57 protein-coding genes and 1 pseudogene (1 of these 58 only partly in view) are annotated in these 54123 nt (G+C 71.5%); 35 read left to right on the forward strand and 23 right to left on the reverse strand.

The features are described 5' to 3' along the window. Positions 1–49: 49 nt before the first annotated feature. Positions 50–529 (forward strand): MaoC family dehydratase, encoded by a 480-nt coding sequence (locus tag ACIOD2_RS10760; protein ID WP_400536566.1) that lies wholly within the window; start codon positions 50–52, stop codon positions 527–529. Here the strand turns inward: ACIOD2_RS10760 and ACIOD2_RS10765 are convergent. Together ACIOD2_RS10765 and ACIOD2_RS10770 are read right to left on the reverse strand one after the other, a co-directional pair. Further along, positions 480–1724 carry an MFS transporter gene (locus tag ACIOD2_RS10765; protein WP_400536567.1) on the reverse strand — a complete coding sequence of 415 codons (1245 nt, stop codon included), beginning with the start codon at positions 1722–1724 and terminating at the stop codon, positions 480–482. The two genes, ACIOD2_RS10760 and ACIOD2_RS10765, sit on opposite strands and share 50 nt — an antisense overlap. A gap of 283 nt (positions 1725–2007) precedes the next feature. After that, positions 2008–2523: an ArsR/SmtB family transcription factor gene (locus ACIOD2_RS10770; RefSeq protein WP_400536568.1), complete on the reverse strand. Its 516-nt coding sequence runs from the start codon at positions 2521–2523 to the stop codon at positions 2008–2010. Positions 2524–2629: 106 nt separating this feature from the next. On the opposite strand from ACIOD2_RS10770, the gene ACIOD2_RS10775 reads away from it, so the two are divergent. Continuing rightward, a complete protein-coding gene (locus ACIOD2_RS10775) occupies positions 2630–3589 on the forward strand; it encodes an aldo/keto reductase (protein ID WP_400536569.1) in 960 nt (319 codons plus the stop codon). Between the two features lie 16 nt (positions 3590–3605). Here ACIOD2_RS10775 and ACIOD2_RS10780 read toward each other — a convergent pair whose 3' ends face one another. Then, the gene (locus ACIOD2_RS10780) at positions 3606–4970 is read right to left on the reverse strand and encodes a wax ester/triacylglycerol synthase family O-acyltransferase (RefSeq protein ID WP_400536570.1); all 1365 of its coding nucleotides are present in this window, start codon (positions 4968–4970) and stop codon (positions 3606–3608) included. A 96-nt stretch (positions 4971–5066) separates the two neighbouring features. Between ACIOD2_RS10780 and ACIOD2_RS10785 the strand changes: the two genes are divergently transcribed. The 6 genes from ACIOD2_RS10785 to ACIOD2_RS10810 are packed head-to-tail and all read left to right on the forward strand — an operon-like array spanning position 5067 to position 13112. Further along, the gene (locus ACIOD2_RS10785; protein WP_400536571.1) at positions 5067–6245 is read left to right on the forward strand and encodes an NAD(P)/FAD-dependent oxidoreductase; all 1179 of its coding nucleotides are present in this window, start codon (positions 5067–5069) and stop codon (positions 6243–6245) included. Positions 6246–6289: 44 nt separating this feature from the next. Next, positions 6290–7912 carry a thiamine pyrophosphate-binding protein gene (locus tag ACIOD2_RS10790; protein WP_323323041.1) on the forward strand — a complete coding sequence of 541 codons (1623 nt, stop codon included), beginning with the start codon at positions 6290–6292 and terminating at the stop codon, positions 7910–7912. Next, on the forward strand, positions 7909–9939 hold the full coding sequence (locus ACIOD2_RS10795; RefSeq protein ID WP_400536572.1) for a hydantoinase/oxoprolinase family protein: 2031 nt from the start codon (positions 7909–7911) through the stop codon (positions 9937–9939). The genes ACIOD2_RS10790 and ACIOD2_RS10795 overlap by 4 nt, the downstream gene beginning before the upstream one ends. Then, the gene (locus ACIOD2_RS10800) at positions 9936–11636 is read left to right on the forward strand and encodes a hydantoinase B/oxoprolinase family protein (protein ID WP_400536573.1); all 1701 of its coding nucleotides are present in this window, start codon (positions 9936–9938) and stop codon (positions 11634–11636) included. The genes ACIOD2_RS10795 and ACIOD2_RS10800 overlap by 4 nt, the downstream gene beginning before the upstream one ends. Continuing rightward, the gene (locus ACIOD2_RS10805; RefSeq protein WP_400536574.1) at positions 11636–12421 is read left to right on the forward strand and encodes an SDR family NAD(P)-dependent oxidoreductase; all 786 of its coding nucleotides are present in this window, start codon (positions 11636–11638) and stop codon (positions 12419–12421) included. The genes ACIOD2_RS10800 and ACIOD2_RS10805 overlap by 1 nt, the downstream gene beginning before the upstream one ends. Before the next feature lie 10 nt (positions 12422–12431). Beyond that, the gene (locus ACIOD2_RS10810) at positions 12432–13112 is read left to right on the forward strand and encodes a GntR family transcriptional regulator (RefSeq protein WP_400536575.1); all 681 of its coding nucleotides are present in this window, start codon (positions 12432–12434) and stop codon (positions 13110–13112) included. Positions 13113–13116: 4 nt separating this feature from the next. Here ACIOD2_RS10810 and ACIOD2_RS10815 read toward each other — a convergent pair whose 3' ends face one another. Next, a complete protein-coding gene (locus tag ACIOD2_RS10815; RefSeq protein ID WP_400536576.1) occupies positions 13117–13578 on the reverse strand; it encodes a hypothetical protein in 462 nt (153 codons plus the stop codon). A gap of 172 nt (positions 13579–13750) precedes the next feature. Beyond that, complete coding sequence (locus tag ACIOD2_RS10820) at positions 13751–15715, reverse strand: NPCBM/NEW2 domain-containing protein (RefSeq protein ID WP_400536577.1); 1965 nt, start codon at positions 15713–15715, stop codon at positions 13751–13753. Between the two features lie 154 nt (positions 15716–15869). Between ACIOD2_RS10820 and ACIOD2_RS10825 the strand changes: the two genes are divergently transcribed. Both ACIOD2_RS10825 and ACIOD2_RS10830 read left to right on the forward strand, forming a co-directional pair. Then, on the forward strand, positions 15870–17063 hold the full coding sequence (locus tag ACIOD2_RS10825) for a CaiB/BaiF CoA transferase family protein (RefSeq protein ID WP_400536578.1): 1194 nt from the start codon (positions 15870–15872) through the stop codon (positions 17061–17063). 324 nt (positions 17064–17387) lie between these two features. After that, positions 17388–18653, forward strand: coding sequence for an aspartate aminotransferase family protein (locus tag ACIOD2_RS10830; protein WP_400536579.1), 1266 nt, complete (start codon positions 17388–17390; stop codon positions 18651–18653). A gap of 58 nt (positions 18654–18711) precedes the next feature. On the opposite strand, the gene ACIOD2_RS10835 is transcribed toward ACIOD2_RS10830, so the two are convergent. The 4 genes and pseudogenes from ACIOD2_RS10835 to ACIOD2_RS10850 all read right to left on the reverse strand — a co-directional run bounded on the left by ACIOD2_RS10835 (position 18712) and on the right by ACIOD2_RS10850 (position 20803). Continuing rightward, entirely contained in the window at positions 18712–19149 is a 438-nt protein-coding gene (locus ACIOD2_RS10835) for a VOC family protein (protein WP_400536580.1), read from the reverse strand. After that, the gene (locus tag ACIOD2_RS10840; protein WP_323323023.1) at positions 19128–19325 is read right to left on the reverse strand and encodes a hypothetical protein; all 198 of its coding nucleotides are present in this window, start codon (positions 19323–19325) and stop codon (positions 19128–19130) included. Before ACIOD2_RS10840 ends, ACIOD2_RS10835 begins: the two co-directional genes overlap by 22 nt. A 143-nt stretch (positions 19326–19468) precedes the next feature. Further along, positions 19469–19993: pseudogene (locus tag ACIOD2_RS10845) on the reverse strand (GNAT family N-acetyltransferase); the annotation flags it as partial. Between the two features lie 24 nt (positions 19994–20017). Continuing rightward, positions 20018–20803: an IclR family transcriptional regulator gene (locus tag ACIOD2_RS10850; protein ID WP_400537988.1), complete on the reverse strand. Its 786-nt coding sequence runs from the start codon at positions 20801–20803 to the stop codon at positions 20018–20020. Between the two features lie 564 nt (positions 20804–21367). On the opposite strand from ACIOD2_RS10850, the gene ACIOD2_RS10855 reads away from it, so the two are divergent. The 4 genes from ACIOD2_RS10855 (at position 21368) to ACIOD2_RS10870 (ending at position 23970) form a co-directional block, all read left to right on the forward strand. After that, on the forward strand, positions 21368–21715 hold the full coding sequence (locus tag ACIOD2_RS10855; RefSeq protein ID WP_400536581.1) for a hypothetical protein: 348 nt from the start codon (positions 21368–21370) through the stop codon (positions 21713–21715). 114 nt (positions 21716–21829) lie between these two features. After that, complete coding sequence (locus ACIOD2_RS10860; protein WP_400536582.1) at positions 21830–22057, forward strand: DUF397 domain-containing protein; 228 nt, start codon at positions 21830–21832, stop codon at positions 22055–22057. A 61-nt stretch (positions 22058–22118) separates the two neighbouring features. Next, positions 22119–22991, forward strand: a complete 873-nt coding sequence (locus ACIOD2_RS10865) for a helix-turn-helix domain-containing protein (protein WP_400536583.1) — start codon at positions 22119–22121, stop codon at positions 22989–22991. Positions 22992–23085: 94 nt separating this feature from the next. After that, on the forward strand, positions 23086–23970 hold the full coding sequence (locus ACIOD2_RS10870) for an SAM-dependent methyltransferase (protein WP_400536584.1): 885 nt from the start codon (positions 23086–23088) through the stop codon (positions 23968–23970). A 21-nt stretch (positions 23971–23991) separates the two neighbouring features. Here ACIOD2_RS10870 and ACIOD2_RS10875 read toward each other — a convergent pair whose 3' ends face one another. Next, positions 23992–25452 carry a PH domain-containing protein gene (locus ACIOD2_RS10875; protein WP_400537990.1) on the reverse strand — a complete coding sequence of 487 codons (1461 nt, stop codon included), beginning with the start codon at positions 25450–25452 and terminating at the stop codon, positions 23992–23994. Between the two features lie 71 nt (positions 25453–25523). Beyond that, on the reverse strand, positions 25524–26075 hold the full coding sequence (locus ACIOD2_RS10880; protein ID WP_392758836.1) for a PH domain-containing protein: 552 nt from the start codon (positions 26073–26075) through the stop codon (positions 25524–25526). Between the two features lie 138 nt (positions 26076–26213). Here ACIOD2_RS10880 and ACIOD2_RS10885 point away from each other — a divergent pair, with 138 nt between their 5' ends. Further along, complete coding sequence (locus tag ACIOD2_RS10885) at positions 26214–27134, forward strand: proteasome assembly chaperone family protein (protein WP_400536585.1); 921 nt, start codon at positions 26214–26216, stop codon at positions 27132–27134. On the opposite strand, the gene ACIOD2_RS10890 is transcribed toward ACIOD2_RS10885, so the two are convergent. Continuing rightward, positions 27131–27718, reverse strand: coding sequence for an NAD(P)-dependent oxidoreductase (locus tag ACIOD2_RS10890; RefSeq protein WP_400536586.1), 588 nt, complete (start codon positions 27716–27718; stop codon positions 27131–27133). The genes ACIOD2_RS10885 and ACIOD2_RS10890 overlap by 4 nt on opposite strands. Positions 27719–27800: 82 nt before the next feature. Here ACIOD2_RS10890 and ACIOD2_RS10895 point away from each other — a divergent pair, with 82 nt between their 5' ends. Further along, positions 27801–28532: a class I SAM-dependent methyltransferase gene (locus ACIOD2_RS10895; protein WP_400537992.1), complete on the forward strand. Its 732-nt coding sequence runs from the start codon at positions 27801–27803 to the stop codon at positions 28530–28532. Here ACIOD2_RS10895 and ACIOD2_RS10900 read toward each other — a convergent pair whose 3' ends face one another. Next, complete coding sequence (locus ACIOD2_RS10900) at positions 28533–28958, reverse strand: MarR family winged helix-turn-helix transcriptional regulator (RefSeq protein ID WP_400536587.1); 426 nt, start codon at positions 28956–28958, stop codon at positions 28533–28535. A 64-nt stretch (positions 28959–29022) separates the two neighbouring features. On the opposite strand from ACIOD2_RS10900, the gene ACIOD2_RS10905 reads away from it, so the two are divergent. Next, the gene (locus tag ACIOD2_RS10905; RefSeq protein ID WP_400536588.1) at positions 29023–29451 is read left to right on the forward strand and encodes a PaaI family thioesterase; all 429 of its coding nucleotides are present in this window, start codon (positions 29023–29025) and stop codon (positions 29449–29451) included. Positions 29452–29555: 104 nt separating this feature from the next. Then, a complete protein-coding gene (locus ACIOD2_RS10910; protein ID WP_400537994.1) occupies positions 29556–30269 on the forward strand; it encodes a class I SAM-dependent methyltransferase in 714 nt (237 codons plus the stop codon). Here ACIOD2_RS10910 and ACIOD2_RS10915 read toward each other — a convergent pair. The 4 genes from ACIOD2_RS10915 to ACIOD2_RS10930 all read right to left on the reverse strand — a co-directional run bounded on the left by ACIOD2_RS10915 (position 30256) and on the right by ACIOD2_RS10930 (position 33653). Then, on the reverse strand, positions 30256–30591 hold the full coding sequence (locus ACIOD2_RS10915; protein WP_400536589.1) for a YciI family protein: 336 nt from the start codon (positions 30589–30591) through the stop codon (positions 30256–30258). The genes ACIOD2_RS10910 and ACIOD2_RS10915 overlap by 14 nt on opposite strands. 18 nt (positions 30592–30609) lie before the next feature. Beyond that, a complete protein-coding gene (locus ACIOD2_RS10920) occupies positions 30610–31596 on the reverse strand; it encodes an MCE family protein (protein ID WP_400536590.1) in 987 nt (328 codons plus the stop codon). 69 nt (positions 31597–31665) lie between these two features. Beyond that, positions 31666–32856, reverse strand: a complete 1191-nt coding sequence (locus ACIOD2_RS10925) for an FAD-dependent monooxygenase (RefSeq protein ID WP_400536591.1) — start codon at positions 32854–32856, stop codon at positions 31666–31668. Positions 32857–32924: 68 nt separating this feature from the next. Continuing rightward, complete coding sequence (locus ACIOD2_RS10930) at positions 32925–33653, reverse strand: AraC family transcriptional regulator (protein ID WP_400536592.1); 729 nt, start codon at positions 33651–33653, stop codon at positions 32925–32927. Between the two features lie 149 nt (positions 33654–33802). Here ACIOD2_RS10930 and ACIOD2_RS10935 point away from each other — a divergent pair, with 149 nt between their 5' ends. The 3 genes from ACIOD2_RS10935 to ACIOD2_RS10945 all read left to right on the forward strand — a co-directional run bounded on the left by ACIOD2_RS10935 (position 33803) and on the right by ACIOD2_RS10945 (position 36211). After that, positions 33803–34624 carry an alpha/beta fold hydrolase gene (locus ACIOD2_RS10935; protein WP_400536593.1) on the forward strand — a complete coding sequence of 274 codons (822 nt, stop codon included), beginning with the start codon at positions 33803–33805 and terminating at the stop codon, positions 34622–34624. 2 nt (positions 34625–34626) lie between these two features. Further along, a complete protein-coding gene (locus tag ACIOD2_RS10940; protein ID WP_400536594.1) occupies positions 34627–35478 on the forward strand; it encodes an alpha/beta hydrolase in 852 nt (283 codons plus the stop codon). A 67-nt stretch (positions 35479–35545) separates the two neighbouring features. Then, on the forward strand, positions 35546–36211 hold the full coding sequence (locus tag ACIOD2_RS10945) for a TetR/AcrR family transcriptional regulator (RefSeq protein WP_400536595.1): 666 nt from the start codon (positions 35546–35548) through the stop codon (positions 36209–36211). Here the strand turns inward: ACIOD2_RS10945 and ACIOD2_RS10950 are convergent. From ACIOD2_RS10950 to ACIOD2_RS10970, 5 genes are all read right to left on the reverse strand, one after another. Then, complete coding sequence (locus tag ACIOD2_RS10950; protein ID WP_323322995.1) at positions 36191–36466, reverse strand: YggT family protein; 276 nt, start codon at positions 36464–36466, stop codon at positions 36191–36193. The two genes, ACIOD2_RS10945 and ACIOD2_RS10950, sit on opposite strands and share 21 nt — an antisense overlap. A gap of 88 nt (positions 36467–36554) precedes the next feature. Beyond that, positions 36555–37826, reverse strand: coding sequence for a beta-ketoacyl-[acyl-carrier-protein] synthase family protein (locus tag ACIOD2_RS10955; protein ID WP_400536596.1), 1272 nt, complete (start codon positions 37824–37826; stop codon positions 36555–36557). Beyond that, positions 37823–38242 (reverse strand): cupin domain-containing protein, encoded by a 420-nt coding sequence (locus tag ACIOD2_RS10960; RefSeq protein ID WP_400536597.1) that lies wholly within the window; start codon positions 38240–38242, stop codon positions 37823–37825. Before ACIOD2_RS10960 ends, ACIOD2_RS10955 begins: the two co-directional genes overlap by 4 nt. Further along, complete coding sequence (locus ACIOD2_RS10965) at positions 38239–38574, reverse strand: TcmI family type II polyketide cyclase (protein WP_400536598.1); 336 nt, start codon at positions 38572–38574, stop codon at positions 38239–38241. The genes ACIOD2_RS10960 and ACIOD2_RS10965 overlap by 4 nt, the downstream gene beginning before the upstream one ends. A 491-nt stretch (positions 38575–39065) precedes the next feature. Beyond that, positions 39066–39737, reverse strand: coding sequence for an SDR family NAD(P)-dependent oxidoreductase (locus ACIOD2_RS10970; protein WP_400536599.1), 672 nt, complete (start codon positions 39735–39737; stop codon positions 39066–39068). Between the two features lie 110 nt (positions 39738–39847). On the opposite strand from ACIOD2_RS10970, the gene ACIOD2_RS10975 reads away from it, so the two are divergent. The 4 genes from ACIOD2_RS10975 to ACIOD2_RS10990 are packed head-to-tail and all read left to right on the forward strand — an operon-like array spanning position 39848 to position 43678. Beyond that, a complete protein-coding gene (locus tag ACIOD2_RS10975; RefSeq protein WP_400536600.1) occupies positions 39848–40993 on the forward strand; it encodes a nucleotide disphospho-sugar-binding domain-containing protein in 1146 nt (381 codons plus the stop codon). Between the two features lie 34 nt (positions 40994–41027). Then, complete coding sequence (locus tag ACIOD2_RS10980) at positions 41028–42227, forward strand: cytochrome P450 (protein WP_400536601.1); 1200 nt, start codon at positions 41028–41030, stop codon at positions 42225–42227. A gap of 35 nt (positions 42228–42262) precedes the next feature. Then, positions 42263–43306 carry a methyltransferase gene (locus ACIOD2_RS10985; protein WP_400536602.1) on the forward strand — a complete coding sequence of 348 codons (1044 nt, stop codon included), beginning with the start codon at positions 42263–42265 and terminating at the stop codon, positions 43304–43306. A 3-nt stretch (positions 43307–43309) separates the two neighbouring features. Beyond that, on the forward strand, positions 43310–43678 hold the full coding sequence (locus tag ACIOD2_RS10990; protein WP_400536603.1) for a SchA/CurD-like domain-containing protein: 369 nt from the start codon (positions 43310–43312) through the stop codon (positions 43676–43678). A gap of 63 nt (positions 43679–43741) precedes the next feature. Here the strand turns inward: ACIOD2_RS10990 and ACIOD2_RS10995 are convergent, their stop codons facing one another. Next, positions 43742–44749 (reverse strand): methyltransferase, encoded by a 1008-nt coding sequence (locus ACIOD2_RS10995; RefSeq protein WP_400536604.1) that lies wholly within the window; start codon positions 44747–44749, stop codon positions 43742–43744. A 235-nt stretch (positions 44750–44984) separates the two neighbouring features. Here ACIOD2_RS10995 and ACIOD2_RS11000 point away from each other — a divergent pair, with 235 nt between their 5' ends. The 10 genes from ACIOD2_RS11000 to ACIOD2_RS11045 all read left to right on the forward strand — a co-directional run. Further along, a complete protein-coding gene (locus ACIOD2_RS11000) occupies positions 44985–45689 on the forward strand; it encodes an SDR family NAD(P)-dependent oxidoreductase (RefSeq protein ID WP_400536605.1) in 705 nt (234 codons plus the stop codon). A gap of 4 nt (positions 45690–45693) precedes the next feature. Continuing rightward, positions 45694–46935 carry an FAD-dependent oxidoreductase gene (locus ACIOD2_RS11005; RefSeq protein ID WP_400536606.1) on the forward strand — a complete coding sequence of 414 codons (1242 nt, stop codon included), beginning with the start codon at positions 45694–45696 and terminating at the stop codon, positions 46933–46935. Positions 46936–46945: 10 nt separating this feature from the next. Then, positions 46946–47803, forward strand: a complete 858-nt coding sequence (locus tag ACIOD2_RS11010; protein ID WP_400536607.1) for an LLM class flavin-dependent oxidoreductase — start codon at positions 46946–46948, stop codon at positions 47801–47803. Between the two features lie 35 nt (positions 47804–47838). Further along, a complete protein-coding gene (locus ACIOD2_RS11015) occupies positions 47839–49461 on the forward strand; it encodes an FAD-dependent monooxygenase (protein ID WP_400536608.1) in 1623 nt (540 codons plus the stop codon). A 65-nt stretch (positions 49462–49526) separates the two neighbouring features. Then, the gene (locus ACIOD2_RS11020; protein WP_400536609.1) at positions 49527–50984 is read left to right on the forward strand and encodes a peptide MFS transporter; all 1458 of its coding nucleotides are present in this window, start codon (positions 49527–49529) and stop codon (positions 50982–50984) included. 15 nt (positions 50985–50999) lie between these two features. Continuing rightward, on the forward strand, positions 51000–51380 hold the full coding sequence (locus ACIOD2_RS11025; protein ID WP_400536610.1) for a TcmI family type II polyketide cyclase: 381 nt from the start codon (positions 51000–51002) through the stop codon (positions 51378–51380). Between the two features lie 3 nt (positions 51381–51383). Then, entirely contained in the window at positions 51384–52268 is an 885-nt protein-coding gene (locus ACIOD2_RS11030; protein ID WP_400536611.1) for an NAD(P)-dependent oxidoreductase, read from the forward strand. After that, complete coding sequence (locus ACIOD2_RS11035; protein ID WP_400536612.1) at positions 52265–52717, forward strand: DUF1772 domain-containing protein; 453 nt, start codon at positions 52265–52267, stop codon at positions 52715–52717. The genes ACIOD2_RS11030 and ACIOD2_RS11035 overlap by 4 nt, the downstream gene beginning before the upstream one ends. Before the next feature lie 95 nt (positions 52718–52812). After that, positions 52813–54063 (forward strand): ketosynthase chain-length factor, encoded by a 1251-nt coding sequence (locus tag ACIOD2_RS11040; RefSeq protein WP_400536613.1) that lies wholly within the window; start codon positions 52813–52815, stop codon positions 54061–54063. Positions 54064–54081: 18 nt separating this feature from the next. Beyond that, positions 54082–54123: the 5' portion of an acyl carrier protein gene (locus tag ACIOD2_RS11045; RefSeq protein WP_400536614.1), read on the forward strand. Its footprint extends 219 nt past the window's final position; the window shows 42 of its 261 coding nt (coding positions 1–42); its start codon is at positions 54082–54084; its stop codon lies off the right edge, out of view.

Consider the following 54123-nt stretch of genomic DNA (forward strand, 5'->3'; position numbering starts at 1 on the left):
CGGGGACCGTTCGCTCCGGATCGAAGTGTTCTTGTGGCACTCTGCGGCCATGACGACCGAGTTCGCCACGCCGATCGGCGACCGCTACTTCGCGGACTACGTTCCCGGCGCGACCTACGACTGCGGGAGCGTCGAGGTGACCGAGGCCGAGATCCTCGAGTTCGCCCGGCGGTACGACCCGCAGAGCTTCCACGTCGACCCGGCCGCCGCGGCCGACGGCCCGTTCGGCGGGCTGATCGCGAGCGGCTGGCACACGGCGAGCCTGATGATGCAGCTCTACGCGGCGCACTACCTGTCCACTGTGGCCAGCCTGGGCAGCCCCGGGGTGGACGAGCTGCGCTGGCCGAGTCCCGTCCGGCCGGGTGCGGTGCTGCAGCTGCGCGCGACCGTGACCGAGGCCCGGGTTTCGCGCTCGAAACCGGACCGGGGCGTGCTGCGCACCCGGGTCGAATTCGTCGACGACGGTGGCGCCGTGGTGTTCAGTGCGAGTCTGGTGAACCTCCTCCTGGTGCGACCGGCGTCCGTCTGACCAGGCCGCGGATCTGTGGGCTGCACAACACGAGCGCGGTCGTGACGACGATCAGCACCGCGCCGCCGATCAGGGTCGGCTCGCGGCCGGCGTGCTCGGCCAGCGGGCCCGCGCTGATCTGGCCGAGCGGCAGGGCGAGGAACGAGCCGAGCATGTCGTAGGAGTAGACGCGGGCCAGCTTGTGCGGCGGGATGTTCTCCTGCAGCGACACGTCCCACGCGACGGAGAACTGCTCGATCGCGATGCCGCCGAGGAACATCGCGAGCAGCAGCGGCGCCAGGTACGGCGTCACGCCGAGCGCGATCATCGGGAGCGCGTCGACCATGACCAGCGCAACGCCGAGGAACAGCATCCGCCGAGGCCGCCAATGAGCCGCGATGACGCCACCGAGCAGCGCACCGGCGGTCTGGACCGCCAGGGCGAGACCCCAGCCGGTACGGCCGAACGTGTCGTCGGCGACCAGTGGGCCGATCACCACGATCGCGCCCGAGTTGACCGCGTTGACGAGCATGAACTGCAGCACCACCAGCCACACCCAGGACCGGGCGCGGAACTCGCGCCAGCCCTCGGCGAGTTCGGCGAGCGGGCGGCTGCCGGGGATGCGGTCTCCGCCCGGGAGGCGGATGCGGTGGTAGGACAGTGCGGCGGCGACGAACAGCAGCGCGTTGCCGGCGAGCGCCCAGCCGGAGCCGACGACCGCGACCAGGATCCCGGCGAGACTGGCGCCGGCGATCCGGCCGACGTTCGACAGGAGCCGGACCAGCGCGTTCGCCTGGGTGAGGAGCGTAGAGGGCACGGTCAACGGTGTGAGGGACGCGGCGGCGGGCAGCGAGATGGCCGAGACGGCGCCGTTGACCAGGCTGAGGCCGACCAGCAGCGGCACCGAGGCGAATCCACAGAGGACACTCGCGGCGATGGTGGCCTGAGTCAGCGCGGCGGCGGTCTCGGTGCCCTGCAGGATCACCGACCGCGGCAGCCGGTCGGCGAGCATGCCGCCGAACAACACCAGCAGGATGTTGGCGATCGAACGTGCTCCGACGACGATCCCGAGGTCGACGGCCGATCCGGTCAGGTCGACCACGGCGAAGGCCAGCGCGAAGGGCGCGACGGCGTTGGCGAAGTCGGCGAAGGTCCGGCCGGTGACGAGGGCGCGGAACCGGTGCTCCCGCAGCGGAGCGAGCAACGGCAGGCTCATCGTGACTCCTCCGCCGGCGGACTCGTCGTGGCTTCTCTGCTGCGGGCGGGGTCGGGGCTGGTAAGCACGGCACGGCGTCCGCGTTCCGCGGGTGGCAGGCTCATCGCGCCGCCTCCGCTGGTGGCCGGTTCGGGGCTGAAGTCAAGTTCGCCATCCACAGGCAGGGAGTTGTCCACAGATTCCCGCGTCACCCGATTTCGCAGGCAGGCAGCGATAAGCTGGGTTCGGGGTCGCCCCCCGGGACGGGTGGGGGCTGCCGTTCGGGGCGGGGTGCGGACGGTCGTCACGGGGTTTCTCCCGGTTTCAGCTCGAAGAGCGCCATGCTGACGCTGACCCGGACCGTTCCCGGTGTTCGTGGGGCCTGGGCCGCGGTGTGGAGTTCGTGGCTCAGTTCCTTTGCGCGGGCCAGGAGGTCGGACCACACCTCCGGGGCCACCCACAGTTCCGCGTCCGACAGGGATGCCGGGCGGCCCGAGGCGCGTGACTCCGCTCGGCGGAGCAGTTCGCTCGCTATCGCCCTCGTCAGCATCTGTTCCTCGACGGGGTCGCGGGACGTGAGGCGGCGGCCGGAGTCCGGGTCGTGGCGGTAGCGCTTGGCTTTGCCGCCGCGGATGCGGACCTCCTCCGCGACTTCCAGCAGGCCCGCGTCGTGCAGGCGGCGGAAGTGGTAGCTGATGTTCGCCTGGGTTTCGCCCAGCTCGCGGGCGGCCTCCGCCGCGCTCATCGCCGTGCCCGTCAGCAGCGAGAGGATCCGCATGCGCAACGGGTGGGCCAGCACCCGGAGGTCGTCTAGGGACATGGTCCGAGTCTCGGGGATGCCGCCGCGACTGTCAAAGAGTTATTTGGGGGTTTCGCTCGCCGGGAAGATCGGTGCAGTGGTCGGACGTCTGTGCTGTGCTGGACGTATGCGTACGACGATCTTGGGCCGCAGCGGCCTCGAAGTCTCGAGGATCGCCTTCGGGACCTGGCAGCTCGGCGGAGACTGGGGCGCCTTCGATGAGGACACCGCGATCGCGGCGATCCACCACGCCCGCGCGCTCGGCGTGAACTTCTTCGACACCGCGCAGGCGTACGGCCGCGGGCGGTCCGAGGTGCTGCTCGGGCGGGCACTGAACGGGATCCAGGACGTCGTCGTCGCCACCAAGGGCGGGATCAACCCGCGGGCGGAACGGCCGCGCGACTCCCGGCGCGCGTGGCTCACCCAGGGCCTCGACGAGAGCTTGCGCAACCTCGGCCGCGAGCACATCGACGTCTACCAGGTGCACTGGCCCGATCCGGACACCCCGGCGGCCGAGGTCGCCGGGCTGATGCAGGAGTTCGTCGACGCCGGCAAGGTCCGGCACGTCGGCGTGTCCAACTACAACGCCGCGCAGCTGGCCGCCTTCGACGGGACGCGTCCCGTCGAGACGCTGCAGCCGCCGTACCACCTCTTTCGCCGCGGCATCGAGACCGACCCGCTGCCCTACGCCCGCGCGCACGACATCGGCGTGTTCGTCTACAGCCCGCTCGGCAGCGGCCTGCTCACCGGCGCGTTCACCCCGGACAGCACGTTCGAAAGCACCGACTGGCGATCGCGTTCATCCGCGTTCCAGGGGGACAACCTGCGCCGCAACCTGAAGATCGTCGACGAACTCCAGGCCTTCGCCGCGCACCGGGACATCAGCGTCAGCCAGCTCGCCATCGCCTGGACGCTCGCGCGGCCCGGGGTGCACGCCGCCATCGTCGGCGCGCGTAGGCCGCAGCACATCGAGGCGAGTCTGGCCGCGGCCGACATCACGCTGACGTCGGACGACTTGGCCGAGATCGACCGCATCACCGCCGACGCCGTGCAGATCGCCGGCGCCGCGCCGGAGGGCGTCGCCTAGTCCACTTCGGACAGACCTACTTGACGGCGGCTTCCAGCTCCACCAGCGCGGTGTCGAGGTGCGTCAGGATGCGCTGCAGGTGCGGGACGCTGCGGCGGCAGCCGGTGATGCCGAAGTCGAGGTTGTCGCCGTTGCTGGTGAGCGTGATGTTCACGGCCTGGCCGTCGAGCAGCACCGACGCCGGGTAGATGCCGTCGAGCTGCGCGCCGTTCCAGTACATCTGCTTGCGGGGGCCGGGCACGTTCGAGATCACCAGGTTGAACGGCGGCCGCGTGTTGTTCACGACGCCCGGTATCGGCGAAACGCCCAATTGCGCCACGTTGATCCCGGACAGCAGCAGCGTCTGCAACGGCGTCAGCTCCGAGAACAGCCGCTTGCCGTTGCGCATCGACTGGTGGATCGCGCCCAGCCGCTTGCCCGCGTCCGGCAGGTCGGTGGCCAGGTTGCACAGCAGCGCGCCGATGTTGTTGCCCGTTGCCTCACCCGGATCGGTCTTGCGGCGCAACGAAACCGGCACCATCGCGATCATCGGCGCGTCCGGCAGCGCGCGCTGCTCGATGAGGTAGTCCCGCAGCGCGCCCGAGCACATCGCGAGCACGACGTCGTTGCGCGACACCCCGGCCGCGCTGGCCACCTGCCGCACGCGGTCGAGCGACCACGACTGCGCCGCGAACCGGCGCGCGCCGCCGATCGGCACGTTGAACATCGTCCGCGGCGCCTGGCCGGGCAGGGTCACCGTGTGCTCGCTGAACGCTTCCCGCGCCACCTTCACCGCGGCCGGCGCCAGGCTCGCGATCTGGTTGACCGTCTTGCCGGCGGTGTCCAGCAGCGACCGCGGGCTCCTGGTGCGACCTTCGCCCGGTTTGCGCCGGGTGCCCCACCAGGGCGGGCAGTCCATGTCCGACGGGTCGTCCGACAGCGTGCCCTGCAGGTGGCGCAGCGCCGAGACGCCGTCCATCAGCGCGTGGTGGACCTTTGTGTAGACGGCGAACCGGCCGTCGGCCAGGCCTTCGACGAGGTGGATCTCCCACAGCGGCCGGTGCCGGTCGAGCAGGGTGCCGTGCCAGCGGCCGGCGAGCTCCAGCAGTTCGCGGATGCGACCCGGCTGCGGCAGCGCGGAGTGCCGGAAGTGGTAGTCGAGCTCGAGCTCGGCGTCGGTCGACCAGGCGACGTGCCCGAGCGTGTTCACCGGACGTGCCGGGCGGCGGCGGAAGATCGGCCGCATGTTGTCCGAATCGAGCAGGTTCCGGCGAAGACCGCTGAGGTAGTCCGGGCCGGCGCCGTCCGGTTTCTTGAACAGCTGCAGGCCGCCGACGTGCATCGGGTGCTCGCGCGACTCCACCAGGAGGAACATCGAGTCGGTCACCGGCATCATCGGCATCGGGTACCACCTTCCGCGCGCGGAGCGTCGCTGCCCCGGTGGGCCGACTCTACGCGTTCGGTTGCCACCGGTGGATCACGTTCTACATTGGCGAGTATGACCGTCCGCAGCGCCGGGGAAACGTCCCTGCCACAGATGGCCGAAGTCGTGGTGATCGGCGGCGGGGTGATCGGGGTGAGCTGCGCGTTCCGGTTGGCCGAGGCCGGAGTCGACGTCCTGCTGCTGGAGCGCGACGGCCTGGGTGAGGGCTCGACGGCGAAGGCCGCGGGCGGCATCCGGTCGTCGTTCACCAGGCCTGTGAACGTCGAGCTGGGGCTGCGCGGGCTCGCGGAGTACAGCGCTTTCCGGGAGCGGTTCGGCACCGAGATCGACTTCCGCCGCGACGGCTACCTCTACCTGATCACCGACCCCGCGGACGTGCCCGCAATCGGACATTGCGCGGAGCTGCAGCGCGCGCACGGCGTCCGGAGCTACCTGCTCGATCCCGTGGAGGTGCGGGACGTCCTCCCGCTGCTCGAACCGGACGGCGTCGTCGCGGCGCTCTGGTCGCCGGACGACGCGAAGGCGACGCCGGACGCGGTCGTCCAGGGGTATGCCGGAGCTGCACGCTCCCGCGGCGCGCAGCTCCGGACCGGCGTTGAGGTCACCGGGATCGAACGGGACGGTTATGTCCTGACCGGCGTGCGCACGACGGCGGGCTTCGTCCGGACGGGCGCGGTGGTGTGCGCTGCGGGGGCATGGTCGGGGCGTGTCGGCGAGCTGGCCGGGCTGGACCTGCCGGTGCGCCCGTTCCGGCGGCAGGTCGTGTTCACCGGGCCGGTGCCCGAGCTGCCGGAGTCGGTGCCGCTGACCATCGAGATGCCGTCGGCGTTCTACTTCCACCGCGAAGGTGCAGGCCTGGCGATGTCCTTTTGCGAGGACGACGGCTTCCCGGGCTTCGGCACGCACTACGAGGCGGGCGAGTGGCTGCCGCGGCTGGCCGAGCTGGCCGGGCGGCGGATCCCGGCCGTGCTGGACGCCGGCATCCGCACGGCGTGGGCCGGGCTGTACGAGATGACGCCGGACCGCAACCAGATCATCGGGGAAAGCGTCCTCCTGTCGCGGTTCTTCTACGCGACCGGCTTCTCCGGCCACGGCTTCCAGATGGGCCCGGCCACCGGGGAGCTGATCCGGGACCTCTACCTGGGGCGGCCGACGTCGGTGGACATCGCCGAGCTGGACGTCCGCCGGTTCGCGACGGCCGGTAGCGCACCGGCGGAGCACAACATCGTCTAGGGGTTGATTGCCAGATCGTTCAACGATCTGGCAGTATCCGGGCCGTGGCTGTGAGTGGTGCGCGGGAGCTGGCGGACGCGCTGAAGGCGCTGGGAACGGAGATCGCCTTCGGCCTGCCGGGGGTGCACAACCTGCCCTTGTGGGAGGCGTTCGCCGAGGTCGGCATCAAGCTCGTCGGGGTCCGCCACGAACAGACCGCCGGATACGCCGCCGACGGGTACGCCCGCGCCACCGGGAAGCTCGGCGTCGCGCTGGTCACCACCGGGCCCGGCGCCGCCAACACGCTCGGCGCGGTCGGCGAGGCCATGGCGTCCGCCGCTCCGGTGCTGGTCATCGCCACCGACATCCCCTCGACGCTGCGGCGCCCCGGTGTCGTGCGCGGGGTGCTGCACGAGACGTCGGACCAGCAGGCGATGTTCGCGCCGATCACCAAGGGCGGCTTCACCGTCCGCGCGGCCGACCAGATCGGGACGACCGTGCACCGCGCGGCGCGGCTCGCGCTGCAGCCGCAGAGCGGCCCGGTGTACCTCGGCGTGCCGACCGACTACCTGCGCGAGTCCGTGCCGCACCGGCGCCCGCCCGCGCCGCACCGCAAGCCCGAGAGCGACGTCCCCGACCTCGCCCGCGCCGAGGCGCTGCTGTCCGACGCGCAGCGCCCGCTGATCTGGGCCGGTGGTGGCGCGCTGCGTTCGGGTGCGGGCGAAGCGATCGGGGCGCTCGCGGAGAAGCTGGCCGCGCCGGTGATCACCACGTTCGCCGCCCGCGGCCTGCTGCCGCTCGACCACCCCTGCCTGGCGCCGAACCCGGTGCACACGCCGGAGGTCGGCGAGCTGTGGGACGAGGCCGACGTCGTGCTCGCCATCGGCACCGACTTCGACGGCCTGATGACGCAGAACTGGCTGATGCCCCAGCCACCCCAGCTCATCGCGATCAACGTCGACGCCGACGACGCCGCCAAGAACTACCCGCCGGACCTGACGCTGGTCGGGGACGCGCGCGCGATCGTCGAGCGGCTGCTGCCGAAGCAGCGGGACGGCCTCGACGACATCACGCTGCGGCTGGCCGGCATCGGCCGCCGGGTCCGCCAGCGGATCCGCGAGGAGGAACCGCAGGCGTTCGACCTGCTGTCCACTTTGGACGAAGTGCTGCCGACGGACGCGGTGCTGGTGTCGGACATGTGTGTCGCCGGCTACTGGGTCGGTGGCTTCCACCGGGTTCGGGCGCCGCGCAAGCTCGCCTACCCGATGGGCTGGGGCACTCTCGGTTACGGCTTCCCGGCCTCGCTCGGCGCCGCCGCGGCCGGCACCGGCCGGGCCATCTGCATCACCGGTGACGGCGGCTTCCTCTACGCCTGCGGTGATCTCGCGACGCTCGCGCAGGAACAGCTGCCGGTCACGGTGGTCGTGGTCGACGACGGCGGTTACGGCATGCTGCGCTACGACCAGGAGCGGGAAGGCCTGCCGCGCCGCGGGGTCGACTGGGACAGCCCCGACTTCGTCGGTCTGGCCCGCTCCTTCGGGGTGCACGCCGACCGCGTGTCCGGGTTCGGGCGCGCGTTCCGGCGGCTGCTCGGGGAGTTCGTCGAGTCGGACGAGCCGAACGTGCTGGTCGTGAAGGCCAAGCTGAAGCCGCCGCTGAACACTTCGCCGCGGTGGTACCGCAAGTGAAGGTCGGTGTCGACATCGGTGGCACGTTCACCGACCTCTGCGCGGTGGACGGCACCGGGATCGTCGCCGTCGGCAAGGTGCTGACCACGCACGACGAGCCGGCCCGCGCCGTCGAGGAGGGTCTGGCCGCGCTCTTCACCGGCGCCGGGATCGCCGCGAGCGACGTCGAGCAGGTCGTGCACGGGACGACCCTGGTGACCAACGCGCTGATCGAGCGCAAGGGCTCGCGCACCGCGCTGCTCGCGACCGCCGGTTTCCGCGACGTCCTCGAAATGCGCCGCGAGCACCGGTACGAGCTGTACGACCTGGCCATCGAGCTGCCCGAGCCGCTGGTCCCGCGGCACCTGCGGTTCGACGTCCCGGAACGGATCCTCGCCGACGGGTCCGTCCACATCGGACTCGACGAGGAGTACGTGCGCAGGCTCGGGCGCGAGCTGGCGGCCCGCGGGATCGGCGCGGTCGCGATCTGCTTCCTGCACGCCTTCACCAACCCGGCGCACGAACGGCGCGCGGCCGAGGTGCTCGCCGAGGTCGCGCCCGGGCTGCGGGTCGCGCTGTCGTCGGAGGTCGTGCCCGAGATCCGCGAGTTCGAGCGCGCGTCGACCACGGTCGCGAACGTCTACGTCCAGGACCTCACCGAGCGCTACCTACGCGATCTCGAACACCGGTTGCGACGCCTCGGGGTCACCGGCGCGCCGCACATCATGCTGTCCAACGGCGGTCTGGCCACTGTGGACACCGCGGCCCGGTACCCCATCCGCATCCTCGAGTCCGGCCCAGCCGGCGGCGCGATCGCCGCGGCGTCGCTGGGGCCCGCGGACCTGCTGGCCTTCGACATGGGCGGCACGACGGCGAAACTCTGCCTGATCGCCGACGGCGCGCCGCTCGTGACGCACCAGTTCGAAGTGGACCGGAAGTACCGGCTGCTGCCCGGGTCCGGGCTGCCGGTGCAGGTGCCGGTCATCGACATGATCGAGATCGGTGTCGGCGGCGGGTCGATCGCCCGGATCGACGCGCTGGGGCTGCTGACCGTCGGCCCCGACTCGGCCGGGTCCGAACCCGGCCCCGCGTGTTACGGCCGCGGTGGCACCGAGCCCACGGTCACCGACGCCGACCTGGTGCTCGGCTACCTCGACCCGGATTACTTCCTGGGCGGCGGGATGGCGCTCGACGCGTCGGCTGCGCGTGAAGCGTTAGGCCGCATTGCCGAAAAGCTGGGCGTCAGCGTCGAAGAGGCCGCGTGGGGCATCCACACGAGCGTCAACGAGGACATGGCGAACGCCGCGCGCGTGCACGCCGTCGAGCGCGGGCAGGATCCCGCGAAACTGCCGATGTACACCTTCGGCGGCGCGGGCCCGGTGCACGGCGCCGGTGTCGCCCGCGCACTCGGGGCGCCGTCGATCGTCGCGCCGCCGGCCGCCGGGGTGCTCAGCGCGGCCGGGTTCCTCACCGCGCCGCTGGCGTTCGACTTCGTCCGGTCGGCCCGCGCGGCCGTGCTCGACCTGTCGTGGGAGCAGGTCGACGCGCTGTTCGCGGAGATGGAGGCCGAAGGCGCGGCGCTGCTCGCGAAGTCCGGTGTGGACAACGTGACACACCGGCGGATCGCCGAGATGCGCTACTCCGGGCAGGGGTACGAAATCCGCGTGCCGGTGCACGGCGGCAGCTGGCCGGGCACCCTGATCGACGAGTTCACGGCGACCTACCGCGCGCTCTACCGGCGCTCCGGGCCCGAAGTCGGCGTCGAAGTGCTGAACTGGCGGGTCGTCTCCAGCGGGCCGGCCCCGGACGTCACCCTCCGCCTGGCCTCGGCCGAGTCCGCGGGAGATGCGCGCAAGGGCAGCCGCCAGGCCTACTTCCCGGCGGCAGGTGGATTTGTCGACACCGCCGTGTTCGATCGGTACCGGCTCGAGCCCGGTGACCGCGTCGACGGTCCGGCCATCGTGGAGGAACGTGAGTCCACTGTGGTCGTCCCACCCGGTGCCCACTGCGTCGTCCGAGGTGATGCGGGACTGGAGGTGACGGTGTGACGGTCGATCCCATCCTGGTGGGACTGTTCGCCAACCGGCTGCACTCGATCCTCGCCGAACAGCAGAACGCGCTGGTCAACACGGCCTTCTCCGCGGTGGTCCGCGAATCGCTCGACCTGGCGTGCGCGGTGTTCGACTCCCGCGGCGAGATGATCGGGCAGTCCGTCGGCGGCACCCCCGGTCACATCAACGCGATGGCGACCGGCATGCACCACTTCGTCGCCGCGTACCCACCCGACCAGCTCGAACCCGGCGATGTGCTGCTCACCAACGACCCGTGGCAGACCGCCGGGCAGATCAACGACATCACCGTGGCGACGCCGGTGTTCCTGCGCGGCCGGCTGGTCGCGTGGTTCGCGTCGTGCTGCCACGCGCCGGACATCGGCGGCCGGCTCGTGTCCGCCGAGGCGCACGAGGTCTTCGAAGAAGGCCTGCGCCTGCCGATCCTCAATTTCCTCCGCGCGGGTGAGGTCAACGCCGATCTGGAACGGCTGATCCGCGCCAACGTGCGCACGCCGGAGGAGACCATCGGCGACCTGTACGCGCAGGTCACCGGCAACGAGGTCGGGGCGGCGAGCCTGCTGCGGCTGCTGGAGGAGTTCGGGCTCGGCTCGCTCGACGACGTCGCCGCCGAGATCATGAACCGCTCCGAAAAGGCCCTGCGGGACGCGCTGCGGGAGCTGCCCGACGGGACGTACACCAACGAGATCACCACCGACGGTTTCGACGACGAAGAGATCGTCCTGCGCGTCAAGGCCACTGTGGACGGTGACGAGATCCACCTCGACTTCGCAGGCTCGTCGCCGCAGAGCCGCCGCGGGATCAACGTCGTGCTCAACTACACCCGGGCGTACGCGTCGTTCGCCGTCAAGGCGGCGATCTCGCCGGCGGTGCCGCACAACGCCGGGTCGTTCCGGCCGGTGCACGTGTCCGCGCCCGAGGGGTCGGTGCTGAACTGCCTGCCGCCGGCGCCGGTCGCGTCGCGGCACCTGATCGGGCACTTCCTGCCGTCACTGCTGATCGGCGCGCTGCCCGGCACCGCGATCGCGCCGAGCGCGGACGCGCTGTGGATGACGATCTGGCGTGGCCCGGGGTTCATGCTCAACGTCTTCCAGACCGGTGGCATGGGCGCGCGGGCGGACAAGGACGGCTTGAACACCACGGGTTTCCCGAGTGGACTCCGTTCGACGCCGACCGAGGTCATCGAGACGATGGCGCCGCTCGTGCAGCGTTCTCGTGAGCTGCGCGTGGATTCCGGCGGGGCGGGACGGCGACGCGGCGGCCTCGGACAGGTGACCACGATGGTGGCGCGTGACGTGGATTCCTGGAGTGTCAACGGGAACGTCGACCGCGTACGGGCGGCAGCGTCCGGTGTGGACGGTGGCGGCCCGGGCTCACCCGGACGGTTCGGCCTGCGCGGCGGAGCCGACCTGCCGTCGAAGAGCCGCGTTACGCTCGCCGCGGAGTCCGTTGTGGACGTCACGCTCCCCGGCGGTGGCGGTTACGGGCCGCCGCGGGAACGGCCGGTGGCGGCGGTCCTCGCCGACGTCGTCGAGGGGTACGTCTCGGTGGCGGCGGCGCGCGAGGTGTACGGCGTCGAAGTGCGGTACCTCGGGGAAACGGACACACTCGTCCGGATGCCGGAGGACTACGCGGTGGACGAAGACCAGACAGCACGACTGAGAGCGGGTAAGTGATGGGTCGGTTGGCCGGCAAGGTGGCGGTCGTCTTCGGCGGCGCGCGGGGGATCGGCCTCGCCACGGTGAAGGAGTTCCTCGCCGAGGGCGCGACGGTGTTCGCCTCCGACATCCGCGAGCCCGCCGAGAAGATCGACGGCTGCCGGCACGAGATCGTCGACGCCACCGACGAGAAGCAGGTCGACGCCTTCGTCGACGGGGTCCTCGCCGAGGCCGGGCGGATCGACGTGCTGTTCAACAACGTCGGCATCCACCTCGGCAAGCCGCTGGCCGACACGACGCTGGCCGAGTTCGACAACATCTTCGCGCTCAACGTGCGGGCCGCGTTCCTCGGCACCCGCGCCGTGCTGCCGCACATGATCGAGCGCAAGGCGGGCAGCATCGTCACGACGTCGTCCAACGGCGGCGTGATGGGCCGCCCCGCCGACCCGGTGTACAACGCCACCAAGCACGCGCTGGTCGGGCTGACGAAGTCGATCGCCGTCGCCCACGCGCACCAGGGCATCCGTGCCAACACGGTGAACCCGGGCGCGATCGACACCGACATGCTGCGCAGCACGCTCGCTTCGGCCGAGGAGTTCGAGACCAAGCAGCACCAGCTCGTCGCGAGCACCCCGGCGGCCCGCGTCGGCGAGGCGTGGGAGGTCGCGAAGGCCGTGGTGTTCCTGGCCAGCGACGAATCCAGGTTCGTCAACGGTGTCGTGCTGCCGATCGACGGCGCGAAGGCCGCGGGGGCGATGCCGGGCAACCGGTACAGCCTCGACTTCGAACTCGGCGTCAGGTAGCGGTGCCGGGATGTCCACTGTGGACGCCTCGGGGCTGGAGCGCGAGCGGCACCTGCTCGAGCGCAGCGGCACGGCCGAGCGGGTCGCGGCGATCCTGCGCCAGTACATCACCGACGGCGTTTTCGCCCCCGGTGAACGGCTTTCCGAGCCGGTGATCAGCTCGGCGCTGGGCGTTTCGCGCAACACGCTGCGCGAGTCGTTCCAGCTGCTGGCCCACGAACGGCTGGCCGTGCACGAGCTGAACCGCGGCGTGTTCGTGCGCGAACTGACCACCGAGGACATCGAAGACCTCTACGTCGTGCGCCGGGCCACCGAATGCGGGGCCTTGCGCCGCGCGGCCGAGTTGTCCACTGTGGATCTTTCGGCGGCCGAGGCGGCGCTGCGTGACGGCCGCGAGGCGGCGAAGACGTCCGACTGGACGGCCGTCGGCACCGCGAGCATCCACTTCCACCAGGCGCTGGCCGACCTCGCCGGCAGCGAGCGGATCTCCGCCACGATGCGCCAGGTGCTCGCCGAGACCCGGTTGTTCTTCGTGCTCAACGAGAACACCCGGGAGTTCTACGAGCCGTTCCTGGAGTGCCACGAGCAGATCCTGGAAGACCTGAGGCGTGGCCGGTTCGACGTCGCGGAGGCGGCGCTGGACCGCTACCTCCGCGACGCCGAAGCCCTGCTCATCGACCTCAGCGAGTGACGGCTTATCCGGCGAACACGAAACTGTCGTCGCCGGTGATCACCTTGGCGGTTCCGGACACCACCGAAAGGCGGCCCACGCCCTGGTTGCGGACCAGCTCCGGGGAGTTCGTGGCGGCGTCGACGACGGTGAACGACTGGCCGTCGACGAGCTTTCCCTGGGGGTTGGCGACGTAGAAGTTCTTCGTGCCGGGCCAGCGCTCGCCCTTGTTGTTCTGCGCGTAGAGGTAGAAGGTGCTGCTGCCGATGCGCGGTACCGGCACGCCGATCGTGCGGCTCTCGTACTTGGGCACCTTGTACCAGCCCCAGGACTCCGATCCCTTGTCGTGGACCCAGCACACCGCGAAGTAGAGTGCTTTCCGGTCCTTGTTGTGGACGGTCAGGCCGCACTCCACGCATTGCTGGAGCCATTTGTACAGCCGGTACCCGCCTCCGACGACGTGCGCGGCGGTGAATGGGTCGATCATCGTTTTCCTCTGCGGTAACTCATGGTGCTACCTGGCGCGGAAAGCGGCCCCGGGGTGTCCCGTGCCCCGTCCGGGAGTCGTCCGCCGACTTGGGGCTGTTACACACAAAAGGAAAACGCCGCCCCCGGCCGGAGGGGGCCGGGGGCGGCGGGTGGTGCGTGAATTCCCTGCCTCAGCAGGTGATCGTGGCGTTCGCCCAGTCGGCGTGGTCGTTGGTGTTGCCGTCGCCGCCGTCGTTCACCGACAGCTCCAGCACCTGGACGCCCGACAGCTGGGCAGACAGAGGCTGGGCCTGGTCACCGGGGTGCATGACGCCGGTGGCGGCCAGCTCCTTGCCGTCGCCGAGCAGGCGGAACCCCGCGCTGCCACCGGAGTTCTCGTCGTCCATCCCGACCAGCGCGCTGACCGACGTGCAGCCCGCACCCACGTAGATCCGGACGCTCGACGGGGCGTGGGCGCCGATCCCGTCGTCGTACCCGGTGCCGGCGATGGTGATCTTGTGGCCGTCACCCGCGTCGGCCTCGCCGTTGCTCGTGCCGCGTTCGACCGGGCCCCAGCCGTTGTCCGAGGACATCCACGGCGCCTTCGACAGCGCGGTCGTGCCCGACGGCGGCCGCGAGACCAGCGGCGACGTGCCTTCCGACGTCAGGTCGCGCTTGCCCCACAGTGTCAGGTAGCTCGCCTTCGCGGTGAGGGTGACGTGGTCGCCCGACGGGGAAACCGGCTTGAAGGTGACCTCCTTCTGCCAGCTCTTGCCCGGCAGGACGACCGGCGTCGTGAACGAGCCGGGGCCGTCCAGCTTCCAGCCCGCGGGCGCCGTGACGGTGGTCCGGACGTCCGCGATCGGCGTGCTGCCGTCGTTGGTCACCTTGAGCGTCGTCGTCAGCGGACGGTCGGCGGGCACGTAGTCCGGGCTCGGCAGGGCCAGCGTCGTCATCGGCGCGGCCGCCGGGTGCGTGGCCGGCCAGACGCGGAACACGGCCGAGCCGTGGGAGGGGACGGCTGCGCGGAGTGTCCCGGCCGTCTCGGTTTCGGTGCCGCTCCAGAGGTCGCGGACGCGGTAGTCGTGGCCCTTGAGACCGAGGTCCTTCGCCGTCGTGCTCATCGCCGCGGTCGCGGAACCGCGGTTGAACAGCACGACCGCGGCCGAGCCGTCGGACATCGGCTTGGCCCAGACCTCGGTGTCACCGTCGTCGCGGATCTTGTGGCCCTGGGTGCCCGCCCAGTCCTGGTCGAGCGCGATGACGTCCTTGTTCTCCAGGATCTTCTTGCTCGCCGCCGACATCGCGGGCAGGTCGTTCCCGGCCAGCAGCGGTGCGTTCAGCAGCGCCCAGAGCGAGAAGTGCGAGCGGTACTCGGCGTCGGTCATGCCGCCGTTGCCGACCTCGAGCATGTCCGGGTCGTTCCAGCCGCCGGGACCGGAGTACTTCTCCAGGCCGACCTGCTGGTCGAGGATGCCGGTCATGCTGCCCCAGTTGTCACTGATGTCGCCGGTGGTGCGCCAGAGCTGCGCGCCGGCGTCGCGGCCCCAGGTCCACGGGTCGTTCTCGCCCCATTCGCAGAGCGCGTAGATCATCGGGCGGCCGGTCTTCTTGATCGCGTCGCCCATCTTCGTGTAGCGCTCGATCGCCGGGCGGCCCTGGTTGTTGCAGTTGTCGTACTTGAGGTAGTCGACGTCCCAGTCGGCGAACGACTGCGCGTCCGCCTCCTCGTGGTCGAGCGCGCCGGGCATGGTCTTCTGGCAGGTCTGCGTGCCCGCGCTGGTGTAGATGCCGAGCTTGAGGCCGAGCCCGTGGACGTAGTCGGCGAGCGCCTTGATGCCGTGCGGGAACTTCTCGTGGCTGGCCTCGAGCTTGCCGTCGGCCGTGCGGTTCTGTTCGGCCCAGCAGTCGTCGATGTTGACGTACTGGTAACCCGCGTCCTTCATGCCGGAGGAAACCAGCGCGTCGGCGGCGCCGCGGATCAGGTCCTCGTTGATGTCACAGCCGAACTTGTTCCAGCTGTTCCAGCCCATGGGCGGGCGGTCGCCGACCCGCTGGGCGGCGAAGTACTGGGGTTCCGCGGCCGCGGCCTGAGTGATCGTGACCATCGACGTGCAGACGGCCAGTACGGCCGCCATCCCGACAAGACGACGCATCGTTCCCTCCCGGAGTGCGCAACTCTGCACAAACTCACTCAACAATCAACACGATGGGTGTGATCGCCGTCTACGTCCGTTAGTAGGAAATCCGTTCACCGGGGTGCGCGAGGTAGAAAGGGGGCCGGACGCCGAGCCCGACGAGGAGCCGTTGATGCCCCCTGCCCCTGACGGATTCCGGCCGCTGGACGGGATCAAGGTCGTCGACCTCTCCCGCATCCTCGCCGGGCCGTACTGCACGCAGTACCTCGGCGAGATGGGCGCCGACGTGGTGAAGGTCGAGCCGCCGGGCCACGGTGACGACACCCGCGGCTGGGGACCGCCGTTCGTCGGCGACGAGGCCGTCTACTACCTCGCGGCGAACCGGAACAAGCGCGGGATCGTGCTCGACCTGAAGAGCGAGCGGGGCCGTGGCGCGCTGCGCCGGCTGGTCGCGGGCGCCGACGTGCTCGTCGAGAACTTCCGGCCGGGCACGCTGGAGAAGTGGGGGATCGACTTCGCCGCGTTGTCGGCGCTGAACCCGCGGCTGATCCACGTGTCGATCACCGGGTTCGGGCAGACCGGGCCGTACCGCGACCGCGCGGGCTACGACCTGGTCGCGCAGGCCCTCGGCGGCGTCATGTCGCTGACCGGCGAGCCCGGCGGCGCGCCGGCGAAGGTCGGGCTGCCGGTGGCCGACCTGAACGCCGGGACGTGGGCGATCATCGCGGTGCTGATGGCGCTGCAGGCCCGGCACACCACCGGCCGCGGCCAGTACCTCGACGTGTCCCTTTTGGACAGTCAGCTGGCCTGGCACATCTACGCGGCGGGTGCGGTGTTCTACGACGCGCCGCGGCCGCGCCGGATGGGCTCGGCGCACCCGAGCATCGTCCCGTACCAGGCGTACCACGTTTCGGACGGCTGGCTGATCATCGCCGTGGGCAGTGAGAAGCTGTGGCACGCGTTCTGCGGCGTGCTCGGGTTGGACGTCGCCGCGGATCCGCGGTTCTCGTCGAACGCCGCGCGGGCAGCGCACCGGGATGACTTGAACGCGCTGCTGGAGCCGGTGCTCCTGACCCGCGCGGCCGCGGACTGGCTGAAGGCGTTCGACGACGCGGGCATCCCGGCGGCGCCGATCAACGAGATCGACGACGTGTACGCGGACCCGTGGACCGCGGCGCGGGACCAGGTGGTGCGGTTGCCGCACCCGACGGTGGGGACTTACGTGGGCAACGGGTTTCCGGTGAAGGCTTCGGACACACCGGCGCGGCCGACGTCCGCGCCGCCGACGCTGGGGCAGCACACTTCGGAGGTGCTGGCGGAGCTGGGTTATTCGGAAGCCGAGATCGCGGAGTTCATCTCGGGCTGATGTCCGATTGCGAGGTGCAGTTCCTGCCGGTGTCCGATTGCGAGACTCACGTTCCGCTGGTGTCCGTTTGTGGGGTGCAGCTCGGGCGAGTGTCCGGTTGTGGGGTGCGGCTCGGGCGGGTGTCCGGTTGTGGGGTGCGGCTCGGGCGGGTGTCCGATTGTGGAGTGCAGCTTCCGCGGGTGTCCGATTGTGGCGTTCACGCCTGGCTGACGTCCGATTGCCGTGCCGATCCGGCCAGGTCGGGCTGCCGGACTGTGCACGATGGAGTGTTCGCGCTCGATGCTTCGCCCTGGTAAGGATGGGGGCGGGACCTGAGGAGGACCGATGTCAGCACAGCCGAAGCACGCCCTCTGGCACCCGTTTGCCGACATGGGGGCCGTCGACGGGGATCGGATGGTCATCACCCGTGGGGCGGGCTCCTACGTCTGGGACGACGGCGGGCGGCGGTACTTCGATGCCACCGCGTCGCTCTGGTACGCCAACTTCGGGCACGGGCGGCCGGAGATCACCGAAGCCGTCAGCAAGCAGTTGCAGGCGCTCGACTCGTACAACCTGTTCGGCTACAACGCGAACGAGCCGGCGATCGAGCTCGCCGACCGCGTCGCCGAGCTGGCGCCCACCCCCGGGTCGAAGGTGTTCTTCGGGTCCGGTGGCGGGGACGTCATCGACACCGCCGTGAAGCTCGCGCGCGCCTACTTCGCGCAGACCGGACGGCCGGAGAAGGCGCACGTCATCGGCCGGACGCAGGGGTACCACGGCACGCACGGGTTCGGCACCGCCGTCGGCGGGATCCCCGCCAACGCCGCGGGGGTCGGGCCGCAGCCGCCGGAGTTCTCGCACGTTCCGTTCGACAGCGCGGACGCGCTCGAGGCCGAGATCCAGCGCGTGGGCGCGGACCGGGTGGCGGCGTTCTTCTGCGAACCCGTCATCGGCGCGGGCGGGGTGCTGCTGCCGCCGGACGGGTACATCGAGGCGGTCGCGGAGATCTGCCGGCGCCACGACGTGCTGTTCGTCGCGGACTGCGTCATCGCCGCCTGGGGCCGGCTCGGCACCTGGTTCGGCATCGACCGCTGGTCGGTGCAGCCGGACATGATCACGACGGCGAAGGGCATCACCGGCGGGACCATCCCGCTCGGCGCGCTCGTCGTGGCCCCGCGGGTGGCCGAGCCGTTCTTCACCGGGGCGCCGGGCGCGCCGATCTTCCGCCACGGCGCGACGTACGCCGGGCACCCGGTGGCCTGCGCGGCGGGCCTCGCCACGCTGGACATCTACGAGCGTGACGGCCTGATCCCACGCGGACGCGAACTCGAGAAGCCGCTCGCCGACGCCGTCGCCGGTGTCAGCGACCACCCGCTGGTCAAGGAGGTCCGCGCCGGCCTGGGCTTCCTCGCCGCGGTGGAGCTGACGGGCGACGTCATGGACGCCGACCCGGGCGCCCCGGTGAAGCTGCAGCGCGCGTGCCGGGACGAAGGGGTGATCGTGCGCAACCTCGGGCGCGGGATCGCCGTGTCACCGCCGCTGGTCGCGGCCGAACCGGAGCTGGACCTGCTGGCCACGGCGTTGCCGAAGGCCCTGGACCGCCTGCGCTGAAAAGTGAACGGCTCATTCCTGTCCTCCGACGGCAGGAATGAGCCGTTCACCCCGCGTGTCACGACACGCAGAACTCGTTGCCCTCCGGGTCCGCGACCGTCACCCAGCTGTGCGGCCCCTGCTGCCCGCGGTGCAGGAACTTCGCGCCCCGCGTGGTCAGCTTCTCCACCGTCGCGTCGACGTTGGCCGCGCCGACCCAGACGTCGAGGTGGAGCCGGTTCTTCACGGTCTTGGGCTCCGGGACCAGCTGGAAGAGCACCCGCTTCGGTGGACCCTCCGGTGGAGAGTCCGGGTGCCGGATGGCCGCACCCGTCTTCCACACCAGCGCCCCGTTGTACGTTCTCGTCTCCGCGTCGCTCGCGTAGCCCTTCGCGATCATCTCGCGGATGAAGTCCTCATCGGTCGGTTCCACGGCCCAGCCGAGCGTCTCGGCCCACCAGTCGGCGAGCACGTGCGGGTCGGCCGAGTCCACGGTCACCTGGAAGTCATACGCCATACCGGCACGTTAACGACCGAGTCCGACATTTTCCGGAGCGCGAGGTCTTCGGGCACCACCGTGAACCGCCACTTGTCGACGCCGCCGCCCATGATCTCGGCGTACCGGCGGGCGCCGTCCGCGTTCGCGAAACGCACTTGCTGGCCGTTCGTCAGGTGGGTGATCTTGACCGCCACGCTGCCTCCTCAGACTCCCCGAAAAAGATTGGGCCGGCCCGCGGAGCTTCCCCCTCCGGGACCGGCCCGCACAGTAGAACACATGTTCGACTGGTCGCGCCAGTGGATCCCCCAGGTAGGGGAGAAAAGGGCATTTGCGCAGGTCAGATGGGGCGGATCATCGCGACGCGCGGCCAGGCGTCCAGGCCGCGAGCGGCCTCGGAGCGACGGATGTCACGCAGCCCGTCGCCGATTTCGGCGTCCTCGAGAACGCGGAACCGCAGGCGCTCGTAGTAGGGCGCGTTCCACGGCACCTCGGTGAACGTCGTGAGCGTGAGTGCCGGCAGGCCGCGCTCCGCGGCCCACGCGGCGAGGGTGTCGATGAGTGCGCTGCCGAGGCCGCGCCGCGCGTGGCCGGGCCGGACCGAAACCTGCTCGATGTGCGCGTGCCCGTCGACGACCTCGGCGACGAGGTACGCCACCGGATGCCCGTCTTCGCCGACGCTCACCCAGGCGCGGCCGCCGGCCTGGTAGACCGACAGCTCCGCCACCGAGCCCGGGTCGTCGTCGGCGATCGCGTCCATGCCGACGTCGCGGAAGAGGCTCCCCGCCTCGACCTCGATGTCGATCAGGGCGGGCAGGTCCTCGGGGCGCGCGAGCCGGATCACCGGCCCATTCCTACCCGCGCGCCGGCTCCGGCGCGCGGGATTTTCCTACAGCGAGTACGACGAGATCGTCCGCTCGATGCGGGTCGCGTACCCGCGCAGGGCGGTGATCGCCGTTTCCCGGGCGGCTTCGGAGATCCGCGCGGCGGGGCCGGCCATGGTCAGCACGGTCGGCCGCTTGCCCATCGCCGGCACCGGCACCGAACACGCCCAGACGCCTTCGTCGATTTCGCCGGAGCTGACCGAAAACCGGTTCTCCTGCGCGAGCTTGAGCTCGTCGTTCACCGCGGTGCCGTACTGGTCGAGGATCGGCGGCAGGCGCCGGTCGCGCTCGATCTCGGGCAGCAGCGCGAGCAGCATCTTGCCGGACGCGCCGAGGCCCAGCGGCACCGAATGCCCCGGCTCGAAGGTGAAGCGCATGGCGCGGTCGCACTCGACGCGGTCCGCGCACACCGCGGCGTCGCCGAACTGCTGGAACAGCATCACGGTCTCGCCGAGCTCGCGCGCGGCTTCCTCCATGGCCGGCTTGGCCAGCCGGACGAGGTCGTTCGCCAGCTGTGCGGCCCGCGCCAGCGGCATCACCTGGCTGGTCAGGTGGTAGTGCCCGGCGGTGCCCTCTTCGAGCAGCTGCAGCTCCTTGAGCAGTGCGACGTAGCGGTAGGTCGTCGCGACCGGGGTGCCGATCGTGGCGGCGAGCTCGGCGACGCTGGCCTCCCACCGGCGCTCGGAAAACGCCAGGAGCAGCTGCAGGACCTTGCGGGAGCTGCTGGCACCGGGGGTACGGCGCGGGGAAGTGGTGGCGGGACCGTCGACGGCACTGACGGCAGGCGTCATCATGACCTCTCGGTGAGACAAAAACGACCTTCGCTATCACACGGGGTGAATAAATTAGCACGGTCCGTGAAACGAAGGCCAGCATTCCGGTGATCGGTTCTCCTGGCGGGGCTCACCGCCGATATGAGACAGGTTGCTCGCTGTCGTCGAACTCGTTGTAGCCGGTCCTGGTGTGGACAGCGGGGCGGGGGTCCGTGCGGGTGTGTCGCCGACGTGAATGCGCGACCGGGTCGGGAAAGGCGAATGCGTGATTTCCATTCTTTCCCGGTTGTCGGCGGCGAATATTCGAAGAATTGCGTAATGGTTGCCGCAATACCGGTAAATCCTCATCTTGACCAGGCGTTTCACTCTATCGTGTCGCACGTCGAATATTCGGCGTACTGCCGGTTGCCGCATTGGGGCCGGGCGGGTGTGCGCAATTCATCTTGTGTCACACTGGTGGAACAGAAGGGAGACAAAGAAAATATGACCCCGGACCCCGATCGTTGCCTGGTGCCCGCAGAACACGCCGTTGATCACACTTGCGCGGAGCCTTTACCGGCAGGCTCACGCGGGACCAAGGTGGTGATCGAATTCGCCGGCGGCAAGCCGTGCCTGCGGCGAATCCAGGTGGTGGACGTCGACTTTCCCGTGGAGGGCCGCCGTCGCCGGCGGCGGCATCGCGGCAGGCCGGGGCGGCGCCTGCCGTCGTCGTGGCCCGAAGTCGCGGGTGTCGTCGTCGGCGACTGGCCGACGACCTTCCGGACCGGCCTGCTCGCGGTGGCGGCGGGGCTGGTCGTGTCCTCGTCGCAGCCGGGGCTGGGCGCCGCGAGCGCGGCGGTGACCGGGATTCTCTGCCTCCAGGCGGCCCGCCGGCCGAAGGCGGACCCGCCGGCGCCGGCCACCTCGCTCGCCCGCGTCCCGACGGACTGATCGACTTCGATGGAGTGAACATGACCTGGATCGGCTCGTGGAGGACTTGCGTGCCGAATATTCGACGCCCATTCTGGCATCGAATATTCGATACGCGAACTCCGAGGGGGAGCGATGCGGTTCTACGGCGCCTCACCATCCACCACCGTCTTCGACGCGAATGGCTGGCACCGGTCGAGTTTCAGCGGTTCCAACGGCGGTACCTGCGTGGAGGTCAACCTCGTCACCCCCGATGCCGTCGGGGTCCGCGACAGCAAGATCGCCGTGTCTCCGGTGCTGGAATTCCCGCCGCTCAGCTGGCAGGCTTTCACCGATGCGGTGAACAGGCACACGACCGCCTGACGGACGTCGATCGCGGCGGGGTCCGCGCGGTCGCCGGATTTCCGGGCCGGTGGGGGCGGTGATGGCACCTGACGATCCGGCGCCTCCCACGGACGACACGCTGCGAAGCGTTCTCGGCAGGCTGCTGAAGGAACAGCGTGACGAGGCCAAGCTGAACCAGCACCACATGGTCGAGGTGCTGGGCCGGTCGCAGTCGACGGTGAGCAAGATCGAACAAGGCGAGACGTCCATCTCGCGCGAGGGTCTGCTCGCCTGGACCGCCGCTTGCGGCACCGGCCCGGAGACCGTGGCGGAAATGGTGCGGCTCTGCGAGACCGCGAACGCGCCCGCGCGGTTGCGCGGCTCGGACCGGGTCGCCACCCCGGCGTGGTTCGCCCCGGTCATCGCGCACGAACAGCGTGCCCGCACGATCCTGTCGTGGACCGGCGAGCGGATCAACGGGCTGCTCCAGTCCGAGGCGTACATGCTCCTGGTTTTCGACGGTGCCCGGCGAGGAACCGTGATGGCCGAACGCCTGCTGCAGCGGAAGAAGCGGCAGCGCATGTTCGACGAACCCGGCAGGAGCTTCCTGTTCGTCGTCAGCGAATCGGCGCTGGACCGGCTGTGCGCGCAGCCCGCCGACATCGCGGAGGACCAGCTCGCGCACATGCTCAAGCTGGCCGGCCGGGAGAACATCACGATCCGTTTCCTGCGGTATCGCGCCACCCCCGATCCGGGACCCGATTTCGTGATCATGCAGTTTGCCGGTGAAGAGCGCGACCAGGCCTACAGCGAAGACATCTCCAACGCGCACTGGGTCAACAAGGACCAGCTGCCGACGTGGCACCGGGCGTGGGAAGCGCTGCTGGATCTCGCGGACAGCGCCGAGGACACCCTCGCCGAACTGCGCGACCGGTGTCACCGCACGGCTTCGGGTGACACCGGGACGGGTTAGCAAATCCTCCGGGTGCTCTATATGTCGATGCGTCATTCATGAACTACTCTCGGTAAAGGAACTGGTAATGCTCCACGCGGGGAAGGGGACTTCAGTGGCCGACGAGGACGGGGAACTCGAGGCATATCCACCTCCCGGCATCGATATGCAGCGTCCCAGCGTCGCCCGCGTCTACGACTATTACCTCGGCGGTGACGCGTCCTGGGCCGTCGACCGCAAGTTCGGCGACGCGGTCCTGAGCGAGTTTCCGATGCTCGGCAAGATCGCCAAGGCCAACCGCGTGTTCCTCCACCGCGTCGTGCGTCACCTCATTCGCCTGGGTATCACCCAGTTCATCGACATCGGCGCCGGACTGCCGACCATGCAGCACGCCCACCAGGTCGCCGACGACCTCGCGCCGGGGCGCACCAGGGTCGTCTACGCCGACTACGACCCGATCGCCGTGTCGCATTCCCAAGGGCTGCTGGAAGAACACGGGGACCACCGCCGCCACGCGGCGATCCACGCCGACATGCGTGCCCCCGACCGGCTCTGGAAACAGGTGGACGACATCGGCATCCTCGACCTCGGCAAACCCGTGGCGGTCCTGCTCATCGCGGTCCTGCACGTACAGCAGCCCGCTTCGCGGCAAAGCGGGGACACGGGTGACGTCGGGCCGGCCGCCGTGGCGCGCTACCGGGAAATCGTGCCGCCCGGTTCCTTCCTCGCCATCTCCCACATCACCGACGAGGGAGTTCCGCCGGACTACGACGAACCATTGGTGAAACTGAAGGAGATGTACGACCAGAAGAGCAGTCCCGTCATCTGGCGCGGCCACGACGAAATTCGCGGGCTCTTCGGTGATTTCGACCTGATTTCCCCCGGTCTCACGTGGACCACCGATTGGCATCCCGAGGATCGCTCGCCGACCGAGCCCGCCATCGAGTTCGCGGCCGCCAACGAATCGCTCATCATGGCCGGGGTCGGCCGGAAGGCGTAGCCGCGCTCCCGGTGTCCGGGGTCAGCGTTCCAGGAACGGCGTCAGCAGGCCCGGCGCGGCCCGGTCCGCCAGGTCCAGGCCGTCCACCTCGCCGATGTCCAGCACCTTGTAGTGGCCCTTGCCCGCGGCCACCGGGACGATCAGCGTCACCAGGCCCGCCCGGCGCTGGAAGAACGAGCGCTCGACCACGATTCCCGTCATGCCGTCGCTCTGGACGACCGCCGTGCCGCGGTCGAGGGAGCCCGAGCGCGTCACCAGGTAGCGGCCCGTCAGCGCGTGGCCGAGGCCGCGGTAGCGGTCCCAGCCCACCAGCACCGCGAACGGCAGCAGCACCAGCGCCACCTGCCACGGCCAGTCCGGCAGCGCGCCCAGCCACGCCAGGCCGTAGAGCGCGGCGGCCAGGACGAGCACGCCGATGACCGCCCGGGACAGCCGGCGGTAGAGCGCGCGGCGCGGGTGGCGCGTCAGCGGCGTCGCCGCAGGGTCTTCGCCGAGCACCGACGCGACGACCTCGTGGACCCGGGCGACCGGGGCCGGCGGCAGCAGGAGGCCGCCACCCTTGTCCGCGCCCTTGCCCTCACGCAGGCCACCCGCGATGGCGACGCAGCGCGCGCCGCCGGCCAGGCGCAGCGGCAGGGGCTCGCGGACCTCGACGCCGCGCAGGCGGTCCTCTTCGATCGACACCGAGCGTGTCGTGATCAGGCCGCGCCGGATGTGCAGGGTGCCGGCGGGCTCGCGGGTGAGCCGGAAGTTCCAGAACGAGAGGATGTACCCGCCGACCGACAGGATCGACACGAGCACCAGCAGCCCGACGGCGGCGAGCACCAGGCTGACCCACGTCGGTGTGTCGGCGAAGTGCCCGACGACCGTGCGGACCAGCGAGAACTGCACCGGGTCGAAGTGCAGCTCGTGCGCGAAGTGGTAGACGGTGCCGACCGCGGCACCCACCACCGCCAGCCCGGAGAGGGTGAACGGCGCGTACCGCAGCCAGCGCTTGTCGACGGCGGCGACGAGCTGCTCGGCCGGCGGCGCGGGCTCGTCCGTGGCTGTTTCCGAAGCCGCCGGCACGGCCTTGCGGTGCAGCAGCAGCGTCCGCAGCCGCTGGGCTTCGGCGACCGTGACGGCGTCGAGCACCAGCTCGTCCTTGTTCGGCCCCTTGCCGTGGTTGTGCCGCCCGGTGCCGATCCGCGCCGCCGCCAGCGAAAACAGGCGGTGCTTCGGTTCGGAGGTGACGTCGACCGTGCGGATCCGGTCGCGCGGGATGGCCCGCTGCTTGCGCAGCAGCAGCCCGGTGTGCCACTCGACCTGCGACTCGGTGATCCGGTAGCGCGAGGTCAGCACGTGCGAGACGCCGGTGAACACGGCGATCGCGGTGAAGACCAGGCCGATCCACTGCCACGGCTCGCCGTGGCCGAACAGCAGCGCGCCGAGCAGCACCGGCAGCGACTTCACCAGGTCCAGCACCGGCCGGATGAGCAGCATGCGCCGGTCCAGGTGGTGCCACGGCGCGTCCTGCGTGCCCTCGGCGGGCAGGACCACGACGGCTTCGGTGCTCACGTCGCGTCCCCCCGGATCGCTTGAGTCGTCTTGGTCAGCTCGTCGGCCAGCTCCAGCGCCCGGGTGTGCGTGAGGCCCGAGATGCGCAGCGGGCCCGCCGCGGACGCCGTCGTCACCGTGATCTTCGCCAACCCGAAGAGCTGCTCGAACGGGTCACGCTCGATGTCGACGGTCTGGATCCGCGAGATCGGCGCGATCCGCCACTGCTGCTTCAGCCAGCCCGCCTGCGTGTAGACGGCTTCCCCGGTGACCTCCCAGCGGTGCACGCGGTAGCGCCACTGCGGCATGACGATCAGGTGCAGCGGGCCGAGCACGCAGGAGACCACGAGCGTCACGCTGAGGAACGCGGGCGCGTCGTCGCTGGTCAGGACGATGAGCGTCTGCACGCCGATCAGCACGATCCAGAGGATCGCGGCGGTCGTCGTCCAGTAGCCGATGGCCCGGGGGCTGACCCGGTGTGCCGGCGGCCGCAGCCGCAGGGCCGTACTCTCGGTGTGTTCGCTCACCGCTTCAGCGTGCCCGATCGGTGGCTTGCGTGCCCAGGACAAGTGTCACGATGCCGATCCGGTCCGGCCTCGATCGCATGCCGTTACGATCGCCCGCACAGCCGGTGGAATGGAATCCCCGTCGGGGTGTGTTGTGCTTGAAGGATTCGCATACGTGTCGGAGAGCAGCAGGAGGATCCGGTGGGATTCGATCCCGACGACCTGTACGAGGTGGACTCGGACGTCCCCGACCTGACGGGGGCGGTGTTGCTGCACCACTTCGAAGGGTTCATGGACGCCGGCTCGGCGGGGCGCCTGCTGGCCGAGCACCTGCTGGGTGGTGACCACCGGGTGGTCGCGCGGTTCGACGTCGACCGCCTCATCGACTACCGGTCGCGGCGCCCGACGATGACCTACGCGGTGGACCACTGGGAGGACTACGACGCGCCGGAACTGGTCGTCCACCTGCTGCACGACGCCGACGAGACGCCGTTCCTGATGCTGTCCGGCCCGGAGCCGGACCACGACTGGGAGCGGTTCTGCGCCGCGGTCCGCAACCTCGTCGAGCGCTGGGGCGTCCGGCTCACCGCCGGGTTCCACGGCATCCCGATGGGCGCGCCGCACACCCGCCCGCTCGGCGTCACCGCGCACGCCACCCGCCAGGACCTGGTCGGCGAGCACCAGCCGCTGCCCAACCGGATGCAGGTGCCGGGCAGCGCCGCGGCGCTGCTGGAGTACCGGCTCGGCGAGTGGGGACACGACGCGGTCGGGTTCGCCGCGCACGTGCCCCACTACCTCGCCCAGTCGACCTACCCGGCCGCGTCGCTCAACCTGCTCGACGCGCTGGGCCGCGCGACCGGGCTGAACCTGGTCGTCGGGGAGCTGCGCGAAGCGGCGGACCTGGCCTCCGCCGAGATCGAACGGCAGATCGCCGCGTCCGACGAGAACGCCGCCGACGTCGTCCGCGCGCTGGAGCGGCAGTACGACGCGTTCGTCGAGGCGTCCGAGAAGGGCAGCCTGCTCGCGGAGTCCGTCGAGCACATGCCGACCGCCGAAGAGCTCGGGACGCAGTTCGAACGGTTCCTCGCCGAGCAGAACGGCGGCGACACCCCGGAGCGTTAGGCCACGGCCAGGAGCACCCGCGAGTGCTTCGGGGTTGTCGCCTCGTCGACCAGCGCGAGCGCGAAGTCCGCGTAGGTGAACGACTCCGCCGGGACGAGCGTGGTGACGGCGGTGCGGTAGGAGCCCGTGCCGTCGCCTTCGCCCAGCACGACCGGCGGCGGTGCGACGACCAGCCAGTCCAGGTCGCTCTCGCGCAGTACCGCCAGCTCGGCCGTGTGCCCCAGCGAGAACGCCCGGTGCTCGGCCGGGAAGTCCGGCGCGTCGTGCACCGCGACGCCGGGCGACGTCTCCAGCGTGGTGCCGATCCCGGCGACGACCAGCCGGCCGACCCCGGCGCGGCCCATCCCGCGCACGAGCGCGCGAGCGGCGGCCGGGAAGAACTCGGCCGATGCTGTTCCGGCGGCGTACGCGACGCTGACGACCGCGTCGTGCCCGGCCACCGCCGCCGCGACGCTGTCCGCGTCGGTGACGTCGGCCCCTTCGTGGCGTGCCGCCGCGGTGACCTGGTGGCCCCTCGCTGTCGCTTCGGCGACGACCCGCCGTCCGGCCCGGCCGCCGGCGCCGAACACGATGATCCTGCTCATGGAATCCCCTTCCGTCACCGGGGAAACTAGGCTCGGGGGTGCCGGTTACCGCAACGAAATCGGCGTCGGCCTGGGGGTTGTGATGACGGCTTACGACAAGATCGGCGTCGGGTACGCGCTGGGCAGGCGGACCGACCCGCGCTGGCTCGCGCCGCTGCTCGATGCGCTGGGAGACGCGTCATCGGTGCTCGACGTCGGCTCGGGCACCGGGTCCTACGAGCCGCCCGGGCGGCGGGTCGCGGCCGTGGAGCCGTCGGCGGAGATGATCCGGCAGCGCCCGCCCGGCGCCGCGCCGGTGGTGCGCGCGGTCGCGGAGGCGCTGCCGTTCGCGGCGGGCACGTTCGACGCCGCGCTCGCGGTGCTGACCGTGCACCACTGGCCGGACTGGCGGCGCGGCCTCGCCGAGCTGCGCCGGGTGGCGCGGCGGCAGGTCGTGCTGGCCTACGACACCGCGCGCCACAACGACTTCTGGCTGGTGCGCGAGTACGTGCCGGAAGTGGCGGAGCTGGAGCGGTCCCGCCCGTCGGCCGCGGACATCGCGACTGAGCTGGGCGCGGCGAGCGTCGTCCCGCTGCCGGTGCCGTGGGACTTCACGGACGGCGTCTTCCCGGCCCACTGGCGGCGCCCGGAGGCCTACCTCGACCCGGCGGTGCGGCAGGCGTGTTCGGCGCTGGCCCAGACGGCGCCCGGCGCCGTGGCGCGCGGGATGGCGCGGCTGCGCGCGGACCTGGCGTCCGGCCGCTGGCACGAGGAGCACCGTGACCTGCTGGACCTGCCGGAATGGGATGCCGGGTTCCGGCTCGTCGTGGCCTGATCACCACTCGCGCCGCGCCAGCTTGCCGACGGCTTCCGCGGTCCGGCGGAAGCCGTCGTCGCCCAGGACGGCGTGCAGCTGCGCGTTGAACTCCTCGACCACCGGCGCGACCCGGGCCAGCGCGTCCTCGCCCGCCGCGGTCAGCTCCAGCACGACCGCGCGGTGCTCACTCGGGTGCGTGCTCCGGCCGACGAGCCCCGCGTCGGCGAGCCGGGTGACCATCGCCGTCACCGCCGATTCGCGCTGGCCGAGCCGCGCGGCGAGCTCGCGCTGGGTCAGGCGGCCCTCCTGCTGTACGGCGAAGAGCGCGCCGAGCTGGGCCGTCGTGATGCCGGCCGCGGCGAGGCAGCGGCGGTCGGCGGCCACCCGCAGCTGGTGGGCGGCCCGCTGGAGCAGGAAGAACAGGCGCTGGTCGGGTTCGGGCACGCGCCGATCTTGACAGGGTGGCGGTGCGGGCGCCATCCTCACTTCACCAGTGAAGTGAGGATGTGTGATCGATCTCGACTTCGCCCGCCGCGGCCTTGAGAGCCAGCCGTTCAGCCGCCTGCTCGGCGCCCGGCTCGCCGAGTTCGGCGACGGCGCGGCCACGCTCGAGCTCGACATCCGCGACGAGCTCAAGCAGCAGAACCGCTACCTCCACGGCGGCGTCCTGGCCTACGCCGCCGACAACGCGCTCACCTTCGCCGCGGGCACCGTGCTCGGGCCCGAGCTGCTCACCGCCGGCTTCACCATCGACTACCTCCGCCCGGCGACGGGCGTCACGCTCCGGGCGCGCGCCGTCGTCGTGCAGGCCGGGCGGTCGCGGGCCACCTGCCGCTGCGAAGTGTACACAGTGGACGGTGACGGCGCGGCGACGCTGTGCGCCGCCGCGCAGGGCAGCGCCCGGGTGGTGCGGGCTTCGGGTACCGTCCCGGGATGAACCAGACGGGAACCCGGTCGTCCGCAACGAAAACCCTGAGGCGCACGCTGGGCAGGCTGTTGTTCCGGGTGGCCTCGAAAGTGCAAGACCCGTACACCGATCAGCTGAACCGGATGAGCGCGGAACTGCGCGAAGAGATCGTCCGTCAGGGTGACCGGCTCCTCGATCGGGTGGTGGAGTTCGAAATCCGCAGCCGCCGCGACATCGTCTACGCCGGCGACCAGGACGCCGCGCTGGAGAGCAACGTCTTCGCCCGCGAGAACCTGGTCGGCGCCCGGCACTTCGGCCGTCCGAAGGAGACACTCGAGTACGCGCTTTCCCTGGCGCCGCACGGCGGAATGGCGCTGGAGTTCGGTGTCGCGTCCGGCAACACGCTGCGCACCATCACCCGCGAGCGCAACGGCGAGCAGGTCTACGGCTTCGACTCGTTCGACGGCCTGCCCGAGGCGTGGCTCAACGGCATGCCCGCCGGCGCGTTCGCCCGCGACGACCTGCCGGACGTCCCGGGCGCCGAGCTGGTCGTCGGCCTGTTCGCCGACAGCCTCCCCGGGTTCCTGGAGCAGCACCCCGGGCACGTCGACTTCCTGCACGTGGACGGTGATCTCTACAGCTCCGCCAAGACCGTCCTCGACCTCTGCGGGCCGCGGCTGCGCGCCGGCAGCATCGTGCACTTCGACGAGTTCTTCAACTTCCCCGGCTGGAAGCGGCACGAGTACCGCGCCTGGACGGAGTACGTCGAGCGCACCGGCGTCGAGTTCGAGTACCTGGCCTACACCTACAACGACAACCAGGTGACGGTGAAGCTCACGAAGGTGTGATCTCGCGCAGCTCGAGCGTGCCGGCCTCGGCCCACGGGTGCCGCGAGGCGACCTCGACGGCCGTCTCGCGGTCGGGGCACTCGAGGATCACGTAACCGCCGATCTGCTCCTTGGTCTCGGCGAACGGGCCGTCGGTGAGCAGGACGCCGCCGTCGCGCACCCGCAGCGTCTTCGCCTCGGACGGCGGCCGCAGGCCGGTGCCGGTCTGCGGGATCCCGCGCCGCGCCAGCTCGGCGCCCCAGGCGTGGCAGCGCCGGGCCATCTCCGGGCCGGCGGCCTCGTCCGCGGTGTCGTCGCCGCGGAGCAGGAGCAGGTAGCGCATGCGGTCAGCATGCCACGCTCAGCCGAAGCAGCCTTCCTGGTTGAGCGGCCCGAACGACGGCAGCACGAGCCCGCACAGGTAACCGTCGACCCACCGGCCGTTGCCGGAGAGGTTGACGGCGAGGCGGATCAGCGGCGCGAACCCGCGGATGCCGGCGGCGAGCGCGTCCTGGTTGCGCTGCAGCATCGACGTCAGCTGGTCGAGCTGGGTGAGCAGCGGCCCGAGCTGCGCCTCGTTGTCGGTGATCAGCCCGGACAGCTGGGTGGCCAGCTGCCGTGAGCCGTCGAGCAGGGACGTGATCGCGTCTTCGTGGCGGCTCACCTCTTCGAGCAGCTGGTTGCCGTCGTTCAGGATCCGCTGCACGGCGGCGTCGCGGTCGACGAGCGTCTGCGACACCGTCCGGGTGTTGGCCAGCAGCGTCGAGAGCTGGTTGTCACGGGAGGCGAGGGTGTCCGAAAGCCGCGACAGCCCGGTGAGCGCCGCCCGGACGCTCTCCGGTGTGTTCGCCAGCGTCGCGGACAGCGTGTCGAAGCTCTTCGCCAGCTGCCCGGTGTCGATGCGGTCCACTGTGGACGAAAGCTCGCCGAACGCGGTGAGGACGTCGTAGGGGACGGTCGTGCGCGAGCGGGGGATCGGCGTTTCCGGGTCGAGGGTGCCTTCACCCTGCGGGTCGAGGGCAAGGAACTTCTGGCCCAGCACGGTTTTCAGCCGGATCGCCGCGCCCGTCGTGTCGCCCAGCCACGCGCCCTTCGCCTTGAAGGACACCAGGACGTGGTCGCCGCGCAACCGGATGTCCGACACGCGGCCGACCTTCACCCCGGCGATCCGGACGTCGTTGCCCTCGAACAGTCCCGCGGCTTCGCCGAATTCGGCGGAGTACGTGGTCCCGTCGCCGATCACCGGCAGGGACCGGGCGTTCATCGCGGTCACCACGCCCAGCCCCAGCACCGCCAGGCCGACGAGTGCCGTCCTGACCGGGGCGTCGTGGGCCCGGCGTATTGACATGGCGTCAAGAGTGACGCACGTCACGCCGGGCCGCCAGCCGGATCCCCCGAAGAGACGAAGATCGCCGCGTCACGCCGAGGTGAGCGCCGGGTACTCACGGTACTCGAGCGCGTTGGCCGCCCGGTCGGTCATCCGCAGGAAGATACCGCCGAACAACGGCATGCTCAGCATCTTGTACGCGCGGTTGCGGCTGCGGATCTTCGCGGCCGTGCGCGGCGCGAGGAAGTTGCCGGAGCCCTTGCCGTTCTTCTGCCCGACCGTGGCCGGCTTGCGCAGCCGCTGCTCGTAGTGGGCGAACGCCGTCACGTGGTCACCGCCGGCCGCGGTCAGCTCCCCGGCCAGCACCTGGGCGCCCATCATCGCCAGTCCGGTGCCGGACCCGCCCGGCCCGGCGCACCACGCGGCGTCGCCGAGCAGCACGACCCGGCCCTTCGACCAGCGATCGAGGTGGATCTGGCTGATCGAGTCGACGTAGAGGTCGTCGGCCGCGGGCAGTGCTTCGAGCAGCTTCGGCGTCTCCCAGCCGGTGTTCGCGAACAGCTGCGCGACCAGCGCCCGCTGCTCGTCGGTGGTGCGGCGGCGGAACTCGACGCCGTCGGCGGCGAAGACCAGGCCGACGTGCAGCCGGTCCGCGTGCCGGTGGCTGCCGACCATCAGGCCGCGGCCGGGCTCGTTGTAGAGCACGCTCGTGTGGTCCAGCCCGAGGTGGTTGGGCGCGGTGAACCCGGCGATGCCGAAGCCGAGGTCACGGCGGAAGTCCGCCTCCGGCCCGAACGCCGCGGCCCGCACGCCCGAGTGCACGCCGTCCGCGCCGACGACCAGGTCGAACCGCCGCGGCGCGCCGCGGCGGAAGGTGACGTCGACGCCGTCGGCGGTCTCGGTCAGGCTCGTGACGCGGTCGCCGAAGACGTACTCCGTGTAGTCCTTGGTGTGGTCGTGGAGGATCCGCGCGAGGTCGCCGCGCAGGATCTCGACCTCGCCGCTCCAGGCGGCGCCGGCCACGGTCAGCTGCGGCTTCGCGTCGAGGCCGAGCACGGTCTGCTCGCCCATCGCCGTCTCGTACCGGCGGACGTCGCCGAGGATGCCCATGGCGGTCAGCAGCTTCACCTGCTCACCCCGGAAGTCGACGGCCTGGCCGCCGGGCCGCAGCTCCGGCGCGGTTTCGACGACCGTGACGCGGTAGCCGCTGCGGTGCAGCCAGTAGGCCGCGGACGGGCCGGCGATGCTGGCCCCGGACACGAGCACGGTCTTGGCGGTCATCGGAGGTTCCTCTCGGTCGGTGGTGATGACCGAAGACTGCCGGGGGCCGCTGACGGGTCCCGCACCGTTCACTGACGGTGGCGCCACTCGCTGGGCAGCACGCCGTAAGCGGCGCGGAACCGGCGCGTGAAGTGGGTCGGGTCCTTGAACCCCCAGCGGCGGGCGACCGCGGCGATCGGGAGCTGGCCGTGCCGCGGGTCGGCGAGGTCGGCGCGGGCGCCCGTCAGCCGGGCCGTGATGATCCACTGCTCGAGGCGGACGTCCGCGTCCGCGCAGGCGCGGTAGAGCTGGCGTGGTGACACCGAGAGCGCGGCGGCGATCGACGCGGCGGACAGGTCCGGGTCGCCGAGGTGGTGCCGCACGTGGGCCCGGACCTGGGCGATCAGCGTCGGCTCCTCGCCCGCCGCGCTCACCAGCAGCGCCCGGACCAGGTCGACGCACACGCGGCCCAGCGCGTCCGCCGAGGGTGTCGCGCTGAGGGTGTCGGCGTCGCGGGCCAGGTCCTGGACGTGGTGCGCGACCAGCCGGTGGAGCGGGCTCGCCGCCAGCCGGGGTGCGGCCCGGCGGACGGTCGCGGCGGGCAGGGCCAGCTCGTCGGGCGGGATGTGCAGCGTCCGCGAGCCGCCGGGCCCCAGCCAGACGAACGTGACCGGCCGCGGGGTGGCGATCAGGCTCAGCTCGCCGGGGTCCGCCCCGCGCGGGACGGGGGTGCCGGCCGGTTCGACGCGGGACAGCGTCAGCGGTCCGAACGACCACCACGCGAGCTGAGGGTGCCTCGTGTCCGGAACCACGGCCATGACGTCCAGTCAACCCGATCGCGGGGCCCGCCGACAGCGCCGGACCTCGCAATCGCGTGGCGCGGACGGCCGAGGGCCGGGCACCGAGAGCCGATCCGGCGCGCGCCGGGCGCTTCTAGGCTCGGTTCTCCGGCAGAAAAGAGGTCGTGATGCCTTACGCCAGCACTTCCGATGGTGCCGAGATCTTCTACAAGGACTGGGGTTCCGGGTCACCGGTGGTGTTCAGCCACGGCTGGCCGCTGAACGCCGACGCGTGGGACCCGCAGCTGAATCTGGTGGCGTCGCACGGTTTCCGCGCGATCGCGCACGACCGGCGCGGCCACGGGCGGTCCAGCCAGACGTGGACCGGCAACGACATGGACACCTACGCCGACGACCTCGCCGCGGTCATCGAGTCGCTGGACCTGACCGGCGTCGTGCTCGTCGGGCACTCCACCGGCGGCGGCGAGGTGACGCGCTACCTGGCCCGGCACGGCAGCGACCGGGTCCGCAAGGCCGTGCTGCTCGGTGCGGTGCCACCGCTGATGCTGCAGACCCCCGCCAACCCCGGCGGCCTGCCGAAGGATGCGTTCGACGACATCCGGGCCGGCGTCGCGGCCGACCGGTCGCAGTTCTACCAGGACCTGTCCGCGCCGTTCTACGGCGCCAACCGGCCGGGGTCGACGGTCTCGCAGGGCCTGCGAGACCAGTTCTGGCGCCTCGGCATGCAGGTCGGCTACAAGGCGGCCTACGACTGCATCGCGCAGTTCTCCGAACAGGACTTCACCGACGACCTCGGCAAGATCGAGATCCCGGTGCTGGTGGTGCACGGCGACGACGACCAGATCGTCCCGATCGGCGCGGCGGGCCGCCGCAGCGCCGAGATCCTGCCGAACGCCACCCTCGTCGTCCACGAGGGCGCGCCGCACGGCCTGTGCGGCGATCACGAAATCCGGTTCAACGCCGAACTGCTCGAATTCATCCGGGAGTGAGCATGACCGTCCCCGCACCGACCGCCCAGGAACTGGCCGAAGTCGAACGGGCCAACAGCTCCGGCAAGCAGCCGGTGGTCTTCGTCCACGGCCTCTGGCTGCTCGACACCAGCTGGGACCGCTGGGCCGAGTTCTTCGAGGCCGCGGGCTACGCCGCGGTCACGCCGGGCTGGCCCGACGACCCGGCCACCGTCGAGGAGGCCCGGGCCAACCCGGACGTCTTCGCCAACAAGGGCATCGGCGACGTCGCGGCGTACCAGCAGGCGATCGTCGAGAAGCTGGACCGCAAGCCGGCGATCATCGGGCACTCCTTCGGCGGGCTGCTCGTCCAGATGCTCGCCGGGCGCGGGCTGTCGGTCGCGACCGTCGCGATCGACCCGGCGCCTTCGCGCGGGGTGCTGCCGCTGCCGGCCAGCGCGCTCAAGGCGTCGTCGGCGGTGCTGACCAACCCGGCCAACCGGCACCGGGCGGTGGCGCTGACGTTCGAGCAGTTCAAGTACGGCTTCGCCAACGCCGTCAGCGACGAAGAGGCGCACGAGCTGTACCAGAAGTTCCACGTCGCCGGCTCGGGCGTGCCGATCTTCCAGGCCGCGTTCGCCAACATCAACCCGCGCACCGAGGTCAAGGCCGACAACCTGCACCCCGACCGCGGGCCGATGCTCGTCATCTCCGGCGAGTACGACCACCAGGTGCCGCACGCGATCGCGCACGCCACCTACGAGCGGCAGCGGAAGAACCCGGGGGTCACGGAGTTCGCCGAGCTCCCCGGCCGCGGTCACTCCCTGACGATCGACAGCGGCTGGCAGGAAGTGGCTGCCACCGCCCTGGACTTCGTCGGCCGGTTCGTCAAATAACCGCTGGTCAAGCGGATATGTCGCCGGTTGGCCGGTGATGTCCGGTTCCAGTGGCTAGCATGGCGCGGTGGACCGTTCCGCCGCAGGCCGGATCCAGCAGGACGGCGACGACGCCGTCGAGGCACGCATTCTGGACGCCGCCGCGCACGTCATCGCCGAAGAAGGCTTCGGCCGGATGAAGCTCGGCGGCGTCTGCGCCCGGTCCGGTTACGCGAAGTCCGTGATCTACCAGCACTTCGGCGACAAGGACGGCCTCGGGCAGCGGCTCGTGGAGCACGCCGTCGAGGAGTTCACCGACGCCTACAGCGAAGCGGTGGCGGCCCGGACCGGGTCCGCCACCGCGACGCCGATGGACATGCTGCGGGCGCTGCTGGACATCATCTTCGAGCTGATCGAGACGATGCCGACGCTCAACCACGCGTTCTTGGCGCTCTGGGGAGACGCGTCCGCGGAGAGCTCGGCCATGCGCGCCGCCCTGACCGAGGCGGACCGGCGGTTCCGCTTCGCCATCGCCCAGACCGTCGCCAGCGGGGTCGCGGACGGCTCCATGACCGGCGTCCGCGACGTCGACGGGTACGCGTCCGCGATGCTCGCGCAGCTGCGGGGCATCTCCATGCAGGCCCTGATCGACCCGGACGGCATCGACCTGCGCGCGGTGCGCGCCGAGCTGGAGCGCGGGGTCGACCGGCTGTCCGCCGGCTTCCGCGGCACGCTACAGGCTGAAGGCGATTGACCGCAGCACCAGCACCGCGACGAACACCAGCGTGAAGGCGAGATCCAGGGAGATCCCGCCGAGCCGCACCGGCCGCACGACGCGCCGCACCGGCCCGATGACCGGTTCGGTCGCCGCGTAGGCCAGCCCGCGGGCCCGCCGGGTCCACGGCGGGCTGTCGGCCAGCATGCCGACCCAGTCCAGCACCATCCGCGCGATCAGCACCAGCATGTACAGCGTCAGCGCGAACCCCAGCAACGTTCCCAGCGCACCCATCGGTCCTCCTCCTGCTACCTGGAGAACGCCCGGGCGTGCCGGAGAGTGCCGGGTGTGTCCGTTTCACAGCCTTTCGACAGGAACGCCCTCAGCGCACCCCCGCCCTGGCCGGCCGGTCGAGCAGCATCGCGCTCTGGAAGCCGCCGAAGCCGCTGCCGACCGAGAGCACCACGTCCATCGGGTGCTCGCGGGCCGTGAGCGGCACGTAGTCGAGGTCGCAGAGCGGGTCCGCGTGGTGCAGGTTCGCGGTCGGCGGGACGACCTGGCGCTCGAGGGCGAGCGCGCAGGCGGCGATCTCCAGCGAGCCGATCGCGCCGAGGGAATGCCCGATCATCGACTTGATCGAGCTGACCGGCACCTCGTACGCGCGGTGGCCGAGGCTCCGCTTGAACGCGGCGGTTTCGTGCCGGTCGTTCTGCTTCGTGCCGGAGCCGTGGGCGTTGACGTAGTCGACGTCCGCCGGATCGAGCCGCGCGGCGTCCATGGCGACCTTGATCGCCTCGGCCATCTCGCGGCCGTCCGGTTTCAGGCCGGTCATGTGGAAGGCGTTGCTGCGGCTGGCGAACCCGGCGACGCGCGCGTACTCGCGGGCGCCGCGGCGGCGGGCGGCCCCGGTCTCCTCGATCACCAGCACCGCCGAACCCTCGCCGAGCACGAACCCGTCCCGGGTGGCGTCGAACGGCCTCGACGCGTGTTCGGCGTCGTCGTTGTTCGGCGAGGTCGCCCGGATCGCGTCGAAGCAGGCCGAGGTGATCGGGGACAGCGGCGCGTCCGTCGCGCCCGCGATCACGATGTCCGCCGAACCCTCCTCGATCAGCGAGACGGCGTGGCCGACGGCGTCGAGCCCGGAGGTGCAGCCGGTCGAGATCAGCGCCGCCGGGCCCTCGGCCGCCACCTCCCAGGCGACCTCGACGGCCAGCGTGCTCGGCACCATGTAGCCGTAGAGGTGGGGCACGCCGTAGGTGTGGTCGACCAGCCAGCGCCGTCCGCCGTCGGAGAGCACGGCGTACTCCTCTTCCAGGCCCATGGTGCAGCCGACGGCGCTGCCGAGGCTCACCGCGATCCGGCCCGGGTCGACCCCGCCCAGGTCGAGGCCGCTGTCGGCGATCGCCTCCCGCGTGGCGACCACGGCGAACTGGGCGGCGCGGTCCATCCGCCGGATCTGCGGCGGGGACAGGCCGGCGGCCTTCGGGTCGAAGTCGACCTCGGCCGCGATCCGCGACCGGAACCCGTCGGCGTCGAACAGGCTGATCCGGCGGGTCGCGGTCCGGCCCGCGGTCAGCAGGTCCCAGTAGGCCTCCCGGCCCACCGCGCCCGGTGCCACGACACCGATCCCGGTGATGGTGGCCGTCCGGGTCACCGGGCACCCCCGACCGCCGGGTTCGGCGCCTCCGGGTTCAGCGGCTGTTCGGTGTCGACGTGCCCGAGCTCCGGGCGGGGCGCCAGCGGCGACAGGTGGAACACGGCGCGCGCTTCCGCGTCACCGACGTTGACCAGCCGGTGCCGCAGCCCGATCGGGACGATCAGCGAGTCACCGGGCCCGAGCCGGACCGGCGTGCCGTCCAGCGTCATCTCCAGCTCGCCCGCCACCACGTGCACGAACTCCTCGGAGTACGGGTGGTAGTGCTCGGTCACGGCTTCGCCGGCCGCCAGCGTCAGGAACCCGCCGAACCCGGAGGTCGCGCCGACGGTCTTCGGGCTCAGCGTGACGCGGATGTCGCCACCCCGGCGGCGGTTCGGCACGGCGTCGGCGACGTTGACCTTCACCGCGCTCATCGCTCGCGGCCGTTCTCGGGCGTCCAGACGTAGAACGGTGACGCCATCGCGTCCTTCGGTTCCTTCCAGTTCGGGTCGTACGGCGAGACGAGCTCCGCGAGCTTGGTGTTGATGTCCTGGTACAGCGCGCTGCCGCGGGCGCGGTAGAGGCTCGGCGAGATGTCGTCGCCCGCTTCGACCAGGTGGAAGTACAGGTCGTGGAAGCTGAACAGCGTCCTGCGGGTGACCCCGACCATCCGGGGCAGGTCGGTGGCGTCGGATTCGGCGAAGACCGACGCGATCTCCTGCGGGTCCTCCGTCTTGAGCTTCGCGACGATCAGGGTGCGGTGCACGGATTTCGCCTCCTTCGGACATCGTGGGCTGGCTGGTTCATGCTCGGCAGGGGTGCTGGTGCACGGCTTGATCCCGGCTGAACCCGGTCGCCGGGTAACGCGTTCGCCGTGGTGCTGGAGGGTCCGGCCGGGCCGCGGTGGATGGGTTGCGGCGCGGCGGAATCCCGCTCACGTCGCCGCAGCGGGATTGGGTCGCGGCGCGGTTGGATCGCCGCGGTGCGGTGATTTTGGTTCGGGGCTGCGGCGTGGCTGAGCTCGCGTTGCCGGGATGTGCCCCGCGGGGTGGGAGGGTTCCGGCCGGCATGCGGCACGGCTCGATCTCGGCTCACCAGGCGATGTGTTCGCCGCGGTGCGGGGAGTTCCGGCCGACCGCGGTGGATGGTTGCGGCATGGCTTGATCCGGGCTGAGCCCGCGCTCCATTGGGATGTGTTCGCGATGCGGGAAATCCGTCGGGCCGCGGTGGATGGGTTGCGGCGCAGCTGAATCCCGCTCACCACGCGATGCGCTCGCCGCGGCGGAGGAAGGTTCCCGTGGGACCGTCATCGGGAAGCGTTGCCGCGTCGGCGATGTCCACCGCCGCCTCCGCCGCGGTGCGCTCGGCGTTGGGGACCATCCTCGTGCGCGTCGGGCCCGGGTTGACCGCGTTCACCAGCACCCCGGTGTCCGCCGTCTGTGTGGCCAGCAACGTGGTCAGGCCGTTCACCGCGGTCTTCGACAGCGAGTAGCCCGGCGCGCCCGGCCACAGGCCGACGGTGAACGAACCCGTCGCGCTCGACACGAACACCACCCGGCCCCAGCCGCGGCGGACCATCGGGGGGACGAACGCCTGCGCGACGCGCCAGCCGCCCAGGACGTTGACCTCCAGGGTGCGCTCGACCAGGTCCAGCGGGACCGTCAGCGGATCTCGGCCGCCGTCCAAGAGGACGCCCGCATTGCACACCAAGGTGTCCACTTCAGACAGAGCGGAAGCCGCCTGGCGCACGCTTTCCGGGTCGGTCACGTCGAGCTGGTGCCAGACGACGCCCGGGCCGAGGTCGGGCGTGGTCGTGGTGTCCCGCGCGGTGGCGATCACCCGGAGGCCGCGGCGGGCGAGTTCGGTGGCGACGGCGCGCCCGAGTCCGCGGTTGGCCCCGGTGACCAGGGCGGTGTGGTGTGCGTTCACGGCGCCGATGCTCACCCCGCCACCTCGACCTGCGCTGGGGAACCGGTCACTCCAGCGATCCTTCAGCACCCGGTGCGACGGTCGCGGACCAAGACCTGAGGAGGCAGCACATGCGGGTGGTGTTCACGACCTGGGCGTGGCCGACGCACCTCTACGCGCTCGCGCCGCTCGCCTGGGCCTGCCGCGCGGCCGGGCACGACGTCGTCTTCGCGAGCCAGCCCGGACTGGTCGGCGAGATCGTCCGCGCGGGACTGCCCGCCGTGGCGGTCGGCACGGACGTCGACACCGCCGGGATGGTGCGCGAGTACCTCCGGCCCGGCAAGACCGAGGGCCCACCGCGGGCGGTCGCGATGCTGCTGGCGCACGCCGAGTCCATGGCGGACGACCTGACCGCGCTGGTCCGCGACTGGCGCGCGGACGTCGTCGTCCACGACCAGACGGCGCTCGCCGGTCCGCTCGCGGCCGCGGCGGCCGGGGTGCCCGCGGTGCGGCACCTGTACGGGGCCGACCTGATGAGCCGGGTGGCACCGAAGCTCGCCGGCGTGTTCGCGCCGCTGGCGGAACGGGTCGGCGCGCCGGGGTTCGACCTGTGCGGCGACGTCACCGTGGACCCGGTGCCGGCCAGCGTGCAGGGGCCGGTGACGTACCGTCGGCTGCCCGTGCGTTACGTGCCCTACAGCGGCGCCACCGTGCTGCCGGTCGACCTCGCCGAGACGCGCGAGCGGCCGCGGGTGTGCGTCAGCTGGGGGCACACCATCGCGAAGGTCGACGCCGGGCGCTTCCCCGTCGGCCGGATCGCCGCGGCCGCGGCGGAACTGGACGTCGAGGTCGTGGTCGCGATCTCGGCGAGCCAGCGAGCGCTGCTCGGCCCGCTGCCGGACGACACGACGGTGCTCGTCGACCAGCCGCTCGAGCCCGTCCTGGCGCGGTGCGACCTGCTCGTCGGGCACGGGGGCGCCGCGAGCGTCTTGACGGCGTTGCGGGCCGGGCTGCCGTCGGTGCTGGTGCCCCAGCTGCCGGACCACGCCGGGCACTCGGCGCGGGTCGCCGCGCGCGGCGCGGGAACGGTGCTGGGCGTCGAGGAACTCCCCGGCATCGAGGAGCACATCGAACGCCTGGTGGCCGGCGACGCCGTCGAACGACGGGCGGCGCGCGAAGTCGCCGCCGAGATGCGGGAGCAGCCCGCGCCGTCGGACGTCGTCGCGTCGCTGGCGGCCTTGATCGGCGGTCGAGCAGGCGCTGAGCGAGTCCTGTGAGGGTTCCGGGCACGGTGAGAAGCAAGGGGTTTTGATGACAGGCAAAGAAGAACTGCTCCGCTTCCCGTTCGTCGCGCAACACCCGCTCCGGCCGCCGGAGGAGTACGCGCTCCTGCGTGCCGAACGGCCGGTCGCCCGGGTCGCGCTGGCCAACGGGCACACCGTCTGGCTGGTGACCCAGCACGCCGACGTGCGCCGGGTGCTGGCCGACCCGCGGTTCAGCCGGGAGGCCATCACCCGGCCCGGCGCCCCGCGGCTGCTGCCCGTGGCCGCCGGGTCCAAGTCGATCTTCGTGATGGACCCGCCGGAGCACACGCGGCTGCGGAAGCTGGTCAGCCGGGTGTTCACCACCCGCCAGCTGGAGAACCTGCGGCCCCGGGTGGCGCAGCTGGCCGAGGAGATGGTCGGCCGGATGCGCGACGAAGGACCGGGGGCCGACCTCGTCGCGCACCTCGCGCAGCCGCTGCCCATCACGGTCATCTGCGAGATGCTCGGTGTCCCGCAGGAGGACCACGACCTGTTCCGCGGCTGGACCGACGTGATGCTGAGCGTCAGCGCGTCTTCGATGGACGAAGTGCGCGACGCCGCCGGGAAGCTTCGCCAGTACCTGAACGACCTGATCGAGGCGAAGCAGAAGAACCCGGCCGACGACCTGCTCACGGTGCTCGTCACCGCGCGGGACGAGGGTGACTCGCTGAGCACCGAAGAACTGCTGGCGTTCGGCGAAACCATGCTGATGGCCGGCTACCACGCGACGACGTCGGAGATCGCGCACGGCGTGCTCACGCTGACCGAGCAGCCCGGCGCCGTCGGGAAGCTCGCCGACGACCGGGCCGGGCTGCCGGCCGCCGTCGACGAGCTGCTGCGCTACTCGCAGGCCGGCGGCGGGGTCGGGCCGATCCGGATCGCGCTGGAGGACATGGAGATCGGCGGGGTCGCCATCGCGGCGGGTGACGCCGTGCTGCCGTGCATCAACTCGGCGAACCGGGACGAGACCGTGTTCACCGCCGCCGACGAGCTCGACCTGGGCCGCGAGGTCAACCCGCACCTCGCCTTCGGCCACGGGATCCACCACTGCCTCGGCGCGCACCTCGGCCGGGTCGAGCTCACCGTCGCGCTCGACCGGATGCTCGAGCTGCTCGGCGAGTTCCGCGTCGCCGTACCGCAGGCCGAACTCGAATGGAAAGCGAACCGCGCGTTCACCCGGCCGGAGATCCTGCCGCTCGCGTGGTGACCACGCACGTTGCCAAGGGGAAGGACCGTTTCACGATGACGACCACCACCGAAAAGAGCACCGTTCCGGGGGCGCTCAGCGCCCGGCCGCTGATCGAGCTGGGCACGTCCTTCTGGGCGGCGAAGACCCTGCTGACGGCCGTCGAGATCGGGCTGTTCACCGAACTCGGCGCCGGCGAGGCGACCGAGGCGCGGCTGCGGGAGCGACTGGACCTGCACCCCCGCTCGTCGAAGGACTTCCTCGACGCGCTCGTCGCCCTCGGCGTGCTGGAGCGTGACGGCGACCGCTACCGCAACACGGCCGAGACGGCCTACTTCCTCGACGAGAACGAGGAAACCTACCTCGGCGGCTGGATGCGGCAGGCCAGCAAGCACCTGTTCCGGGCCTGGGGCGGGCTGACCGAGAGCCTCCGCTCCGGGAAGCCGTACATCGGCTGGGACACCCAGGACTACTTCGAGCGCCTGTACGAGGACATGGACGAGCGGCGCAGCTTCATCGCGGCGATGGACGCGTGGACCACGCACATCGGCGCCGAGCTGGCCGCCGGTCTGGACTGGAGCAAGTACCGGACGTTCGTCGACGTCGGGGGCGCGCGCGGCAACATGTCCGCGTCGCTGGTGAAGGCCCAGCCGCACCTGAGCGGCACCGTGTTCGACCGGCCGGAGCTGGCCGAGCTGTTCGAGGAGCACATGGGGCGCAAGGGCACCGGCGACCGCGTCGGGTTCGTCGTCGGCGACTTCTTCACCGAGCCGCTGCCCTCGGCGGACGTCCTGGTGTTCGGGCACATCCTGCACGACTGGGACGACGAGCAGCGCGCCGAGCTGGTGCGCCGCGCCCACGAGGCGGTCAACCCGGGCGGGGTCGTGGTGATCTACGACCGGATGATCGACGACGAGCGCCGGGTCAACGCCGTCGGCCTGCTTGGCTGCCTGAACCTGCTCGTGGTGACGCCGGGCGGGTCGGAGTACACCGTCGCCGACTGCCGCCGGTACGCGGCCGACGCCGGGTTCGCGTCGACGTCGACGATCCCGCTGTTCGACGGCCTGGAGACCGCCGTCGTCGCCCGGAAGGCGCGGTGAGCCATGCCGTACGCGGCCATCACCTACGACATCAAGGGCGGGCACGAGGACGACGTCGCCGAGGTCTTCAGCGGCTTCCAGCGGCCGAAGTCGAACCTCGTGCCGGGCGGTGACGGTGCGCAGGCCGGCCGGATCCTCGCCACGGCCGTCTTCATCCGGGACGCCACGCTCGTGCGGTTCATCGAGTACGAAGGCGACCTGGACGCCGTCGCGCGGTTCATGGCCGGGCAACCGGGCGTGCGCGAGGTCGAGCGCAAACTGGCGCCGTACCTGAACAACCCGCGGGACACGAGCACCGAAGAGGGCTTCCTGCGGACGTTCCGGGCCAGCCTGCTGCGGTCGGTCACGCAGTTCGCCGTTCCGCGCAGCTGAGTCGTACCAACGGAAACGGGCTGGGATCCGCGGATCCCAGCCCGTTCTTCGTCTGCAAGAGACTCACGGCTTGCGGCAGACCACCAGCGTGTCGTAGTCGCCCAGCGGCCGTTCGGTGAACGACGTGAAGCCGGCTTCGGCGGCGTGCTCGCGGACCTCGCTCGCCGGGTACTCCGAACCGCCGTCGCTGACCAGCAGCATGTCCAGGCTGATCACCAGGTTCTCGACGTGGTTCGGTTCCTCGTCGAGCATCCGGTCGTAGACGACCAGCGCGCCGCCGGGGTTGACCGCCTCGCACGCCTTGTGCACCAGGAACTTCCGCTGGTCACGGTCGAAGTCGTGCAGGACGTGCCCGACGACGACCAGGTCGGCCGGCGGGATCGGGTCGTGGAAGAAGTTGCCGCCGTGGAAGGTGACCCGGTCGCTCAGGCCGAGGTTCGCCATGTGCTCGGTGAAGAACGGCGCCATCTGCGGCAGGTCGAAGACGTTGCCGGCCAGGCCGGGGTTCGCCGCGACGATCTGGGCCGCCATGTTGCCGCGGCAGCCGCCGACGTCGGTCAGCGTCCTGCTCCCGGACCAGTCGAACGCCTCGACGAGCTGCGGGCCGAGCACCTGGGTCAGCGCGTCCATCATCCGGATGAACTGGCCGAGCACCTGCGGGTTCTGGATCACCTGCTCGAAGTCGCCCACCGCCTGCGGCTTGCCGGTGCGCAGCGCCTCGGTCAGCAGGCCCCAGGCCGGGTACAGGTTGTTGTTGGCACGGTGCAGGAACCCGCCGACGTAACCGGGGGTGTCGCGGACCAGGTACTGGTCGGCGCCGGCCGCGTTGCGGTACTGCTCGCCCTCCTTCTCCAGCAGCCCGAGGGCGGCCAGCAGGTGCAGGAAGTCGCTCAGGCCGCGGCCGTGCAGGTTCAGCCGCCGCCGGAGCTCGTCCTCGGTCGCCGGTCCCGGGTGCAGGACGGTGAACAGGTCGAGCTCCACCGCCGTGAGCAGCGCCTTGGCGTCGCAGAAGGCGTTGCAGAGCCTGATGATCCCTGCGGGGGTGTGCACATCCGGTGCGGTACTCGTCATGCGCTGGACGTCCTTTCTCGGGTTCGGGCGGCCACGAGCCTCGCCCGGTTCGGGGTGATCACGCTTTCACCGCGGGGTGGGGCGGGGCTCAAGCCCGGCTGGCGCGAGGGGTTCTCGATCCCGGCCCCAGCACGGGCTCAGCGGGTGCGGACAGCATCGGCGTCGTCCGAACACGGCCGGCGAGCGAGAAGGGTGGCGTCCGGTGGAACAAGGGCTTCGCGGTAAACGGGTACTGGTGACCGGTGGTACCAAGGGGATCGGGCTCGCCACGGCGCTCGCGTTCGCGGACGCCGGGGCCCGGGTCCTCGCCTGCCACCACAGCGCGGACGAGGCGGCGGAGAGTCTCACCCGGGAGCTGAAGGACCGCGGCGAGCAGCACCTCGTGGTGCGCGCCGACGTGACCAGCCGGCCGGACGTCGAACGCCTGGCGGGGGTCGTGCGCGACACCTGGGGCGGCCTGGACGTCCTGGTGAACAACGTCGGCGTCGACGGCGGGGTGCCGTTCGCCGAGATCGGCGACGCCGAGTGGGAACGGCTGCTCGCGCACAACGTCACCTCGGCCTACCTCGTGACGCAAGGGGTCCTCGGTGCACTGACCGACGGCGCTTCCGTGGTCAACGTCGGTTCGTCGGTCGCGCTGCGCGGGCGGGTCAACGGCGTGCACTACACCGCGTCGAAGGCGGCGATCATCGGGTTCACCCGCGGGCTGTGCAAGGAGCTCGGCCCGCGCGGGATCCGCGTCAACACCGTCGCACCCGGCCTGACCGAGACGGAACCGGGCGCCGGGTTGCCGCCGCACGCGGTCGAACGCATCGTCGGGATGACCGCGCTGGGCCGGATCTGCCAGCCGGAGGACGTCGCCGGGGCCGTGCTGTTCCTGGCCGGGGACACGTCGCGCTACATCAGCGGTGTCACGCTGAACGTCGACGGCGGGGTCTGAGCCGATGACCACTTCACGGCGAGGGTTGCGCGTGGTCGTCATCGGCGGCGGGGTCGGCGGGCTGTGCCTCGCGCAGGGGCTCCGGAAGGCCGGGCTCGGCGTCTCGGTGTACGAACGCGACGAGTCGGTGCGCGGCCGCAACCAGGGTTACCGCCTGCACATCAGCCCGGAGGGTGAACGCGCGCTGCGCGAGTGCCTGCCCGAGCGGGCGCAGGCGCTGCTGACCGCGACCGCGAACAGCCGTTACGGCTACGGCATGGCCATCTACGACGAGCACCTGACCGCCCAGCCCGGCCCGGAGATCACCGACCCGCGGGCGGGCGCGGCCGACAAGGTCGACGCCGTCGACCGGGTCACCCTGCGCCGGGTGCTGCTCGCCGGCCTCGACGACGCCGTCCACTTCGGAAAGCGCTTCACCCGGCACGAGCAGCGTCCCGACGGGACGGTCGTCGCCCACTTCACCGACGGGACCACCGCCACCGGTGACGTCCTGATCGCCGCGGACGGCGGCAACTCGGTGCTGCGCCGGGCGGTCGGCGTCCAGGCCGAACCGCGTGACCTCGGCGTCCGGACGATCTTCGGCCGGATCCCGCTCGTCCCCGAGCTGCGGCGCGAGCTGCCGGAGGTGCTGCAGGACCGGTTCACCTGGGTGATCGGCTCGGACGGGCCCAAGCTCGGGCTGATGCCGATGGCCTTCCGGACCCGTCCGGCCGAGGCGGCCGGGAAACTGTGGCCCGGCCTCGACCTCCCGGACAGCGACGACTACTTCATGTCGGTCTTCTCCATGCACCGCACCGAAACCGGGCTGCCCGACGAGGAGTTCCTCGCCATGGAGGGCGAGCGGCTGTGGCGGTTCGTGCAGGACCGCACGACCGGCTGGCACCCGGCGCTGCGCACCGTGCTGCGGTACGCCGACGTCGCCGAGACGTTCCCGGTGGCCGTGCGGGCGACCGCGCCGATCGAGCTGTGGGAGCCGGGTGCCGTCATCCCGATCGGGGACGCGGTGCACGCGATGCCGCCCTCGGGCGGGGTCGGCGCGAACACGGCGGTGCGTGACGCGGCCACGCTGACCCGCGCGCTGCTGGCCGCGGACCGCGGCGAGTGCTCGATCGCCGAGGCGTCGAAGCGGTACCAGGCCGAGATGTTCGAGTACGCCACGGAAGCGACCGCGACGTCGCTGCAGGTGGCGAAGTGGTCGCTCAAGCGGATCGACTTCGACGAGTCGGTGCTGGCCGGGAAACCTTAGGAGGACTGAGATGGACATCGGAGTGGGACTGCCGAACACCGTGCCCGGCACGGGCGGCCGGCAGCTGACGGACTTCGCGATCCGCGCGGAGGAGCTCGGGTTCAGCACGCTCGCCGTGCTCGACCGGCTCGTCTACGACAGCTACGACGCCGTGGTGACGCTCGCCGCGGCCGCCGCGGTGACCACGCGCATCACCCTGGCGCCGACCATCCTGCTGGCGCCCTACTGGCCGAGCTCCGCGCTGCTGGCCAAGCAGCTGGCGAGCGTCGACCGGATCGCCGAGGGGCGGCTGGTGGTCGGGTTCGCGGCGGGCGGGCGTGAGGACGACTTCGTCGCCACCGGCGTCGACTTCCACACCCGCGGCCGCTGGCTGGACACCCTGCTCGGCGAGCTGCGGCAGGTGTGGGCGGGCGAAGGGCCCGTCCCGGGCATCGGCCCGAAGCCCGCCAACGGCGAGGTCCGGCTGTGGGGCGGCGGCAATTCGGCGGCGTCGATCCCGCGCGCCGCGGCCCACGGCATCGGCTGGGTCTCCGGCGGCGGCCCGGTGCACCGGTACCCGCAGCAGGCCGACACCGTCCGCGCGGCCTGGGCGGCCGCGGGCCGCACGGACACCCCGAAGCTGGGCGCGCTCACGTACGTCGCGCTCGGCGAGGAGCGCAAGGCCGCGGCCGGGACGTACCTGCGTGACTACTACTCCTACATGGGCGCGAAGGCCGAGGCGCTCGCGTCCGGCGTCATCGCCGACGAGACCACCCTGCGCGCGACCGTCGACAGCTACGCCGAGGCGGGCTGTGACGAGCTGTTGCTGTTCCCCTGCACCGACGACGCCGAGCAGCTGGATCTGCTGGCCAAGGTGTGCTTCGCCTGAGCACGGTTCGAGGAAGATCGAGGAAGGAAGACCGCATGGCTGAAATCAGGGTGCCGGTGCTCGTGGTGGGCGCCGGCCCGGTCGGTGTCTCGACCGCGCTCTTCCTCGGCCGGCACGGCGTCCGGTCGCTGCTCGTGGAACAGCGGGCGAGCACGTCGACGCTGCCCCGCGCCCCCGGGCTGCAGGCGCGCACGATGGAGCTGTTCCGCGCGGCGGGGGTGCACAACGAGATCCGCGCGCTCGAGGTGGGGGACTCGCACCCGTACTTCGAGGGCGGGATCCTGCAGACCCGGACGTTCGCCGAGATCGACGACGCCGTCGTGCTCGAAGCGCCGTCGCTCGACGGCCCGACCGTGAGCCCCGAGCGGGTGATGGGCTGCGGCCAGGACCGGTACGAGCGCGTGCTGGCCGGGCTGGCCCGCGACTCGGGCGCCGAGCTGCGGTTCGGCACCCGGCTCACGTCGTTCACCAGCGACGACGACGGCGTCACCGCGACGATCCGGGACCTCGCCTCGGGCGAGGAGACGACCGTCCGCGCGGACTACCTCGTCGGCGCCGACGGCGCGGGCAGCCGCACCCGGCAGGCACTGGGCCTGGAGCGGACGGGCATCGGCACCGTCTTCAACGCGCTGAGCATCTACTTCCGTGCGCCCGAACTCACGACCGTGCTCAAGGACCGCAAGTTCATCCTGTGTTACGCCACCGCGGCGCCCGGGACGCTGATGGGCCTGTCCCGGCTGCACGGCGCCGACCCGTGGCTGGCCGCGCCGCTGTACTACCCGGAGAAGGGCGAGACGCCCGACGACTACCCGGACGAGCGCTGCGTCGAGATCATCCGGACGGCCGCCGGGAAGTCCGACATGGCCGTCGAGATCGTCGCGAAGGTGCCGTGGCAGGGTGCGCAGCTGGTGGCCGAGACGTTCCGGCAGGGGCGCGTCTTCCTCGCCGGCGACGCGGCGCACGTGCACCCACCCGCCGGTGGTTTCGGGGCCAACACGGGGATCCACGACGCCCACAACCTCGCCTGGAAGCTCGCCGCGGTGCTGGCCGGCCGGGCCGGCGACGCGCTGCTGGACACCTACGACGCGGAACGGCGGGGCGTCGGCGGCGCGATGGCGCGGCAGGCGATGGTCCGCAACCGCATCCGCCACGGGTACGCCGACGAGGAGACGGTGGCGTCCATGGTGGACGACATCATCATCACCCTGGGCTACCGGTACCAGTCGGACGCCATCACCGGCGGCCGCGAGGACGCGCCGGTGCTGACGCCGAACCTGGAGCTCACCGGCGAGCCGGGCACCCGCGCCCCGCACCTGTGGCTGCGGCGCGACGGTGATCGGCTGTCCACAATAGACCTGTTCTGGGACGACTTCGTGCTGCTGACCGGCTCGCGGAACAGCGGCTGGTGCGAAGCGGCCGAGCGGGTCGCGAAGCAGCTTTCCATTCCGGTGCGGGCTTTTGTGGTCGGTGACGGGGGTGACCTGGTGCCGGAGGACCGGGCGTGGGCGGAGACCTATGGCGTGTCCGAGGACGGCGCGGTGCTGGTCCGGCCGGATGCCTTCGTGGCTTGGCGGTCGGCTGGGCGGGCCGGTGACCAGGACGGCTCGCTGGCGGCGGCGCTGACTCGGGCTAGCGGGCTCGGGGGCGGAACCCGATGAGCGCGGGGGAAGTACGCCCGGCGTCGATCGGTGAAGCCGTTCAGGACACCGTGTCCCTGCGTCGGATGCCCCGCTGGTTCGGCACCCTGTTCGTCACCGACACGCTGGAACGCTTCGGGTTCTACGGCATGCAGGCGACTCTGGTTCTCTACGCCTCCGCGCCGACCGCGCGGGGTGGGCTCGGCCTGGCCACCGGGGACGCCGCGGCGTTGTTCGGTGCCTGGATCAGCGTGATGTTCCTGCTGTCGCTGCCCGGTGGCTGGCTCGGTGACCGGGTGCTCGGCCAGCGGCGGGCGCTGCTGGCCGGCTGCCTGGTCAGCGCGCTCGGGTACCTGTGCCTGGCCGTCCCGGCCGGCTGGGGTACTGCGCTCGGGCTGGTCGCGCTCGCCGTCGGCGGTGGGCTGTTCAAGCCCAACCACCAGGCGATGATCAACCTGATGTTCGGCGGCCGCCGCGGCCGTGAGTCGGGGATTTCGCTGATGTACGTCGGCGTCCAGGTCTCCGCGCTGGCCGCTCCGCTGCTGACCGGGTACCTCGGTGAACGGGTCAGCTGGAACCTCGGGTTCGCCGTCTGCTCGGTCTCGGTGCTGCTCACGGCCGTGCTGCTGACCGCGGCGGCCGGGCAGTTCCGCGGGGTGGGCGGCCAAGCCGGCCGTCCGCTGACGGCGGTTGAGCGCGCCGCCGCGATCCGCCGGATCGGGACCGTACTGGCGGTGCTCGCCGCGCTGGTGCTCGTGCTGGGGCTGCTCGGTGTGCTCAGCGCGACGGTGGCGATCGTGGCCGCCGGCGTGCTCAGCGTGGTTCTTCCGGTGGTGGGTTACGTGGTGCTGTACCGGAACCCGGCGCTGGACACCGGCGACCGCCGCCGCCTCAAGGGGTACCTGGCGGTGCTGCTCGGGGCCACGCTGTTCTGGATGATCATCGCGCACGCGGCGTCGCTGCTGAACCTGTTCGCCCGGGACCACACCGATCTCACCGTGGCCGGGTTCGTGGTGCCGGCGAGCTGGCTGCAGGCCGCGACGCCGGTGTTCATCCTCGTGCTCGCGCCGCTGGTCGCGGCCGTGATGCCGCGCTGGAACGGGCGTTACCAGCTGGCCGCGAAGTTCGCCGTCGGGCTGCTCCTGGTCGGCGGCGGGTTCCTCGTGATGGCGCTGGCCGCGGCGAACACCGCGGACGGCACCCGGATCTCCCCGCTGTGGCTGGTCGCGGTCTACCTGATGCACGCCTGCGGCGAGGTCGTCGTCGTGGCGGTCACCGTCTCGGCCGCGGCCGAGGTGCTGCCCAGGCAGTTCATGGGCCGGGTCCTGGGCATGCTCTGGCTGTTCGCCGCCCTCGGCGGCGGCCTGGGCAGCGGGCTGGTGCGGTTGAGCGAAGTCGTCCCGGAACCGGCCTACTACGCCGGGCTCGGCGGCGCCGCGATGCTGGCCGGCGTGGGTTTCCTGGTGTGCCGCCGCGGCCTGACCCGGGCGCTGGCCGCCGACAGCGAACCCGCGTCGAGCCGTGAGCCGTTGTCCACCACCTGAGAAAAGGAGTCCGCCATGCCGTTCGCCGCGATCACCTACCGCGTCAAACCCGGGCACGACGACGAGATAGCCGAGATCTTCGCGCGGTTCCAGCGCGTCGACACACCGGATCTGTCCGGTGTGGACGGTGAACAGGCCGGCCGCCTGCTCGGCACGGCCGTGTTCGTCAAGGACGACGTCATGGTCCGCGTCATCCACTACGAGGGCGACTTCGCCGCGGTCGGCCGGCACATGGCCCGGCAGCGCGGGGTCCACGTGATCGAGGAGAAGCTCGCCCCCTACCTGGCGCAGGAGCGGGACACCGCCAGCCCGGAGGGGTTCGCCCGGTACTTCCGGGACGCGACCATGCGCTGCGTCTCGCAGCTGTCCGTCGACACCCACCCGGCGAGGAGCTGACCCGTGCCCGCACCTTCGATCGCGCTGATCGGGCTCGGGGCGATGGGCTCCGGGATGGCCCGCGCCCTGCTCGCCGGGGGTTTCGCCGTCACCGTCCACAACCGCACCGCCGCGAAGGCGGATCCGGTGCGGGACGCGGGCGGGACCGTCGCGTCCTCGGCCGCCGAGGCCGCGCGCGCGGCCACCACGGTGGTGCTCAGCCTGGCCGACGAGGCCGCGGTCGAGCAGATCGTGTTCGGCGAGCTCGCCGGGAAGTGGCGGCCCGGGACGGTGGTGGTGGACACCTCGACCGTCTCGCCCGCCTTCTCCCGGGAAACCACCCGACGATTGGCCGAACAGGGCGTCCGCCGGGTGGAGGCCTGCGTGATGGGTAACCCGGAGATGGCCGCCGCCGGCCGCCTGCGCGTGCTCACCGCGGGCGAGGAGTCCGATGTGGACGCCGTGCGCGACGTGCTCGCGGCCCTCGGCCAGGACGTCCGCCACCTCGGCCCCACGGGCAACGCGAGTGTGCTCAAGCTCGCGTTCAACCTGCTGCTGGGGGTGCAGACCGCCGGGCTCGCCGAGGCGATCGCCTTCGTCGAGGCGATGGGCATGGAGCGTGACCTGCTGCTCGACGCGTTCGACAGCAGCGGCTGGCGCTCGCCCGTGCTCGCGTTCCGCGCGGACTTCATGCGCCGGCGCGAATACCGGCCCGCCGCGTTCCGGACCACCTTGATGCACAAGGACCTCCGCTTCGCCGCCCGCGAGGCGGGCGAACGCGGGGTGGAGCTGCCGCTGGTCGACTGCGCGTCGGACCGGTTCGCCGCGGGGATCGACGCCGGCCGCGGGGACGACGACGCGGCTTCGGTCGTCGAGCTGTCCCAGAGGAGCCGGACGGGCGTGCCGTGACCGTGCACGCGCTGCTCGGCGCGGCGGCCCTGGTCGGCAGCGGGGTCGTCGCCGGGGTGCTGTTCGCGGTGGCGCTGAGCGTGGTGCCCGCGCTGCGGGCGATGCCCGCGGACCGGTACGTCTACACGCACCAGCTGCTCGGCCGCCGGTGGGACCCGACGATGCCGGTGATCGTGCTGTCCTCGACCGTGGCCGACGTCGTCCTCGCCGTGCTCGGCGGGGACGACGCCGCCCTGTTCGCGACGGCCGCGGTGCTGCTGCTGGCCGTTTCCGTGGTCTCGCACTTCTGCAACGTGCCGATCAACCGCGTGGTCAAGGCGCAGGATCCGGCCGCCCTGCCCGCGGACTGGCGCGATCCGCGGCCGCTGTGGCGGCGCTGGCACCTGGCGCGCACCACGCTGGCGCTGGCGGCCGTCGTCGTCAACGCGGTGGCCGTCGTGTCGCGGTGAGCGGAACCGGTGGTCCAGCGGGGCTCGAGGTGATCCTCAGGCACCGCCGACAGCCTTGATCGCGGTGGGAACCCGCCCCGAACCTGGAGAGTGCGATGAGTACGGCGGATGTGAGCGATCGCCCGGTGGTGACCGGCCTTGGTGTCGTCGCCCCGACGGGCATCGGCGCGGAGGCGCACTGGCGCGCGGTGCTGGCCGGGAAGTCCGGCATCAGCGGGATCGACCGGTTCGACCCGGCCCCCTACCCGGTCCGCCTCGCCGGCCAGGTGCCCGGCTTCGCCGCCGGGGAACGGGTTCCCGGACGGATCATCCCGCAGACCGACCACTGGACCCACCTCGGGCTGGCCGCGGCCGAAGCCGCGCTGGCCGACGCCGGGGTCGACCCGGCCTCGGTGCCCGAATACGAGATGGCCGTCGTGACGTCGAGCTCGTCCGGCGGCACGGAGTTCGGGCAGCACGAGATGGAACGGCTGTACCTCAACGGCCCGTCCTGGGTCGGGGCCTACCAGTCGATCGCGTGGTTCTACGCCGCCACCACCGGGCAGATCTCGATCCGCCACGGCATGCGCGGCCCGTGCGGTGTGGTGTGCGCCGAGCAGGCCGGCGGCCTGGATGCGCTCGGCCAGGCCCGGCGGCTGACCCGGGCCGGTTCACGGCTCGTCGTCAGCGGCGGCACGGACGCGTCACTCTGCCCCTACGGCCTGGTCGCCCAGCTCTCGACCGGCGATCTGTCCACAGTGGACGACGTGACCCGGGCGTACGTCCCGTTCGACGCCGAAGCGTCCGGTTACCTCCCCGGCGAAGGCGGCGCCATCCTGATCGTCGAGAGCGCGGAAAGCGCTCTCGAGCGGGGCGCCGGTGACGGTTACGGCGTCATCGCCGGGTACGCCGCCGGGTTCGATCCGCCGCCGGGGTCCGCGCGCCCGCCCGCGCTGCGCCGCACCATCGAGAAAGCGCTCGCCGACGCGCGACTGGCACCGTCCGATGTGGACGTCGTGTTCGCGGACGCCGCGGGCGTGCCGGCCCGGGACCGGAGCGAAGCCGACGCGCTCGCCGAGGTGTTCGGCCCGCGCGGGGTGCCGGTGACCGCGCCGAAAACGCTGACGGGACGGCTTTACGGCGGCGGGGCGGCCCTGGACGTCGCCACCGCACTGCTGGCCCTGCGCGACGGCGTCGTCCCGCACACCGTCGGCCCGTCCCGCCCGGCGCCCGGCTGCGCCGTCGACCTGGTGCTCGGCCAGCCGCGCGACCTGCCGTTGCGCACCGCACTCGTCGTCGCCCGCGGGCACGGGGGTTTCACCTCCGCGCTCGTGCTGCGGCGGCCCGCGCGGACCGACGTCCGCTGAACAGGTGAGGAGAACCGGATGAGCGAGTTCGATGTGGCACAGGTGAAGGAGATCATGCTG

The organism is Amycolatopsis sp. NPDC088138 (assembly GCF_044741685.1).
Taxonomy (GTDB): domain Bacteria; phylum Actinomycetota; class Actinomycetes; order Mycobacteriales; family Pseudonocardiaceae; genus Amycolatopsis.

What these genes read in the sequence shown, in the direction of transcription:
- ACIOD2_RS10980 (WP_400536601.1), top strand. Translation starts at nt 41,028, where the DNA reads ATGACAGGCAAAGAAGAACTGCTCCGCTTCCCGTTCGTCGCGCAACAC.
- ACIOD2_RS10915 (WP_400536589.1), bottom strand. Translation starts at nt 30,591, where the DNA reads ATGCGCTACCTGCTCCTGCTCCGCGGCGACGACACCGCGGACGAGGCC.
- ACIOD2_RS10785 (WP_400536571.1), top strand. Translation starts at nt 5,067, where the DNA reads ATGACCGTCCGCAGCGCCGGGGAAACGTCCCTGCCACAGATGGCCGAA.
- ACIOD2_RS10930 (WP_400536592.1), bottom strand. Translation starts at nt 33,653, where the DNA reads ATGGCCGTGGTTCCGGACACGAGGCACCCTCAGCTCGCGTGGTGGTCG.
- ACIOD2_RS10835 (WP_400536580.1), bottom strand. Translation starts at nt 19,149, where the DNA reads ATGGCGTATGACTTCCAGGTGACCGTGGACTCGGCCGACCCGCACGTG.
- ACIOD2_RS10820 (WP_400536577.1), bottom strand. Translation starts at nt 15,715, where the DNA reads ATGCGTCGTCTTGTCGGGATGGCGGCCGTACTGGCCGTCTGCACGTCG.
- ACIOD2_RS11010 (WP_400536607.1), top strand. Translation starts at nt 46,946, where the DNA reads ATGGACATCGGAGTGGGACTGCCGAACACCGTGCCCGGCACGGGCGGC.
- ACIOD2_RS10815 (WP_400536576.1), bottom strand. Translation starts at nt 13,578, where the DNA reads ATGATCGACCCATTCACCGCCGCGCACGTCGTCGGAGGCGGGTACCGG.
- ACIOD2_RS10780 (WP_400536570.1), bottom strand. Translation starts at nt 4,970, where the DNA reads ATGCCGATGATGCCGGTGACCGACTCGATGTTCCTCCTGGTGGAGTCG.
- ACIOD2_RS10865 (WP_400536583.1), top strand. Translation starts at nt 22,119, where the DNA reads ATGGCACCTGACGATCCGGCGCCTCCCACGGACGACACGCTGCGAAGC.
- ACIOD2_RS10935 (WP_400536593.1), top strand. Translation starts at nt 33,803, where the DNA reads ATGCCTTACGCCAGCACTTCCGATGGTGCCGAGATCTTCTACAAGGAC.
- ACIOD2_RS10825 (WP_400536578.1), top strand. Translation starts at nt 15,870, where the DNA reads ATGCCCCCTGCCCCTGACGGATTCCGGCCGCTGGACGGGATCAAGGTC.
- ACIOD2_RS10940 (WP_400536594.1), top strand. Translation starts at nt 34,627, where the DNA reads ATGACCGTCCCCGCACCGACCGCCCAGGAACTGGCCGAAGTCGAACGG.
- ACIOD2_RS10895 (WP_400537992.1), top strand. Translation starts at nt 27,801, where the DNA reads ATGACGGCTTACGACAAGATCGGCGTCGGGTACGCGCTGGGCAGGCGG.
- ACIOD2_RS10875 (WP_400537990.1), bottom strand. Translation starts at nt 25,452, where the DNA reads ATGCTGCTCATCCGGCCGGTGCTGGACCTGGTGAAGTCGCTGCCGGTG.
- ACIOD2_RS10810 (WP_400536575.1), top strand. Translation starts at nt 12,432, where the DNA reads ATGTCCACTGTGGACGCCTCGGGGCTGGAGCGCGAGCGGCACCTGCTC.
- ACIOD2_RS10925 (WP_400536591.1), bottom strand. Translation starts at nt 32,856, where the DNA reads ATGACCGCCAAGACCGTGCTCGTGTCCGGGGCCAGCATCGCCGGCCCG.
- ACIOD2_RS10950 (WP_323322995.1), bottom strand. Translation starts at nt 36,466, where the DNA reads ATGGGTGCGCTGGGAACGTTGCTGGGGTTCGCGCTGACGCTGTACATG.
- ACIOD2_RS11015 (WP_400536608.1), top strand. Translation starts at nt 47,839, where the DNA reads ATGGCTGAAATCAGGGTGCCGGTGCTCGTGGTGGGCGCCGGCCCGGTC.
- ACIOD2_RS10960 (WP_400536597.1), bottom strand. Translation starts at nt 38,242, where the DNA reads ATGAGCGCGGTGAAGGTCAACGTCGCCGACGCCGTGCCGAACCGCCGC.
- ACIOD2_RS10920 (WP_400536590.1), bottom strand. Translation starts at nt 31,596, where the DNA reads ATGTCAATACGCCGGGCCCACGACGCCCCGGTCAGGACGGCACTCGTC.
- ACIOD2_RS10770 (WP_400536568.1), bottom strand. Translation starts at nt 2,523, where the DNA reads ATGTCCCTAGACGACCTCCGGGTGCTGGCCCACCCGTTGCGCATGCGG.
- ACIOD2_RS10760 (WP_400536566.1), top strand. Translation starts at nt 50, where the DNA reads ATGACGACCGAGTTCGCCACGCCGATCGGCGACCGCTACTTCGCGGAC.
- ACIOD2_RS10890 (WP_400536586.1), bottom strand. Translation starts at nt 27,718, where the DNA reads ATGAGCAGGATCATCGTGTTCGGCGCCGGCGGCCGGGCCGGACGGCGG.
- ACIOD2_RS10765 (WP_400536567.1), bottom strand. Translation starts at nt 1,724, where the DNA reads ATGAGCCTGCCGTTGCTCGCTCCGCTGCGGGAGCACCGGTTCCGCGCC.
- ACIOD2_RS10830 (WP_400536579.1), top strand. Translation starts at nt 17,388, where the DNA reads ATGTCAGCACAGCCGAAGCACGCCCTCTGGCACCCGTTTGCCGACATG.
- ACIOD2_RS11020 (WP_400536609.1), top strand. Translation starts at nt 49,527, where the DNA reads ATGCCCCGCTGGTTCGGCACCCTGTTCGTCACCGACACGCTGGAACGC.
- ACIOD2_RS10985 (WP_400536602.1), top strand. Translation starts at nt 42,263, where the DNA reads ATGACGACCACCACCGAAAAGAGCACCGTTCCGGGGGCGCTCAGCGCC.
- ACIOD2_RS11005 (WP_400536606.1), top strand. Translation starts at nt 45,694, where the DNA reads ATGACCACTTCACGGCGAGGGTTGCGCGTGGTCGTCATCGGCGGCGGG.
- ACIOD2_RS10850 (WP_400537988.1), bottom strand. Translation starts at nt 20,803, where the DNA reads ATGACGCCTGCCGTCAGTGCCGTCGACGGTCCCGCCACCACTTCCCCG.
- ACIOD2_RS11025 (WP_400536610.1), top strand. Translation starts at nt 51,000, where the DNA reads ATGCCGTTCGCCGCGATCACCTACCGCGTCAAACCCGGGCACGACGAC.
- ACIOD2_RS10805 (WP_400536574.1), top strand. Translation starts at nt 11,636, where the DNA reads ATGGGTCGGTTGGCCGGCAAGGTGGCGGTCGTCTTCGGCGGCGCGCGG.
- ACIOD2_RS10775 (WP_400536569.1), top strand. Translation starts at nt 2,630, where the DNA reads ATGCGTACGACGATCTTGGGCCGCAGCGGCCTCGAAGTCTCGAGGATC.
- ACIOD2_RS10860 (WP_400536582.1), top strand. Translation starts at nt 21,830, where the DNA reads ATGCGGTTCTACGGCGCCTCACCATCCACCACCGTCTTCGACGCGAAT.
- ACIOD2_RS10990 (WP_400536603.1), top strand. Translation starts at nt 43,310, where the DNA reads ATGCCGTACGCGGCCATCACCTACGACATCAAGGGCGGGCACGAGGAC.
- ACIOD2_RS10975 (WP_400536600.1), top strand. Translation starts at nt 39,848, where the DNA reads ATGCGGGTGGTGTTCACGACCTGGGCGTGGCCGACGCACCTCTACGCG.
- ACIOD2_RS10995 (WP_400536604.1), bottom strand. Translation starts at nt 44,749, where the DNA reads ATGACGAGTACCGCACCGGATGTGCACACCCCCGCAGGGATCATCAGG.
- ACIOD2_RS11040 (WP_400536613.1), top strand. Translation starts at nt 52,813, where the DNA reads ATGAGTACGGCGGATGTGAGCGATCGCCCGGTGGTGACCGGCCTTGGT.